We start from the raw sequence: 41,960 nt of genomic DNA on the forward strand, positions 1-41,960 counted from the left end.
GCTCATCCGGCTCAACGCCATGATGCGTGACGCCACCCCCTGGAGTCCGCCGAAATCATGATCGAATGAACCCCTGACACTTGACCTTCAATACAGTTGCTTTCTTTGCGGCGGCAAAGAAAGTAAGTGCCGCCCCGCACAGGGGCATCGCTAGCAAACCAATAACAATGCAAGGAAAGGCCAAAACAGCCAGAAGAAGAACAACAACCAAACCACCAGCCACCGCAGGCAGGCAAAAAATCAGGCAAACGTATCCACCAACCCCACAGTCTTCCTGACAGCCACATTAGCCACAACAGCATCCGAATCGGAATCACCGCCCGCGGCAACGCCATCAACAGAAGCCCCATCACGCCGCGACCCTCTGGAGGAAGACGAATCCTGCTGCCCTGTCTGCCTGGCGAATCCATCGCTAACACTCGCGCTACCCAGCCCGATGCCGTTTTGCTCCATCGCCTCCCGCAACTTCGGCAACGCCGCCTCGACCGCTTCCCGCACCTGCGGATGCTGCGAAACAAACAGCGCGTGCGCGTGGTTGTCGGCCACCTGCAGTACCACCTGCAAAGGTCCCAGATCCTTCGGATTCAGCGTCAGCTCGGCGCTTTGCTGATGCGCGTTCGACAGGAACACCACCTTTTGCCCCAACGCGTCTTCCCAGTCCGATGTGCCGACCGTCGGTGCCAGCGTGCTTGCCGCCGCGGCCTGCGCCGCCGGGTTGGTCTCTTCCGCCGCCGCCGTCGAGCCCGATGCGCCGGCCGCCGCCTGGCTTGCCGCCAGTGCGGCATTGGCGGCGTCCGCCGAACTGTTCTGGCTCGACAGGCTGTCTTGCGCCGCAGCCGTGGTCGTCGCGGCCAGTGCGTCCGCCGCGTTCTTCGTCGCGTCCGCTGTGTTGGCGGTGGCGGCGGCGGTCTGGTCCATCTTGTCGCCCAGCTTGCTCTTCGCCTCGCCCAGCATCGAACCGTTCGCCGAATTTTTGCCGTTGCCGTGTATCGATAGCCCCGCGTCGCCGCTCGCGCCCGTCGCCGAGCCCGCTGCGCCGTTCGCGTCGCCGACATTCGCGGCCTGTACCGGCACCGCGCCCTGGGCGCCGGTCATCGCGGCGAGTGCGGCTTGCAGGGCGTCGCTGGCCGACTTCGAGTCCGCTGAGGCGACGTGCTTGCCGTGGTGCTTGCCATCGGTTGCGTCGGTGCCGGTGGCGCCTGTCTGAGCCGTTGCGGCGTCCTTCTGCGAGGCGGTGCTGTCGACGGCTGCGTCGTTGGTGTCCGCCTGGGCCTGCAACTGGGCTTGGGCCGCCAGTTGCGCCGCTACCGATGCCGCAGCCGGCGAGGTCGTCGCATTGCCCGAACCGTCGCTGCCTTGCGCGTTCGAGGTATCGCCGTTCTTGCCGCCCTGCTGCGCGTTGCTCGTGGATGAGGCCGAATTCGTGCTGCTGTCGTTGCCATTGCCGGCGGCGCTGCTGCTGTTCGCGCTGCTCTGGTTGTTGCCGGCGCTGCTCGCGTTGTTCGTACTGGCTGAGCTCGGCGGGCTCGACGGCGCAGGTGTCGGCGCGCTCGCGGACGGCGATGGTGCCGGCGCGGGCGTGGGCGTCGGGGTAGGCGCCGGGGCGCTTTGCGCGACGCTGCTCGGGCTTTGCGCCGTCTCGTTCTGCGACTCGATGCTCTGCTGCAAGGTCTGCGAGAACGGCTGGCTGTTGACGATGTCCACCGGCGAGTTCGTCTGCGAAGTACCCGACGAGCCAAACAGTGAACTGATATAGCTAAGTGGCGACATGGTCGATCCTGTCTATCCGGTAAACCCGGTCAAAATCCGGTCAAAATCCGGTCGGTGCCGGTGAGGTGGTCTTTCGGTAGGGCGGGCGCACCGGGTTACACACCCTCGGTGCGCATCCTGAGAATTCGTGCTGCGTGTTCGTCGGCGTCGCGCTGTTCGCGCCGCGCCGTCTGCTGGGCTTGCGCCGCGTCGCCGCGGGCGGCCAGCACTTCGTATGAGCCTAGCTTCTGTTTGTGACGCTGCCATTCCGGTTTCGCCGCTTCGACCCGCGCGTAGGCCGCCTGCAACAGCTTGCGCTGCTGTTCGATGGCGGCGTCGAGCGTGTCGATGAAGGCCTGGAAGTTACGCATGTTGCCGGCCGGCATGCCGCTTTGCGCGGTGGCGTTGAAGCGCGAGTGGTACTCGTCGCGGTAGCGCACCAGCGCGTCGAGCTGCGCCTGCACTTCGCTGGCTTCGCGCTGGGCGCGGCCGAGGCGTTGCGCAGCGGCGTCCACGTCGTCCTGGGCGAGATCGATCAGCGTCTTGATAGGAAAGTGTTTCGCCATCGTCAGCCTCCTTGGGCAAACAGGGCATCGAGTCTTTGCAGACTCGCCTGGAACTCCGCGCACTCGCGGAAGCCTTGCTGCAAAAACGCCTCGATGCGCGGATACAGCGCGATCGCGCGGTCGAGTAACTGGTCGCGCCCGGCCGAATAGGCGCCGACATTGATCAGGTCGCGGTTACGCTGGTAACGCGACAGCATCTGCTTGAACAGACGCGTCTTTTCCAGATGCGGCTCGTCGATCAGCGCCGTCATCGCGCGGCTGATCGAGGCTTCGATGTCGATGGCCGGATAGTGGCCGGCTTCCGCGAGCGAGCGCGACAGCACGATATGGCCGTCGAGAATCGCGCGCGCCGAATCGGCGATCGGGTCCTGCTGGTCGTCGCCTTCCGTCAATACAGTGTAGAACGCGGTGATCGATCCGCCACCCGCCGGGCCATTGCCGGTGCGCTCGACGAGCGCCGGCAGCTTGGCGAACACCGACGGCGGATAACCCTTGGTGGCCGGCGGCTCGCCCACGGCCAGGGCGATCTCGCGCTGCGCCATCGCATAGCGGGTCAGCGAGTCCATCAGCAGCAGCACGTGCTTGCCCTGATCGCGGAAATATTCGGCGAGCGAGGTCGAATAGGCGGCGGCCTGCATGCGCAGCAACGGGGATACGTCGGCGGGCGCCGCGACCACCACGGAGCGCGCGAGACCGTCCTCGCCGAGAATCTGTTCGATGAATTCCTTCACTTCGCGGCCGCGTTCGCCGATCAGCCCGATCACGATGACTTCGGCGCTGGTGTAGCGCGCCATGGTGCCGAGCAGTACCGATTTACCGACGCCGGAGCCCGCGAACAGTCCCATGCGCTGGCCGCGGCCCACCGTCAGCAAGGCGTTGATCGCGCGCACGCCGACGTCGAGCACCTTGTGAATCGGCTCGCGGTTCAGCGGATTGATGGTCGGCGCGGACAGCGGCGCATCCATTTTGGTGCCGAGCGGGCCGAGCCCGTCGAGCGGGCGGCCGGACGCGTCGAGCACGCGGCCGAGCAGTTCCCAGCCCACCGGCAGGCGCTTGGCGCCGGCCATCGGATCGGCGATCGGCGCGCTTTCCAGCGGATAGACGCGCGCGCCCGGCAGCAGACCGATCACCTCGGTGGTCGGCATCAGGAACAGCTTGTCGCCGGCAAAGCCCACCACTTCGGCTTCGGCCATCGGCAGCGAGCTGCCCGCCGGCAGTTCGATCATCACTTCCGCGCCCACCGACAGGCGCAGGCCGACGGCTTCCAGCACCAGACCGGCGGCGCGCGTGAGGCGGCCGCAGGCGCGCATCGGCCGGGCAATGGCGTTACGCGCGCGCATGCTGTCCAGATGGGCACGCCAGGCGTTCACGTAAGGATTGTTGGCGAGCGCCGGATTCGGCGCGGGACGCGCCTCGGCTGCGGCCGGCGCGCCGTCGCGGCTGGCGGCGGCGAATGCCGAGGTGGAATGACCGTGGCGGGGATCGTGCGGCGCGGCTGTGCGCGGTGCGGCCGGACGCGGCGCGCTGGCCAGCTGCGACGGCTCCGGCGGTTCGTCCGGCAGCCCCTGGACGCCGAACGACGCCAGCGCCAGCTCCCGTTCGAGGGGCGTCAGGTCGCTGGCGCGGATCTCCGCGATGGTCGGCTTTACCATGTGCTTGCCTTGCCGAGGGCGGCGGCAACCCGCTCCCAGCGTGTGTCGATGCCGGCATCCACTTCGCCGGTGCCGGCGTGGGCGCGGCAGCCGCCGCGCTCGATCGCCGGGTCGGTGCGCACGGACCAGCCGCGCGCCTGCAATTCTTCCATCAGATACGCCTCGACCACCGGCAGGTCGGCCGGGCTCACCACCAGATGCGGCGCGCCGGTCAGCGCAGGCTCGGCGGCCAGCACTTCGCGGGCGGCGGCGATCAGCGCGGCCGGGTCGTGCTGCACGTGCTGGCGCACCACCTGTTGCGCGATGTCCAGCGCGAGCGCCACCAGGGTTTCCGAAATTTCGTGTTGCGCGCCTTCGAGCGCGGCCTTGAAGGTCTCGCCCAGCGCGGCGAGGCGCGCGGCTTCTTCACGCGCCTCGGCCTGCCCCTGGGCAAAACCTTGCGCGTGACCCTGATCGTAACCGGCCTGATAGCCGAGCGCCTGGCCGGCCACATGGCCGGAGGCGACGCCCTGGGCGTGCGCCGCGTCGCGCATGCGTTGCAGTTCGGCTTCGAAGGCGCCGTCGTCCACCACCTCTTCAGGCGGCGCCGGCGGCACCGGGTCGAACGAGGCCATCTCCCAGCGCTGGTAGGCCGAGAGGCTCCCCTTGCGCGTGGGATCCTGATCAGACATATGCATCTTCCGCCTTGCCGCCTAGAACGATCTGACCGCTTTCCGCCAGATTGCGCACGATCTGCAGAATCCGCCGTTGCTGCGTTTCCACTTCGGAGACGCGCACCGGGCCGCGTGCATCGAGGTCTTCCGCGAGCAGTTCGGCGGCCCGCTGCGACATGTTCGAGAGGAATTTCTGACGCAGCGCGGGCGGGGCGCCCTTCAGCGAGATGATCAGCGCTTCCGACTCCACTTCCTTCAGCAGCAACTGGATCGCGCGGTCTTCCAGATCGAGCAGGTTCTCGAACACGAACATCTGATCGACGATCTTCTGCGCGAGTTCCGCGTCGTACTGGCGGACGTTTTCGAGCACGCCTTCTTCGTGGTTGCTCGACATGAAGTTGAGAATTTCCGCCGCCGTGCGGATGCCGCCCATCGGGCTGCGCTTGAGGTTGTCGCTGCCGGACAGGAGGCCGGTCAGCACGTCGTCCAGTTCGCGCAGCGCGGCCGGCTGGATGCCGTCGAGCGTGGCAATGCGCAGCAGCACGTCGTTGCGCAGCCGTTCGGTGAAGCAGGCGACGATTTCCGACGCCTGGTCGCGGTCCAGGTGAACGAGGATGGTCGCGATGATCTGCGGGTGCTCGTTCTTGATCAGCTCGGCCACCGCGGCGGAATCCATCCACTTCAGGCCTTCGATGCCGCTCGTGTCGCTGCCCTGCAGGATCCGGTCGATGATCGCGCCGGCCTTGTCGTCGCCGAGCGCCTTGGTCAGCACCGAACGGATGTACTCGCTCGAATCGAGCGACAGGGCCGTGTGCTGCTCGGCCTCGCGGACGAAGTCGTGCAGCACCTCGTCGACCTGTTCGCGCGTCACGTTCTTCAGCGCGGCCATGGCGACGCCGATCTTCTGGACCTCGCGCGGCCCCAGAAACTTGAACACCTGCGCGGCTTCTTCCTCGCCGATCGACATCAGCAGGAGCGCGCTCTTCATCACGCCTTCAGCGCTCATCGGACACCCAGTTCTTGACGACAGTTGCTACGATCTTCGGATCCTGGCGCGCAATGTTGCGTGCATATTCCAGGTTCCGTTCGAATTTGTGCTTATCGCTTTCGAGCGACATGAGGTCGGACTCGCCGTCGTCCTCGCGCGCCGCGTTGCCGGCGCGTTCGGCTGCCGGTATGCCGTCGAGCAGGATCGGCTCATCCGGCGAGGGCAGCGCCGCGCTGACCGGCACCGGCGCCGGGAAGGCGCGGCGCAGGGCCGGCTTGACCATCACGAAGTACAGGAACAGGGCGACGGCGCCGATGCCCAGATACGTCGCCAACTGCTTGGCGAGCGCGATCATGTCCGGTGTGCGCCACCACGGCAGGTTCGCGCTCGGGTCGACGTCGGTGGTGAAAGCGCTGTTGACCACGTTCACCGAGTCGCCGCGCTGCGCGCTGTAGCCCATTGCATCCTTCACCAGCTGGGTGACCTGGGCGTTCATTTCCTGCGTCATCGGCTGCATGGTCGCGTGGCCCTTGGCATCCACGACGCGCATGTAGTTCACCACCACTGCCACCGACAGCCGCTTGACGTTGCCCATCGACTGCTGGACGTGGCGCACGGTCTTGTCGAGCTCGTAGTTGGTGGTCGCGTCCTTGCGGTCGCTGACCGGCGTCGAATTTGCTTCGCTCGCGCCATTCGGTGCATTGATCGGCGCGGAGGCGGGCTGCGGCGGCTGGTTCGAAAGCGCGCCCGGCACGCCGGAGGCGCCGCCTTGCGACAGTTCCGTGTCGGTGCTGGTCTGCTGGCTGCGGATCGCGGCCTGGGTCGGATTGGCGTTCGGCGCGTAGTTCTCGGAAGTCTGTTCGACCTGCGAGAAATCGACGTCCGCGCTCACCTGCGAATGCGCATTGCCGGCGCCGAACAGCGGCGCGAGGATCGCATCGATGCGCTGCTGGGTGTTGTGTTCGACCTGCTGCACGTATTTGAGCTGCGTGGCGTCGAGACCGGCGCCGGACGGCGGCTGGGTCAGCAGGTTGCCGTCCTGGTCGACGATCGTCACGCCGTGGGCCGGCATTTCCGGCACCGCCGACGCCACCATATGGGTAATCGCGTTGACCTGGCCTTCGTCGAGCATGCGGCCCGGATACAGATTCACCAGCACGGCGGCCGACGGCGTTTCGTGGTCGCGCACGAACACGGAGGGCTTCGGAATCGCCAGATGCACGCGCGCCGTCTTCACGGCATTGACCGCTTCGATGGTGCGTTCGAGCTCGCCTTCCAGCGCGCGCTGGTAATTCACCTGCTCGGCGAACTGGCTGATGCCGAACTTCTCGTTATCCATCAGTTCGAAACCGACCGAGCCGCTCTTCGGCAGACCTTGCGAAGCGAGGCGCAGGCGCATTTCGTGCACCTGATCGGACGGCACCAGAATCGCGCCGCCGCCGTCGGAGAACTTATAGGGGATGTTGGCCGCCTGCAGCGCGGTGATGATCGAGCCGCCGTCCTGATCCGACAGGTTGCTGTACAGCACCTTGTAATCCGGGGCGCGCGACCAGAGCCATAGGCCGACCACCACGGCCACCAGCACGGCGACCGCGAAAATCAGCGGCGCACGCGGGTTGCCGCGCATCTGGGTCAGGCCGGACAGGCGCTGCGTAAAGTTGCCGCCGAGACCTCCACCGCCGAGGTCTGCGGCTCCGCCGGACTGGCCGGCGGCGGCCGCACCGCCAGGCGCTTGCGCGCCGGCGAGGCCCATACGGGCGTCGGGGTTGATCAACGAGTTGGCTGACGAATCCATGCGTCGGGTATCTCCGGGATGCCTTGGGTCCTGCCGCTTGCCGCCGCACCGGGGTCGGAGGGCGCACAGACAGAGACTTTCACCATTGGAATTATGCGCAGGCGCGGGTAACCCGATTGGCCGAATAGAGCAGGGTTTCCCCCCTAGTTTCGAGGCTTTCGAAAGAGGCCCGCTGATATTCTCTCGGTCAGATCGGCAGGCGTCACTGCGGCAGCCAAGTCTCCCGCTAGCGCTGCTGGGCCGCTCGACCTTCCTTCTGGAGAGAACAATGACAATGCCCGTGAACGCGCTCTCGTCGGCGCTGCAGCAAATGCAGGCGATGGCCGCGCAGGCCGCCGGCGGCACCGAATCGGTGGCGGATCAGGCCGGAGCGGCAGAATCAGGCGGTTTCGCCTCGGCGCTCAAGGCGTCGCTCGACAAGATCAGCGACGACCAGAAAGCCGCCGCCGGCGAAGCCAAGGCGTTCGAAGTCGGCTCGCCCAACGTGTCGCTGAACGACGTGATGATCGACGGGCAGAAAGCCAGCCTGGGTTTCCAGTTCGGCCTGCAGGTGCGCAACAAGCTGGTCTCCGCCTATAGCGACATCATGCAGATGTCGGTCTGAAGCGATGGCTGGTGGCCGCTCCGCTTGCGGACCGGCACAGGTGAACGGCGCGCGGGCGGGGGCTCGCGGCCGGGAGCCGTGGCGCGCCAAATCTGCATGCCCTCTTGCCGATTTTTACGCAGATTCGCCTTAAACCTCCTTACAGCGGCCTAAAGCTTTTCGGTTGCCCATCCGATAACCAGGTAGAGGCAGGATGCCGAGCGCAGTGCGCCCGGTGTGCCATCTCATACTTTCCGAATCCGCAGTAAAGGAGGAGCGCCGATGTTTTCCCCAGGACACGCTGGAGCCAACGCATACGCACGTGTCGGCGTCGAGACAGGGGTGATGGGTGCGAATCCTCATCGTCTGATCGTGATGCTGTACCAGGGCGCCCGCCAGGCCATCGCCCAGGCGCGCATGCACCTGCAACAGGGTAGCGTCACGTCGGTGGCTGCACGCGGGGAGGCGATCAGCAAGGCGATCCGGATTATCGAAAGCGGGCTGCAGGCGTCGCTCAACGTCGAAGCGGGCGGTGAGATCGGTGAACGTCTGAACGCGTTGTATGCCTATATGACGCGTCGTTTGTTCGAAGCCAACGTAAAGCAGAGCGAAGCGATGCTGGTCGAAGTCGATCGCCTGCTTGCCACGCTTGAAGAAGCGTGGATCGGGATTGCCCCGGAGATTGCGCGGATGGCGACTCAGCCAGCCGCCGAAAGTGTGAGATGACTTCGAACGCAGAATATTTTGCCCGCTACGAGGCGATCGCAGCGATTTCCGCACGCATGCTGATGACGGCCCGACGCGCCTTGTGGAACGATCTGGTGCTGTTGCAGGAAGAATACCGGCACCTCGTCGATTCGTTACAGGACGCGGAAACCGGCGTGAAGCTCGACGAACTGGAGCGCGCGCGCAAATTCGACCTGATTCGCCAGATCCTGGCGGACGACGCGGCGATCCGGGATCTTGCCAACCCGCGCATGGCGAATCTGTCGGCGCTGTTTGCCGGCCGGCCGGCCCGGGTACTCAAGGAATTGTACGGAGCCCGCTGAGCTTTTTTGATGCGTTAAATTGGCTGCGTTAGCCGCGCGCAGTCAGCAGGAACTCCAAAGGACATCGGCATGAACGGAATCGACACGGCCATCGCTTCGCTGCTTGCGAGCCGGGTCGACAGCCTGCTCAACATTGCGCCCGGCGCCACCGGCGCCTCGCAGACGGGCGCCTCCGCGCTGAGCACGGACGCCCCGGTCACGCCCGGCTCGCCCGAGATCCCGGCGCCGCCGCCGGCTTCCGCGCAAACGGCTTTGTCCGCCGTGGCGCTGACCCTCAACGCGATTGCCCTGTCCGGTGGCGACGTCGCCACAGCCATCCTCGGCCAGTTGCCGATCTGGCCGGCCGCGCCGGCGATCGACGTCGAGGTGGCGGAACTTCCCTTATTCGATGCGATGACCGGCCAGGCCGGCAATGCCGCGGCCGCAGGTAACGCCGCTAATGCGGCAGGCACGGCCAGCGCCAGCGGTACGGCAGCCACGGCGGCCACCAGCGTGGCCGCTTCGCCGGTGCCGGTTGCGGCATTGGCCGCGGCGCTCGAACAGACCGTGTCCGGCAGCGGTCTCTTCTACGAAGCCCATCTCGCGCAGTGGCTGGCGGGGCAGTTCACCCCCGCCGATCTCGCCAACGAACCGCAAAACCGTCTCCTCGATCCCGTCGAGCAGTTGCCGCTCGACTGGGCCGCCGACGCCGAAGCGGGCGCGCAGTCCGGCGCGGGTTCGGCCTCGGCGTCGGCGCAACCGGTCCGGCCCGGTTCGACGCCAACCGCCAACAACGGCCCCGAGGGCAACACGGCCGCCCGCCCGGCGGCGACGATCCAGTCGCCTCAGGCCGCGCGCTTCGTCGCCGGGGAAGTGCTGGCGAATTCACTTTCGGATCTGTCCGCCCAGCCCGAGCGTTCCGCCTTGCACGCCGCCGTCACGCAGACCAGCGACGCGCCGAGCCAGGCGAGCCAATCGGTGGCCGCGGCGATCAGCGCGGCGACGGTGCCGCTGGTGCGCCAGCAGCTCGACATGCTTGCCACCGGCCAGTTTCGCTGGACCGGCGAAGCGTGGCCGGGCGCGAAATTCGACTGGACCATCCAGCAGGAAGGCGACGAATGGGAGCGCGGCGGCGGCGGCGCGGGCGCTGAGGAAGACTATCCGTGGCGCACGCGGCTGACCTTGTCGTTGCCGCTGCTCGGTACCGTCGACGCCGAACTGACGCTCAGTGGCAACCGCCTGGCCGCGCGGGTGCTGGCGAGCCCGTTGGGGGCCGCGCGCCTCGTCGAGCAAAGCGACGGTTTCCGGCAAAGACTGGCGGCAGCCGGGATCGAACTGAGCGGCCTGTCGATTCGCGAAGTGGGCGGTGCCGTGCCGACCGGCGCGCCGAACGCCGCCGCCGCTGCGGCGGCCCAGGCGGCGGCCTCGGCCTATGCGCGCACGGCGCCGGCGGACGCCGAGCCCGACCTCGCGCCGCCGCGCCGCAGTTTCCGCACGGAGCGGGCGCAGCGTCCCGAACGGGCCGAACGCGCGACCCGTCCGTCGCAGCCTGGCCGTCCGGAGCGCGCTCAATGGCCGAGCACGACGACCGAGACCGATTTCGATTGGGACATGTGATGAGCCGTACCCATCGCAAGAGCGCCGCCGCGCTCGTCTATGACTCACAAGGCAGCGACCAGGCGCCGCGCGTCGTCGCCAAAGGCTACGGCCTGCTCGCGGAAATGATCATCCAGCGTGCCAAGGAAGCCGGCCTGTACGTCCACGAGGCGCCCGAAATGGTGTCGCTGCTGATGCAGGTGGATCTGGATGCGCGCATTCCCCCGCAGCTTTATCAGGCGGTGGCCGAATTGCTGGCGTGGCTGCACCGGCTGGAAAGCGGCGCGGCGGATGAGCCGGCCGCGACCGCGCTGGAGCCGGTCGAGGCGAAGGGGCTGTGAGTCTGCGTGGCGCGCGGGCTTGGCTTGTGAGGATTAAAACCGCAGCATCAACTTGAGCAGTGCATTGACGCGCTTGCCGTAAGGCGGCGCGATCCATCCCCGCGCGTTCCAGCGCGCCTGAGTCAGCACCGGCTTCATCTTCGAGAAGGTCACGAAGCCTTCATAGCCGTGGTACGCCCCCATCCCACTCGCGCCGACGCCGCCGAACGGCAGGCTTTCGCACGCCAGATGCATCAGCGTTTCATTGACTGCCATGCCGCCCGCGATGGTCTCCTGTTCGACGCGCCGGATGGTGGCGGCATCGTCGTCGTAGAGGTACAGCGCCAGCGGCCGGGGCCGGGCGTTGATCCACGCGATGGCGTCGTCGAGCGTGTCGTAGGGCACGATCGGCAGCAGCGGCCCGAAGATTTCCTCCTGCATTAGCGCCGACTGCTCGGGTGCATCGGTGATGGCGATGAGCGGGAAGCGGCGCGCCGCCGGGTCGGCGGCGCCGTCGCTGAGCGGATGCAGTTGCGCGCCGGCTGCCTGTGCTTCGTCCACGAGACGTTCGAGCCGCGCGAAATGCCGCTCGGAAATGATCGACGTGTAGTCGCGATTGCGCGCGAAATCCGGATACATCCGCGTCATGCAGGCCCGCGCGCGGTCGATGAAGGCCTGCTCCTTGCCGCGCGGCACCAGCACGTAGTCGGGCGCGACGCAGGTCTGCCCGGCATTCAGGGTTTTGCCGGCGACGAGGTTGTCGACCGCATTGTCGAAGCGGGCATGCGGCCCGACGATGGCGGGCGACTTGCCGCCCAGTTCCAGCGTGACGGGCGTCAGATGCCCGGCGGCGGCGCGCATCACCTCATGGCCCACCTTGGTCGAACCGGTGAACAGCAGATGATCGAACGGCTGCGCGCTGAAAGCGGCGGCGAGCGCGGCGTCGCCATTCACCACGGTGACGTGGTCGCGCGCGAAAGTCTGAGCGATCAGTTGCTCGAACAGCGCCGAGGTGCGCGGCGTCAGCTCCGACATCTTGATGATGGCGCGGTTGCCGGCGGTGAGCGCGCTCACCAGCGGACCGGCGGCCAGCAGAATCGGATAGTTCCACGGCACGATGATGCCGACCACGCCGAGCGGCTGCGGAATCACTTTGGAGCGCGCCGGCAGCAGCCACTTGTTGGTGCTGCGCCGCTGCGGCTTCATCCAGCGTTTGACGTGTTTGAGGGCGGCGTCGATTTCGCCTTTCAGGACCAGAAACTCGGCGAGCAGGACCTCTTCCTTGGCGCGGTTGCCGAAGTCCGCGCTCATCGCCTCGGCGAGCGCGTCGCGGTTGTCGAGCAGCATCGAACGCAGGGCTTTCAGGTGGGCGGCGCGGTTGTCCCATGCAGGATACGGCGCGCGCAGGTAAGCCTGGCGCTGTTCGCGCAGCAGCGCTTCGAGCGCGGCGACCTCAGGCAGATCGTTCTTCATGTCCACTCCCTTGACAGGTTGTCGGTGCGCGGTTGGCCGCGCTTGTATGGGTGTGCTGATCATCGAGTGCACCGATTCGTCCTCGGTGCTCGGAGCTCGGCGCGCGGGCTGCGCCTCAGGCCGGAAAGGCCCGCTCGATGATCGCCGCGTGATCGAAGGTGGACGGCAACGTGCCGTACACGCGCCCGCTCTCGCCGCAGCCGTCACCGAGGCGTGTGGCGATGAAGGCGTCGGCCACGGCCGCCGGTGCGTGTTGCACGAGCAGCGTCGCCTGGGCGGTCAGCACGATCTGCTGGGCGATCCGGCGCGCGGACGCCTCGCGGGTTTCGGGCGCGCTTTGCAACGTGACGGCGAGTCGTTCGAGCGCGGCCGTCAGCGCCGGATGTCCCTGCGCGTCGGCTTTCCAGCCGGCAAAGAGGGCCTGCGCGGCATCCGCCTCGCGCTCCATGGCGCGCAACACGTCGAGACACATCACGTTGCCTGAGCCCTCCCAGATCGAATTGACCGGCGCCTCGCGATAAAAGCGCGCCATCGGCCCTTCTTCGACGTAGCCGTTGCCGCCCCACACTTCCATGGCCTCGCCGGTGAATTCCAGCGCGCGCTTGCATACCCAGTATTTCGCGGCCGGCGTGACGATGCGCCGCCACGCGCGTTCTTGTGGCGCGCTGGCGGCGTCCTCGAAGGCGCGGGCGAGGCGCATGAACAGCACGGTCGCGGCTTCGGATTCGAGCGCGAGGTCGGCGAGCACGTTGCGCATCAGCGGCTGCTCGGCGAGATGCCGGCCGAAGGCGCTGCGATGCCGCGCATGATGAATCGCCTGCACGAGCGCGGCGCGCATCAGGGCGGCGCTGCCGATCACGCAATCGAGCCGCGTGTAGTTCGCCATTTCGATGATGGTCGGCACGCCGCGTCCTTCCTCGCCGATCAGAATGCCGTAGGCGTCGAGAAATTCGACTTCGCTGCTCGCGTTCGAGCGATTGCCGAGCTTGTTCTTCAGACGCTGGATCTGCACGGCGTTTTTGCTGTCGTCCGGGGCGAAGCGCGGCACGTAGAAGCAGGAGATGCCTTCGTGATCGCCGGTGCGGGCCAGCACCAGATGGGCGTCGCATTGCGGCGCGGAAAAGAACCACTTATGGCCGACGAGGCGATAGGCGCCGCCGCGTCCGCTGCCCGCGCCGCCGCCCGTCGCATAAGCGCGGGTCTGATTGCTGCGCACGTCCGAGCCGCCCTGTTTCTCGGTCATGCCCATGCCGATCATCGCCGAAGTTTTCTGCGTGAGCGGCAGGTCACGCGGGTCGTGCTCGCGGGCGTAGAGTTTCTCGCGCAAGGTCTCGAACAGCGCGGGTTCGCGCTGCAGCACCGGAATGCTGGCGAAGGTCATGGTGAGCGGACACAGCGAGCCGGATTCGAGTTGCGCGTGCAGGAAGTAGCCGGCGCAGCGCGCGGCCATCGCGCCGCGCTGCGGATCGGAGAACGGCAGCGCGTGTAGTCCTTCGCCGCGCAGCAATGCGAGCAGGCTGTGCCACGCCGGGTGGAATTCCAGCGCGTCGATGCGCTCGCCGCGCGGACTGTAGGTGAATAGCTCGGGCGTATGGCGGTTCGCCGCTTCGGCGAGCGCCAGCGTCTGCGGCGTGCTCAAGGCCGCGCCGTGCCGCAGCAGCGCCTCGCGATGCCATGCGGCGCCGTCGCGTTCGAGGGCGGCGGTGAGGGCGGTATCGGTGGCAAACAGGTTGTAATCCGTCAGTTGCGGGACCTGATTGGTGACGTCGTGAGTCGTTCCGGGGCCATGCCGTTCCATCTGCTGTCTCCGTTTGCCGGATGCGCCAGGGGGTGATCGAGGGGCGCCTGTTTTATCGGGGGATGCCGTGCCGCGCGCGGGTTAGACAGCACGCGGCATGTCGCGTTTGAATACGGTGCTGCACGGTGCGGTGCAGCATCGAAAGGGCGCGGCCGTGCGAAAAATTCACCTTTCATCATAGGGTCGCGCCACGGCTTTCGTTTAGAGGGATCGCTCTGGCCTGGACCCGCCGCATGGCCGCAACGCTCCCTACAATGCGCAGGAAACACACGTAGACAAGTGTGCACCCAAAAAAGACAGAGACAGGCGGCCGCGTCACGCGGCCCGAATCAGGAGGCGCGTATGCAATACGACTACATCATCGTCGGTGCGGGTTCCGGTGGCTGTGCGCTGGCGGCCCGTCTCGCGGATGCCTGCCCCGACGCGACGATCGCGCTGATCGAGGCTGGGCCGCACACTGAGCGCAATCTGTTCGTCAATATGCCGGTGGGCGTCGCCGCAGTGGTGCCGAACAAGCTCAAGACCAACTACGGCTACGAGACCACGCCGCAACCGGCGCTCGCGGGACGGCGCGGTTATCAGCCACGCGGACGCGGTTTCGGCGGATCGAGCGCGATCAACGCCATGATCTACACGCGCGGTCATCCGCTCGATTACGACGAATGGGCGCAACTCGGCTGCGAGGGCTGGGCGTGGTCCGATGTGCTGCCGTATTTTCGCCGCGCCGAAGGCAACCAGCGCGGCGCGGATGCGTTCCATGGCGCGGACGGGCCGCTTACCGTCAGCGATCTGCGCTATCGCAATCCGTTTTCGGAGCGCTTCGTGCGGGCCGCGCTCGAAGCGGGCTACCGCGCCAATGCCGACTTCAACGGCGAGAACCAGGAGGGCGTCGGCTTCTATCAGGTCACGCAGCGCGAGGGACGGCGTTGCAGTGTGGCGCGCGCCTATATCTACGGACGCGAGCGGGCCAATCTGCACACCCTGGCCGACACCACCGTGCTGCGCGTGAGCTTCGACGGCAAGCGCGCGAGCGGCGTCGAAATCGTGCGCGGCGGGCGCACCGAGATGCTTGAGGCGCGAGCGGAAGTCGTGCTCGCGGCCGGCGCATTCAATTCGCCGCAGTTGCTGATGTGCTCGGGAATCGGCCCGGCCGCGCATCTGCAAGGCTTCGGCGTGCCGGTGATTCACGATGCGCCGCAGGTCGGCCAGAACCTGATTGACCATGTCGATTTCACCTTCAACAAGCGGGTGGCGTCGATCGGGCCGATCGGCTTTTCGGTGCGCGGCATCGCCCGCATGCTGCCGCAGTTCGTCAGCTTCATGCGGCACGGCACGGGCATGCTGTCCAGCAACGTCGCGGAAGCGGGCGGTTTTCTGAAGAGCCGGCCCACGCTCGAGCGGCCGGATCTGCAACTGCACTTCTGCACGGCCCTCGTCGACGACCATAGCCGCCATTTGCACTGGGGCCACGGTTATTCGCTGCACGTGTGCGTGCTGCGTCCGCATAGCCGCGGCACGGTGACGCTCGCCAGCGCGGACATGCGCGACGCGCCGGTGATCGATCCGCGCTTCCTGAGCGACCCGCGCGATCTGGATCTGCTGCTCGACGGCGCGCGGATCGCGCGGCGGATTCTCGATGCACCGTCGCTGGCGGTGCATGGCGGCAAGGAGTTGTACACGTATCCGGGACAGAGCCGCGAGGAGCTGCGCGAGACCATTGCCAGGCGCGCCGACACGATCTATCACCCGGTTGCGACCTGCCGGATGGGCAGCGACCCGGCCGCCGTGGTCGACCCGCTCTTGCGCGTGCGTGGCGTGACGGGCTTGCGGGTCGTCGATGCGTCGGTGATGCCGACGCTGATCGGCGGCAATACGAATGCGCCGACGGTCATGATCGGTGAGCGGGCCGCCGACTTTATCGTGGCGGCGCGGCGGAACGGGGCGGCCGCGCCGGCCGGCATCGATGCGGGGGCCATGGCTTGAACGGATCGACGCGCGGGTTGTATGAATCACGACAATCCGCGCGGTGACTAATCTTATTGTTCTATCTGAATAATGGCTTTTCCTGGATAAACCCGCTCAACGCGACCGAATTAATCTGGCGCGTCATTCTGAAATTTCCGATTGATCTACAGATAAGACGCCCGGCAAGCCAGAGCGCGACAAGTCATGTCAGAGTTTCATTCTGAGTTATCTGAAGATAATTCGGAATTTATGTAAATAAGCGTCCCGATTCATTTCTGAGATTTTCACGCACCTATACTCTCGCGGCGAAAAAGAGCGTGTCAGGTGGCGCGTTCACACACTCAAGGAACGAGTCGATGAGTATCAATGTTATTCAACTAATCCAATTCGCGCTGTCACACAGCGTGGTGCGGCAATTGTCCAGCCGCTTTGGCCTGCCGGGCGAGGCGACCGACAAGGTCATTAGCGCGGCCGCGCCGGCTGTGGTTGCCGCAATGATGCATAAGGGCGCCACGCTGGAAGGCGCACGCTCGCTGTTCGCGACGATCATGGCGCCGGAAGTCAACTCGCACATTACCGAACAACTGCCGCAACTGCTCAGCACCACCGGTGGCTTGAGCCAGCTCGAAGGCGCCGGCCGGCAATTGCTGGCGCGCGTGACGGATCACCGCGTCGACGGGCTGAGCGATACGATTACCGCGCAAACCGGCGTGCCGTCGGTGTCGACGCATGCACTGACGGGCATTGTCAGCGCCACCGTGTTCGGCGTGCTGAAGCGCCATTTCCTCGAAGGGCAAGGCGGCGTCGGACAACTGCCGACCCTGCTTGGCCACCAGTTGCCGAATATCGCTCCGTACCTGAATGACGGCCTGCTGTCGGCGCTGGGTCTCGGCAGCGTCGCCGCGTTCATGGGCAATGTGCTGGCGCAACTGAAAGCGGTTTCGGCGCATATCGACCATCCGGTTGCGCCGGCCGTGCCGGTCGCGCCGGCCGCATCGCCTGCGCAACCGGCTCAAGCCGCCCAGCCTGCGCCGCGCGTGCCGGTCGACGCGGTGCTGCGCGACGAACCGCGTTCCCGCGCGTGGCTGTGGTGGCTGCTCGCCGCGATTGCGGCGGTGCTCGCGTTCCTGTTCCTGCGCGGCTGCAACCATGAGCAGACCGCCGAAGTCGCGGCTCCGGCCCCGCAGGAAGCATCGGCGCCTGTGGTCGCCGCTTCCGCGCCGGTCGTGGCGGCAAGCGACGCCGCGGCTTCAGCCCCGGCTGCCTCGGATACCGCTGCTTCGGCCCCGGCGGCTTCAGCTCCGGCTGCTTCGGACACGGCTGCTTCGGACACGGCTGCGTCGGCTGCTGCCGCAAGCGCCGGTCAGGCGCAACAGCCGGCCGCCGCTCCGGCACCCACGAAAGACAGCCAGTTGACCTTCAAGGTCGATCACGAAGGTAAGCCGGCGCTGACCGCAACGGTTGGCAGCGAGGCTGAAAAAGCCGCCTTGCTCGACGCATTGACGAAGAAGTTCGGTGCCGACCACTTCAGCGCGGACATCACTGTCGATGCGAACACGAAGCCGTCCGACTGGCTCTCGCACCTTGATGGCCTGATGCCGCTGCTGGCCTTGCCGGGCGCGGAAGTGAAGGTCGACGGCACGCACGTCGAGCTGAGCGGTACCGCGGCAAATGCCAAACTCGGCTGGCTGGATCGCCTGAAGTCGCTGTTCGGCGCGTCGTACCAGATCGGCGCGTTCAACGTGGACCAGGCCGTGGCCGACGCGACGCAGACCTTCCGCAGCGCCATCAAGGGCCTGCTCGCGCCGGATAGCTCGTGCGCCGTGGCCGATGTCGTCAAGGTGCTGAACCTGCAGGTCATCAATTTTGCGAGCGCCAGCGCCAATGTGCCGGCAACGGCAGTCGAGGATCTGCACCAGTCGGCCCAGGTGCTGATGGCCTGCGCGCACAACGGCAAGGCAGCGAAACTCGAAGTGGCCGGCTACTCGGACAACGTCGGCGGCGCCCAGGCGAATCTGCAACTGTCGAAGAAGCGCGCCGAAGCGGTTCGCGCGTTCCTCGTCAAGACCGGTGTGCCGGCTGACTCGCTGGTCGCGCAAGGCTATGGCGATGTGCGTCCGGTGGCGAGCAACGACACGGCGAGCGGCCGCTTCGCGAACCGCCGCATCGAGTTCGTCGACGGCGAGCAAGCGCCGCAACAGTAAACCGCACAGGTGAACACGGCGCGCACGGTCTGCGCGCCTGACTGTGAAACATGCCGCCCGGCGCAAGCCCGGCGGCATGTTTCATTTGGACGGATCCAGCGGCGCCGCGCCGGTGATCCCGATATCAGGCCAGTGCATCAGATCGTCCCCGGTCTGCGTCCGCAATGTCTCGCGCGCCACGTCGAGCCACGCCCGCGCCGCGTGGGACAGATAGCCGTTGCGCCGCCAGCCGATCGCCATTTCCCACGGAATCTCAGGCGCGATTACCGGACGGCAGGTGAATTGCGTGGCATCGAGCCGTCGGCAGTAGGGTGCGGGCAACAGTGCAATACCGACGCCGGCCAGCACCAGCGCCGCCATGAAATCCCAGTGGCCGCTGCGTCCGACGATGGTCGGCGTGAAGCCGGCTGTGCGGCATGCGTTGAGGACCACGTCGTTGAGGGCGAGGCTTTCGCCGTAGAACACGAACGGTTCGGCCGCGAGTTCGACGAGCGGCACCTGCTGCAACTCGTCCCAGCGCGAGCCGTGGCGTGCGACTAGCCAGAGTAACTGGTGCGTCATCGGCAACACCTCGATGTGCTCGGCGTCCACCGGTTGCAGCACGCCGCCCAATTCCAGCTCGCCGTTGATCAGCGCCGCTTCGATGGCGCGCGAACCCTGTTCGAACAGCTTCAGTTCGATCTTCGGATGGCGCTGGCGAAACGCGGCAATCGCCGGTGTGAACAGCGAGCCGCCCATCGGTGGAATGCCGATGGCCAACTCGCCGCGTCCGAGCGTGTCGAGATCGTTGAGCTCGGCCTGCAGACGCGCATGCGCGGCGAGCACGTCCTGGCCGCGCTGATAAACGATGCGCCCGGCGTCGGTGAGAACCATCTGGCGGCCGTCGCGCAGCAACAGCGGCGAGCCGATCTCATCTTCCAGCGATTTCACCATCTTGCTGATGGTCGGCTGGGTGACGAACATCTGCTCGGCGGCGGCAGTGAAGCTCTGCTGACGCACGACTTCGACGAAATAGCGGAGGGCACGAAGTTCCACGAGTCCAGGCTCCAGAATTCCAGGATGGAATGGTTTAAGCAAAGATAAGTCATTATATTTATGCCGTGGCGCAATCCATATACTCGCTTATGAAAAATCGTTTGGATTATTTCGCGCCATGTTTTGCCATTGCCGCAGTCCGCGCTTTCAAGATAAGCCCCGCAACGGCCATGCTATGATGAATTTCAGCTTTAGCCGTCTTTCAAGCCCGTATTTCAGGCCCGCATCGTTGGTCCGCGTCTCCAGTCCTTTTAGCCGCGCTTTTCCGGCTTTTGCGTATTTATCATGCTGCCCGTTTCGATCATCATTCCCTGCTATAACGCGGCTGCGACCCTCGCGCGCACGCTCGATAGCTGCGTGATCCAGCCGGAGGCCGCGCAGATCATCGTCGTGGACGACGGTTCGAACGACGCCTCGTCCGACGTGGTGCGTCACTACGGCGAGCGCGACCGGCGCGTTGGTTTGCTGAGGATGCCCAACAATGGCGGCGCCGCGCGGGCGCGCAACTGGGGGGCGATGCACGCCACGCAACCCCTGCTGGCCTTCATCGACGCCGACGACGAGTATTTTCCCGGCGCACTCGCAGCCGCGAGCGACTTTCTCGAGCAGCATCCCACCGAAGCCTCGATCCGGTTCGATGTCGAATACGCGGGTTTCCCGGCTGAACTCGTTGCCCATCCGCAATTCGCAGAGCACGCCGCGACGCTGAGCAATACGGTGCCGAGCAGTCTGGTGATTCGCCGGCCGGTTTATGCGGCATTCGGCGGTTTTCCAATCGACGATTTCTTCCGGCTCCACGGCGGCGAAGACGGCGCGTTTTCCTGGGCGTTGAGCCAGTTGTTCGGCAACCCGCGCCTGCACGACGCCAAACGCGTGCGCATGCATTACCACCCGCGCATCCATGCCGAGCGCTATTTCCGCATCTGTTTCGGGATGCAGACGCCGAACCGGGCCGACGTCGAGGAAGTTTTCCGGCTGTCCGGCCTGTTTGTTGCGGCGGCGAGAACCAGTATGGAGCAATTGCGCACGTTGAATATGCCGAACCTGCCCGGCGGTGCCGTGGCGCCGACCTGAGGCTCGCCCGGCCCCGTCACCCCGAGTTCATCTCGATTTGCTACAATCGCCGTTCGTCTTCGAGGAGCGTTGCGACGGGTACCGCGAATCTGCATTCGCCGGCCGCCCGCCAGGCTCGGAGGCTTTCAATCGGACGGGCTGATTGCGCCAGGCGCTTTTCAGACCGCCGCATCGAACCGCGCTCACGTCAAATTTCTAGTCAATTTCTTAGAAAGGAGGGCGTGATGAACGCCGCAGTTATCGATTCGAACACTTCCCAGGATTTCGTCGTTGCCGATCTGTCGCTTGCCGACTGGGGCCGCAAGGAACTGAACATCGCCGAGACCGAAATGCCTGGTCTCATGCAAACGCGCGAAGAGTACAAGACGAAGCAGCCGCTGAAGGGCGCGCGCGTGGCCGGCTCGCTGCACATGACCATTCAGACCGGCGTGCTGATCGAGACGCTCACCGCGCTCGGCGCCGACGTGCGTTGGGCCTCGTGCAACATCTTCTCGACGCAGGATCACGCCGCCGCGGCCATCGCCAAAGCCGGCACGCCGGTGTTCGCGTTCAAGGGCGAATCGCTCGACGAATACTGGGAATTCTCGCACCGCATTTTCGAATGGCCGAACGGCGAATTCGCCAACATGATCCTCGACGACGGCGGCGACGCCACGTTGCTGCTGATCCTCGGCGCGAAAGCCGAAAAGGACCGCTCGGTCATCGCCAAGCCGACCAACGAGGAAGAGGTCGCGCTGTACAAGTCGATCGCCGCGCACCTCGACGCCGATCCGAAGTGGTACTCCACGCGTCTGTCGCACATCAAGGGCGTGACGGAAGAAACCACCACGGGCGTGCATCGTCTGTATCAGATGGAAAAGGAAGGGCGCCTGCCGTTCCCGGCCATCAACGTCAACGATTCGGTCACCAAGTCGAAGTTCGACAACCTGTATGGCTGCCGTGAGTCGCTGGTCGACGGCATCAAGCGCGCCACCGACGTGATGATCGCCGGCAAGATCGCCGTGGTCGCGGGTTACGGCGACGTGGGCAAGGGCTGCGCGCAATCGCTGCGCGGTCTGGGCGCAACCGTGTGGGTCACCGAAATCGATCCGATCTGCGCGCTGCAGGCGGCCATGGAAGGCTACCGCGTCGTAACGATGGAATACGCCGCCGACAAGGCCGACATCTTCGTGACGGCCACCGGCAACTTCCACGTGATCGGCCACGACCACCTGAAGGCGATGCGCAACAACGCGATCGTCTGCAACATCGGTCACTTCGATTCGGAAATCGACATTGCCTCGACCCGTCAGTACCAGTGGGAAAACATCAAGCCGCAAGTCGACCACATCATTTTCCCCGACGGCAAGCGCGTCATCCTGCTGGCTGAAGGCCGCCTCGTGAACCTGGGTTGCGCCACCGGCCACCCGTCGTTCGTGATGTCGGCGTCGTTCACGAACCAGACGATCGCGCAGATCGAACTGTTCACCGAAGGCGCGAAGTACGAGAACAAGGTGTACGTGCTGCCGAAGCATCTGGACGAGAAGGTCGCACGCCTGCATCTGGCGCGCATCGGTGCGAATCTGACGGTGCTGTCGGACGAGCAGGCTGGCTACATCGGCGTCGACAAGAACGGTCCGTTCAAGCCGAACCATTACCGCTACTAAGCCACGCTGCGGCAGGGACAAAGGCGGCGCCGCCACGGCGACCCGCCTTTGTTTTATCGCCGGCCTGTTCCGCTCAATTCCGGACTCTCAGCCAACAAGGAGCTTTACATGACCGTGCTGCTGACCTGGGTGATCAACGCGCTCGCGCTCCTGATCATCACCTACCTCGTGCCTTCGATCCACATCCGCAGCTTCGGCACCGCGCTGATCGTCGCGGTGGTGCTCGGCTTGATCAACGCCGTGCTGCGGCCGGTGCTGATCCTGCTCACGCTGCCGGTGACGATTCTCACGCTTGGCCTCTTCATTCTGGTCGTCAATGCACTGTGCTTCTGGCTGTGCGCGTCGCTGCTGAAGGGCTTCGAGGTGTCGGGTTTCTGGTCGGCGTTCTTCGGCTCGATTCTGTACAGCATCGTTTCCTGGCTGCTGTCCGCGCTCATCTTCGGCAATCGCAGTTTCGGCTGACGTGGGCTTCTTTTTTAGAAAGGCGATCGGGTCATGAATGCGCTCGAACTTTCATTTGAATTTTTCCCGCCCAAGACGGCGGACGGCGTCGAGAAGCTGCGCGCCACGCGTGCGCAACTCGCCCCGCTGAAGCCGAAATTCGTTTCGGTGACTTTCGGCGCGGGCGGCTCGACGCAGCGCGGCACGCTCGATACCGTCGTCGATATGGCGAAGGACGGGCTGCAGGCGGCGCCGCATCTGTCGTGCATCGGTTCGTCGAAGGAAAGCCTGCGGGCGATTCTCAACGAGTACCGCGCGCATGGCATCCGCCATATCGTCGCTCTGCGCGGCGATCTGCCGTCCGGCATGGGCGAAGTGGGCGAGCTGCGTTACGCGTCGGAACTGGTGAGCTTTATTCGCGCCGAGTTCGGCGACTGGTTCTGGATCGAAGTGGCCGGCTATCCGGAATACCATCCGCAGTCGCGTTCGCCGCGTCAGGATCTGGAGAACTTCGCCCGCAAGGTGAAGGCCGGCGCCAATTCGGCGATCACGCAATACTTCTTCAACGCGGATGCGTATTTCCGTTTCGTCGACGACGCACGCAAGCTCGGCGTCGAGGTGCCGATCGTGCCCGGCATCATGCCGATCACGAACTTCTCGCAGCTGATGCGTTTCTCCGAGATGTGCGGCGCGGAAGTGCCACGCTGGGTGGCGCGCCGGCTCGAAAGCTACGGCGACGACCGCGAAGCAATTCGCGCCTTCGGGCTGGATGTGGTCACGGACCTGTGCCGGCGTCTCACCGATGCGGGCGTGCCGGGGCTGCATTTCTACACGCTCAACAATGCGGCGGCCACGAGAGCCATTTGCGACCGCTTGGGCGCATAAGCATCAAAGCCCGCGCGGCCGGCTGCGCGGCTCTCCTTTCTGGTCTGCGGACTAAGCCCTTGGGCGCCGGCGCCCGAATACCTGTCATCCGGACACTGACGGACTTCGACTTCTGCCTCACAGCCGCTTCCGATCACGACCACAAGGAATTTCCTCCGCTTGTTGCTGCGCGCTATGCTCAAGTAATATCGCGCTACGCTGGTGTAAGCCGGCATTGAACCTGGAGGAAACATGAAGCAAAACAATCTGTTGCGCGCCGCGCGGAGCGCCTCGCTCGTCGCCGCTGCAGCGGTTTCGATGGTGGGCGCGAATGTCGCGCGTGCCGAGATTCCGAATAAAACCCTGGTCTACTGCTCAGAAGGCAGCCCTGCGGGTTTCGATCCGGCCCAATACACCACGGGTACCGACTTCACCGCCAACACGTTCACTGTCTATAACCGCCTCGTCGAATTCGAGCGTGGCGGCACCAAGGTCGAGCCGGGCCTTGCCGAAAGCTGGGATGTCTCGCCGGACGGCAAGACTTACACGTTCCATCTGCGCCACGGCGTCAAGTTCCAGACAACCGCTTACTTCAAGCCGAGCCGCGAATTCAATGCGGACGACGTCGTGTTCACCTTCACGCGCATGCTCGATCCGGCCATGCCGTTCAACAAGGCTTATCCGGCGCAGTTCCCGTACTTTACGGACATGGGCCTCGACAAGCTGATCGCGAAGGTCGAAAAGGTCGATCCGTACACCGTGCGCTTCACGCTGAAGGAAGTGAACGCACCCTTCATCCAGAACATGGCGATGGAATTCGCCTCGATCCAGTCGGCCGAGTATGCGGATTCGCTGCTCAAGGCCGGCAAGGCCGCCGATCTGAACCAGAAGCCGGTTGGCACGGGTCCGTTCATTTTCCGTAGTTATACGAAGGATGCGACGATCCGCTTCGACGGCAATCCTGATTATTGGAAGCCGAACGACGTCAAGATCGCGAAGCTGATCTTCGCGATCACGCCAGATGCCGGCGTGCGCGTGCAGAAGCTCAAGCGCGACGAATGCCAGGTGATGAGCTATCCGCGTCCGGCCGACATCGCGCCGCTGAAGTCGGAAGCCAGCGTGGCGATGCCGTCGCAACCGGGCTTCAACCTCGGCTATCTGTCGTACAACATCCAGCACAAGCCGCTCGACAAGCTCGAAGTGCGCGAGGCGCTGGACATGGCGATCAACAAGAAAGCGATCATCGATTCCGTCTACCAGGGCGCGGGCCAGTCGGCCACCAATCCGATGCCGCCGACCCAATGGTCTTACGACAAGAGCCTGCCGAGCCAGTCTTATGATCCGGAGAAGGCCAAGGCGCTGCTCGCCAAGGCGGGTTTCGCGAGCGGTTTCGACATCACGCTGTGGGCCATGCCGGTGCAGCGTCCGTACAACCCGAACGCGCGGCTGATGTCGGAAATGATCCAGGCGGACTGGGCCAAGATCGGCGTGCGCGCGAAGATCGTCACGTATGAGTGGGGTGAGTACATCAAGCGCGGTCACGCGGGCGAGGACGACTCGATGCTGATTGGCTGGACCGGCGACAATGGCGATCCGGACAACTGGCTCGGCACGCTGCTCGGCTGCGAAGCCATCAACGGCAACAACTACAGCAAGTGGTGCTACAAGCCCTACGACGATCTGATCCAGAAGGGCCGCACGACGATCGATCAGGGCGAGCGCACGAAGATCTACACGCAGGCGCAGCAGATCTTCGCGCAGCAACTGCCGTTCTCGCCGATCGCCCACTCGACGGTGTATCAGCCGGTGAGCAAGAAGGTGATCGACATGCGCATCGAGCCGCTTGGCTACGCGCGCTTCGACGGTGTGGGCGTGCAGTAAGTAAAACTGACGTAGTCCGTTTTTCGCACGGTTAGAAAACTGGTCGAAATGGTCCGGCGACCGGGGTGTCAAGCCCTCGTCGCCGGTTGTGTTTTCCGTTCATCAAGACCATAGGGACGATCCATGTTCCGCTTCGTTTTGCGCCGCATCGGCATGGTGATTCCGACTTTCATCGGCATCACCATTCTTGCGTTTGCGCTCATTCACCTGATACCCGGCGACCCCATCGAAGTGATGATGGGCGAGCGCGGTGTCGACCCGGCGATGCACGCCGCCGCCATGCACCGGCTCGGACTCGACGAGCCGCTGCCGCTGCAATATGCCCACTACCTCGCGCGCGCCGTGCACGGCGACCTCGGCACCTCGATCATCACCAACACCAGCGTGATGGACGAGTTTCTCGCGCGCTTTCCGGCCACGGTCGAACTGTCGATCTGCGCGATGCTGTTTGCGCTGATCATCGGATTGCCGGCCGGCGTGTTCGCGGCGCTCAGGCGCGGCACGGTGGTCGACCACGGCGTGATGGGCACGGCCCTCACCGGCTATTCCATGCCGATCTTCTGGTGGGGCTTGATCCTCATCATGCTGTTTTCGGTGAAGCTCGGCTGGACCCCGGTGTCGGGCCGCATCGCGGTGGAATACGACATTCCGCACGTCACCGGTTTCATGCTGATCGACTCGTTGCTGCCGGGCAGCGACGAAGGCGCGTTCAGGTCGGCGCTGAGCCATCTGATTCTGCCGGCCATCGTGCTCGGCACGATTCCGCTGGCGGTGGTGGCGCGCATGACACGCTCGTCGATGCTCGAAGTGCTGCGCGAGGACTACATCCGCACCGCGCGCGCCAAGGGCCTGCCGCCGGCGCGCGTGATCGTCGTGCATGCGTTGCGTAACGCGCTGATTCCTGTGGTGACCGTGATCGGTTTGCAGGTGGGTACGCTGCTCGCCGGCGCCGTGCTGACCGAGACGCTGTTCTCGTGGCCGGGCATCGGCAAATGGCTGATCGATGCGATCAGCCGGCGCGATTACCCGGTCGTGCAGGGCGGTATCCTGCTGATTGCCACACTCGTGATCGTCGTGAATCTGATCGTCGATCTGTTGTACGGCGTGTTGAATCCGCGCATTCGCCATACGAGGTAAAAGAATCATGTACCCCCACGCTCACATTCGTTCGCTGTCGACCGGAGCTGGCGCTTTAGCGCTTGCTCCGGTCCCATGCAGCGCCCCCCAGAGGGGGCGCATGCCGCCCTTGAGGCGGCTCGGCGGGAGACATGATGGCTGACATTCAAAACACCGTCCCCACGTCAGTCACGCCGCCCAGCGGCCGCGCCCTGGCCGCCCGCGAGTTCTGGGCCAACTTCTCGCGCAACCGCGGCGCGGTCGTCGCGGGTGTGGTCGTGCTGCTGCTGATCGTCGTGGCGATCTTCGCGCCGTGGCTCGCGCCGCACAGCCCGATCGAGCAATACCGCGATTACGTGAAGATTCCGCCCGCCTGGCTCGATGGCGGCAACTGGAAGTTCGTCCTCGGCACCGACGAAGCGGGCCGCGACATGCTGTCCCGTCTGATGTACGGCGCGCGCCTGTCGTTCTGGATCGGCTTTGTTTCGGTGGTGCTGGCGCTGATTCCGGGCGTCGTGCTCGGGCTGATTGCGGCCTTCTTCGAGAAGTGGGCCGACACGCCGATCATGCGCGTCATGGACGTGCTGCTCGCGCTGCCTTCGCTGCTGCTGGCGGTGGCGGTGGTGGCGATCATCGGCCCGGGGCTTTTCAATACCATGTTCGCCATTGCCATCGTGGCGCTGCCAGGCTATGTGCGTCTGTCGCGCGCGTCGGCGCTCGGCGAACTGCAGAAGGAATACGTGACGGCCTCGCGGGTGGCGGGCGCGGGCACGCTGCGGCTGATGTTCTCGCAGGTGCTGCCTAACTGCACCGCGCCGCTGATCGTGCAGGCGACGCTCGGTTTTTCGTCGGCGATTCTCGATGCGGCCGCGCTCGGCTTCCTCGGCCTCGGCGTGCAACCGCCGGCAGCGGAGTGGGGCGCCATGCTCGCCTCGGCGCGCGACTATATCGATAACGCGTGGTGGATCGTGACCTTGCCGGGTCTCGCCATCGTGATCTCGGTGCTGGCGATCAACCTGCTCGGCGACGGACTGCGCGACGCGCTCGACCCCAAACTGAAGCGGATGGCATAAATGGAACAATCCCCACGTTCATTTCATTCGCTGCCCGCCGAAGGAGCCGCTCCGCCGGCTTCGGACGGCCGTTCGCGTGCTGGCCAGAAACTGCTCACCATCCGCAACCTGGCGGTGAATTTCAACGGCCTGCCGGCTGTCGACCGTATCAACCTGGACGTGGCGCCGGGCGAAGTGGTCGGCGTGGTGGGCGAATCCGGCTCGGGCAAGAGCGTGACGATGATGGCGCTGATGGGCCTGATCGACGCGCCCGGCAAGGTGAGCGCCGACGAAGTCAGCTTCGACGGCACCGATCTGCTGAAAGCGTCGCCGAAGCAACGCCGCAAGATTATCGGCAAAGACATCGCGATGGTGTTTCAGGACGCGCTGACCAGCCTGAATCCGAGCTACACCGTCGGCTATCAGATCAAGGAAGTGCTGAAGCTGCATGAGGGCTTGCGCGGCGCCGCGCTGCAGCAGCGCGCGCTGGAACTGCTCGACCAGGTCGGCATTCCCGATGCGAAAAGCCGCATTGAGTCGTTTCCGCATCAGATGTCGGGCGGGATGAACCAGCGTGTGATGATTGCGATGGCCGTCGCCTGCAATCCGAAGCTGCTGATTGCCGACGAGCCCACCACGGCGCTCGACGTGACGATCCAGGCGCAGATCATGGAACTGCTGGTGAAGTTGCAGAAGGAACGCGGCATGGCGCTGGTGCTGATCTCGCACGATCTGGCGGTGGTGTCGGAGGTGGCGCAGCGCGTGGCCGTCATGTATGCGGGCGAGATCATCGAGACCAACCGGGTGCCGGATATTTTTGCCGCGCCGCATCACCCGTACACGGAAGCGTTGCTGGCGGCGATTCCCGAGCACAATGTCGGCGCGGTGCGCCTCGCGGCGTTGCCGGGCATGGTGCCGGGCCGCGACGACCGGCCCAAAGGCTGTCTGTTCGCGCCGCGCTGCAAGTACGTGGTGGACGACTGCACCAGGGCGCGGCCCGCGCTGGCGCCGTTGCAAGGTCATCCGGAGATAACCAGGGTACGCTGTATCAAGCCGCTGAACCTCACCGGCGACGCGAACATCCACACCCACGGAGGCGCACGATGAATGCAGTACCCGAAATGCGCCGCCAGACGGGGCCGGCGGGCGATCACGTGCTGGTCGCCGACCAGCTCGCGCGGCACTACCCGGTGCGGCGCGGCATGTTCGGCCACGGCACGGTGAAGGCGTTGAACGGCGTGTCGTTTTCGCTTGAGCGCGGCAAGACGCTGGCGGTGGTCGGCGAATCCGGTTGCGGCAAGTCGACGCTGGCGCGCCAGTTGACGATGATCGAAGGGCCGACGGCCGGCCGTCTCCTGATCGACGGCGAGGACGTGGCCGGCGCCGATCGCGCGAAGGTCGCCGCGTTGCGCCGGCGCGTGCAGATGGTGTTCCAGAACCCGTTTGCGTCGTTGAATCCGCGCAAGACCGTCGAGCAGACGCTCGGCGAGCCGCTTGCCATCAACACGCAACTGGACGCCGGCGAGCGCGCCGAGCGGATCGCGCAGATGATGCGCACGGTCGGCCTGCGGCCGGAGCACGCCCAGCGCTATCCGCATATGTTTTCGGGCGGCCAGCGGCAGCGCGTGGCGATCGCGCGGGCGATGATTCTCGATCCGCAGATCGTCGTCGCCGACGAGCCTGTGTCCGCGCTCGACGTGTCGATCCAGGCGCAGATCCTCAATCTGTTCATGGATCTGCAGGAGCAGTTCAAGACCAGCTACGTGTTCATCTCGCACAATCTCTCGGTGGTGGAGCACATTGCCGACGACGTGATGGTGATGTACTTCGGCGGCGTGGTCGAACTCGGCGACAAGAAGCGGATTTTCAGCAATCCGCGCCATCCGTACACGCGGGCGTTGATGTCGGCGACGCCCTCGATCTTCGAGGCCGATCGCAGCATCAAGATCAAGCTGCAGGGCGAGATGCCGTCGCCGCTCAATCCGCCCTCGGGCTGCACGTTCCATCAGCGCTGTCCGTATGCGATCGAGCGCTGCCGCAGCGAGGAACCGAAGCTGCGCGAGGTGGATGGGCGTCAGGTGTCGTGCCATCGTGCCGAGGAGGTGGGGGAAATGGATGCCTGAAGCGTCGGCGGCGCGTCGTCCTGCGCGCCGCCTGCGTGAAGGCGGCCGCCGCGCCGTGTTCGCGCGGCGCCGGCGAGCCTGGCTGCTCGGTTGCGCGGCGTTTGCCTGCTTTCTGACCGGCTCGGCCGTGCCGGTGACCACGGCCTTCGCGGCCGGCGCGACCGGCAATCCGCCCGGTTCCTCCAATACGCTGGGCCGGCCGCGCACCACCCTGCCCGGTTTCAATCCTCCGCCCGCCAATCCGGGTACGACGGCAAGCGGTCCGGTGCGCGGGCAGCCGGCGCATATGCCGTTTTATGTCGCGACGCGCGGCTCGACCACCCTCTACATTCTCGGCACGCTGCATGTCGGCGATCCGGCGGACTATCCGCCGAACAAGCCGTTTCGTCCGCAGATTCTGGCCGCGCTCGCCGCCTCGCCGACCCTCGCGCTGGAACTGTCGCCGGATGACCTGCTGGTGTCGCAGGACGATGTGTCGAAATACGGCGTGTGCCGCAGCGCGTGCCTGCCCACTTATTTGCCGCAATCGCTGTGGCACAAGCTCGAAGTCCGTCTGCGCGACAATCCGGCCGCGCTCGACGAGATCAAGCGAATGCGGCCCTGGCTCGCTTCGCTGCTGGTGGAAACCTACGATTCGCTGAGCGCGGGCTTGCAGACCGAATACGGCACCGAGGCGCAGTTGCAGAACGTCTATCTGCGCACGCGCGGCAAGCTGGTCGGCCTCGAGACGCTCGGGGAGCAGATGCGCGCGTTCACGAGCCTGTCGTCGGCGCAGCAGCGCGAGATGCTGGCGCAGGATCTGGTGCAGACGCCGGCGGGCAACCTCGCGGACGTGCAGACTTTGCACCGGCTCTGGCAGGTGGGCGACGCCGACGCGATCGCCGCATGGCAGGCGGCCAAGTCCGAGGTGCTGGCGCGCGACAAGCGGGTCTCGGACTCGATCGACAACAAGATCGTGTACGAACGCAACCGCCGTTTCGTCACGCGGATGCTGCTGATCGCCGCGCCGAACAAGCCGGTGTTCGTGGCCATTGGCGCGTTGCACCTGGGCGGCCCGAAAGGCGTGCTGCAATTGCTGAGGCAGCATGGGTTCGTGGTGGAGCCGGGGTGACGACCTGACGGCGGTGAGGCCGGCTTGTCGCGAAAAGACGCCAGAGCCGGCCGTGGGCAAGTTGCACGACCCGCGCGGTCCGTCAAAGGAACGTCAGAGGAACATCAGGAAATTCAGCAGGATGATGTTCACCACCAGCATCGACAGCGCCGTGGGCACCTGTGCCTTGATCACGGCGTTCTTGTCCGGCAGTTCGAGCAGCGCCACCGGGACCATGTTGAAGTTCGCGGCCATCGGCGTCATCAGCGTGCCGCAGTAGCCCGAGAACATGCCGATTGCCACCATCACGGCCGGATTGCCGTGGAATACGCCCACCAGAATCGGCACGCCCACGCCGCCCGTCATCACCGGAAACGCGGCGAAGCCATTGCCCATCACCATTGTGAACACGGCCATGCCGATGCAGTACACGGCGACCGCGACGAACCGGTAGTCGAGATTGATGTAGGCGGTGGTCACGTGTGCGACCGCCTTGCCGACGCCGGCGTCCGAGAACACGAGCCCGAGCATGCCGAGCATCTGCGGCAGCACGGCGGCCCACGACAAGGCGTCGACGAGACGGCGCGCTTCCTTCATCGACTGGCCGACGGTGTCGCGCGTCATCACGCAGGCCACGCCGAGTGCGATGATGCAGCCGATCGCAAAGCCGATCAGCGTGACGTTTTTTTGCTCGATCAGCGGAGTGCCGCCGAACACCAGATAGCTGGCGGCCAGCGTGATGACGACGGTGACGACCGGAATCGTCAGCGCGGGAATGAACAGCCGGTTGCCGAGGCGTCGGGCGCTCGCCTCGCGAGCCTCCAGCGACAACACCTTGGGCTTGGCCGCCGTCACGCCGCCGAAGCCGGCGATCAGCGCCATGGCAATGACGAGCACGCCGACCACGGCGGGCGGCAGCAGGTCGCCGATCAGAAAAATCAGCGCGTAGAGAATCCAGAAGCCGCCGGCGGTGAGGCGGCGCGGATGGTCCTTATCGGTGAGGATCATGCCGCCGATAATCAGCAGCACGATGCCGAGCAGCCAGAACAGATAGTTGATGGTGAGCGTCATGCCTCGTCTCCCGTCGCCGCCGTCGGGTTCTGCGATGCGGCGCCCGGCGCATTTTTGCCGCGCATCTCGCGTTCGAGCCGGCGGTCGAGCAGGTGCAGCCGGAAGCCGTGGATCAGAAACGCGCAGATGGCCGTGGGGATGCCCCACACGGCGACGTGAATCGGCGCGACCTCGATGCCGGCTTCGCGCAGGAAGGTGGTCATCAGCACGATGGCGCCGAAGGCCACGAAGATGTCTTCGCCGAAGAACAGGCCCACGTTGTCGGTGGCCGCGGCGAACGCGCGCAGGCGGTAGCGCACGGCGTCGGTGAGCTTGCCGTAGCGGCTCTCGGCGGCGCCTTCGGTCATCGGCGCGATCAGCGGACGCACCATCTGCGGATGGCCGCCGAGGCCGGTCAGGCCAATGGCCGCAGTCAATTCGCGGACCAGCAGATAGACGATCAACAGACGCCCGGCAGTGGCGGCCTGGATGCCGGCAATCCACGTTTGGGCCCGCTCACGCAGACCGTGCCGTTCGAGCAGGCCGATCACCGCGAGCGGCAGCAGGATGATCAGCGGGATATTGCGGGTCTTGATAAAACCCGTACCGATGGCGGCGAGGATTTTCTCTGGCGGAAAGTGCGCGGCCAGCGCGGTCACGATCGCGGCGACGGCCACGATCAGCATTGGATTGAAGCGCAGCACAAAACCGAGGATGATCACGGCCACTCCGATGAGCGGCCATAAGTTGACTGCTGTCTGCATCAGGATCTCCAAACAGGGTTGCTAACCTTGCCGCGGGTGGCGGCTAACATGAGGCGGCGTTTTTTGTGCTACGTCGTCTTGCTCTACGCGGCTTCTGGCGGCCACGTCTGGTACGGCACCTGACAAACGCCCCGCGCGGGGCGGGGCGTTGGCCGGCTCAATAGGTCAGTCGCTCCCTGGCCGGCGCTTGCGCGGGCGCGCCTGAGATCAGACGCGCGCCGCGCTGGCCGAGTGAACTTCGATACCGGCGCCTTCGAGCGCGGCGCGGATGCGGCGCGCGAACGCCAATGCATGCGGGCCGTCGCCGTGCAGGCAGATGGTCTGCGCGTTGAGCGGCACCCAGCGGCCGTCCACCGCCTGTACGCGCTGCTCGCGCACCATCGCGAGCGTGCGTTCGAGCACCTCGTTTTCGTCGTCGAGCAGCGCGCCGGGGTCTTTGCGCGGCACGAGCGAGCCGTCGGCGCGATAGCCGCGATCGGCGAACACCTCTTCGATGGCGGTCAGGCCGGCTTCGCGCGCAGCCGTCACGAGGCCGCTATTGGCGAGCGCGAACACCGCCACCGACGGATCGAAGTCGTGTACGGCCGAGACGATTGCATCGGCGATCATCGGGTCGCGCGCCGCCTGGTTGTAGAGCGCGCCGTGCGGCTTGACGTGCGCGATGCGGCCGCCCTCGGCCTGGGCGATCGCCGAAAGCGCGCCAAGCTGGTACAGCACGCCGGCGTAAATCTCGCCGGCGGGCAGATCCATCTCTTTGCGGCCGAAGTTTTCCGGGTCGTTGAAGCTCGGATGCGCGCCGATCGACACGCCTTTTTTGACGGCCCAGCGCACGCAGTCATGCATCGCGTTGGCGCCGCCCGCGTGCCAGCCGCACGCAATGTTGGCCGAGCTGACGAGATCGAGCAGCGCCTCGTCGGAGCCACAACCTTCGCCGAGATCGGCATTCAAATCGATTTCCATGGTGTCCTCTACTTGGTCTTACGACGCTGCCGATGCCGGTTGGCGCGCGCAGCGTTCCTCATGCATCGTGATCGCGGCATCGATCTGCCGCAGATACGCCCGTTCTTCCAGCAATGCTTGCCGCGCCTCTTGGGGCGTGGTCGGTATAAAACGAATCGCGCCGTTCAGACGCACCTGGGCGAGCTTCCACAGATCGGCCTGGATGACCGCGCCGATCTTCGGATAGCCGCCGGTGGTCTGCGCGTCGCTCAGCAAAACGATAGGCTGGCCGTTCGGCGGCACCTGGATCGTGCCCGGCAGCACCGCGTGCGACAACAGATCGGTCGTGTGCGTGCGCTGGAGTTCCGTGCCGGCGAGCCGGTAACCCATGCGGTTGCTGTTCGGCGTGACGAGCCATTCGTCCGACCAGAACGCCTCCTGGGCGCTGAGCGGAAACTGGTCGTATTCGGGGCCTTGCAGCACGCGGATCGGCACGGCCCAGGCCACGCCGGACGGGTGCCGGCCGCGCCGCAGCGGCTCGTGGACCAGCACGAACTTGCACCACGCAGGCGCTTTCACGCCGAATTCAGGCGCCTGCGGGCTGAAGCCGGAGCCGGCTCGCTGCGTGGGAACGCCGACCGGCAGCCGGTCGCCGTCACGCAGCGCGCGGCCGCCGAGGCCGCCGAACTGGCCGGCGAGATCGGTGCTGCGCGAGCCGAGCATGGGCAGCACGTCGATGCCGCCGGCGATGCACACATAGCCGCGCATGCCGCGCTTCGCCGCCTGCAGCGTCAGTTCCTGGCCGGCTTGCACGGGCAGGCTCCACCACGAATAAACCGGCTTGCCGTCGAGCGTGGCGCCGAATTCCGTGCCGGTGATGGCGATGCGGGTGGCGCGCGGAAAGCGTAGCACGGTCGGCCCGAAGGTGATTTCGAGGCAGGCGGCATCCGGCCGGTTGCCGACGAGGCGGTTGCCCACCTCGAGCGACAGCCGGTCGAGCGCGCCGCCCAGCGCCACGCCGAGATGCCGGTAGCCTTGCCGTCCGAGATCCTGGACCGTGGTCAAAAGACCTGCGCGAATCACGTCGATCATGCCGCGATCCCCGCCACGGTGAAGCGCACCCGGTCGCCCGGTTGCAGCAGGGTGGGCGGCGTGCGCGCCGGATCGAACAGCGGCACCGAGGTACGGCCGATCAGTTGCCAGCCGCCTGGCGAGGTGGCCGGATACACGCCGGTCTGCTCGCCGCCGATGCCCACCGACCCGGCCGGCACTTCGACCCGCGGCGACGCGCGGCGCGGCGTGTGCAGCGCCGCGTCGAGGCCGCCCATGTAGGCGAAACCGGGCTGAAAGCCGAGGAAGAACACCACGTATTCGCCAGCCGAATGACGTTCGACCACTTCTTGCGCCGACAACCCCGTGTGACGGGCCACATCCTGCAGATCCGGGCCGAATTCGCCGCCGTACTGGACCGGAATCTCGACTTCGCGGCCGCCCAGCGGGGCTTTGGCGGCGGCGTCCCATGCCTTTTGCAACTGGCCGGCGAGCGCCTCGCTATCGGCTTCCAGGGGATCGAATACGAGCGTCAGGTTGTTCATGCCAGGCACCACTTCGAGCACGTGCGGCCAGCCGCGCGCCGCCTCGGCGGCCGCCCAGATGCGCCGCTGGCAGTCGAGCGTGGCGGGCGCGGGCGCCTCGCACACTAGCGCGGTGTCGCCGAAACGAAAGATTCGTGGTTGCGTCATTGCGGCTTCTTTGGGTTGGACCGGATACCTTGCCGATGGGGCAATTGGCACCGCTCATCACTGGTTATCGGCACGAGGAGCGTCATCCATAATGGATAGACTACATTCTCAATAAAATATCGACAATTTATCAATAAGAGTTTGTGCCAGGCTCCCGGAAAAGAGGCGCGCGTCGTACACTGCGAGCACTTCTATCTGTGCATCGGGAACATCCGTCATGTCGCGTCAACCGACCAAAATCGTCTCCTCCGAACATCTCGTTTCGGAATCCAGCGCGGAGCTGTCGGAGTTCGAGTACGGGCTCATCATGGTGGGCAACGCGTTCAACCGCTGGATGGTGCGGTGCATGTCGGCGGCGGGCGAGAAGGACATGACCGCGATCGAGGTGTCGCTGCTGCACCACGTGAGCCATCGCGAGCGCCGCAAGAAACTCGCTGACATCTGTTTCGTGCTCAACATCGAGGACACCCACGTCGCCACCTATGCGCTGAAGAAGCTGGTAGCTAGAGGGTATGTAAAAAGCGAAAAGACCGGCAAGGAAGTGTTTTTTTCGGCCACCCAGGGCGGGCGCGATCTGTGTCTGAAGTACCGGGAAGTGCGCGAAAGCTGCCTGATCGCCACGCTCAAGGAAAGCGGGCTGACCAACGAGCAGATTGGCGAGGCCGCGCAACTGATGCGCAACGCCTCGGGCCTGTACGACACGGCCGCGCGGGCGGCGGCGTCGCTGTGAGTTTTTTGCGCGCCCGGTCTTCGGGTGGCTTGCGCGCGGCCGGTTAGCTAACCTTGCGGTTCTTGGCGAGGATAGCAGTCGGCCTCGGTGACGATCATGTCGAGCGGGATGTCGTGCGCTTCGCGCTGCAGCGTCCCGATGCGGCAGGCTTCGTAAGCCACGCCCACGGTGACGGGCTTCGCCTCACCGGGCCACGCCGCCAGCGTGCGATCGTAATAGCCGCCGCCGTAGCCGAGCCGATAGCCTTCGGCATCGAAGCCGACACACGGCACGAACAGCAGATCGGGCACCACCACGTTTTGCGGGACCGGCTCGGGAATCCGGTGATGGCCGATTTTCATTGGCGTATCTGGCGTCCACGCGTGAAACTCCAGTGCCTCGCCGCGCTGCCGGACCACCGGCAGACTCGCCACGCGCTGCTTGCCGGGCGCGAGCCAGACGGCGATGGCGGCGCGGGCGTCGAACTCGCCGGTTAGCGGCCAGTAAAACCCCACACAGGCCGGTTTGTAATGACTGAGCGCAGCGAGCAAACGGCGGCTCAACGCCTGCGTGGCGGCAGGCCCGAGAGCCGCATGCAGACGTGTTTCCAGCAGTGTTTTGCGGAGCGCGTTTTTCGATTCCGAGATGGGGTTGCGTGCTATGCTTGGGCTCAATTCGCGCTCCAGAAACAACGATGTCAAAACGCCTCTTTCGAGTATATCGCGCGGCCGGTCTTGCGCTTGCCGCTGCGGCACTCGTCGCGTGCAGCACGGCCTCGGCCGTCAAGCCCGTCCCGCTTTCGCAGCTTTCCAACGACGACCAGACTTTTGTGCAGCTCCGTGAGGCGGCGCGCAATAACGACGCCGGCCGCGCAGCCCAACTGGCGGCGATGATTCCGGATTACCCGGCGCCGGGCTATGTGGATTATTTCCAGCTCAAGCCGCAACTGTTCGATTCGAGCGGGCATCCGCGCGTCGACGCGCCGGACACCGAGGTGCTGTCGTTCCTGCAGAAGTACGACGGCCAGGCGATCGCCGACAGGCTGCGCAACGACTATCTCGTCGTGCTCGGCGCGCGTCACGACTGGAACAACTTCGACCAGCAATACGCGCGCTTTGTCCTCAACGACGATACTCAGGTCAAGTGCTACGCGCTCGAATCGCGCGCGGCGCATGGCGAGAACGTGGCCGACGCCGCGCGTGCGCTGCTGGTCGAGCCGAAGTGGTATGGCGACGGTTGCGTGGACCTGATCACCGCGCTCGCCACCAACCAGCAGTTCAGCGCCGACGACGTCTGGCAGCAGATCCGCCTCGCTTACGAGCAGAATTACACCAACACCGGCAGCAAATTGCTCGACGCGCTCGGCAACCAGCGCCCCGACCCGGTGCTGTTCGATCAGGCCGCAACCACGCCGCCTTTGCTGCTGGCGCGCGGTGTCGGGCCCGATGCGCAGTCGCATCAACTGGCGCTGCTGGCCATCACGCGCATGGCGCGCAACGACCCGGCCATGGCCGCGGCCACGTTTGCGTCCGTGGCGCCCTCGCTGAGTTCACCGGAGCGGGCTATCGGCTGGGGCACCATTGCCTACCAGGCTGCCGCGAAGCAGATGCCGACCGCCGTGGACTGGTATCGGCTCTCGGCCAATGCGCCGCTGTCGAATCCGGCTTACGAATGGCGTACCCGCACCGCACTGCTGGCCGGCGACTGGACCATGGTGCGCTGGTCGATCGAGCAGATGCCGGCTGCGTTGCGCAGCCAGCCGTCGTGGGTCTACTGGCACGCGCGTGCGCTCAAGGAAGGCGGCGACACGGCGCGGGCCAATCAGGAATTTCTGACAATCGCTTCGGGCTACAACTTCTACGGGCAACTTGCCTCGGAAGATCTGGGTCAGAAGATCACGGTGCCGCCGAAGACCCAGGTGTCGGATGCCGAAGTGCAGCAAGCAGCCAACACGCCGGGCCTCGCGCTTGCGCAACGGTTCTATCAGATGAACCTGCGGCTCGAAGGCAACCGCGAATGGAACTGGCCGCTGCGCACCATGAGCGACCGTCAGCTGATCGCGGTCGCCGAGTACGCGCGCCGTATCGAACTGTACGACCGCACCGTCAACACGGCCGATCGCACGAAGACCGAGCACGATTTCTCGCTGCGCTACCTGTCGCCGTTCCGCGACATTGTCGAGCGCGATGCGCAGACCAACGGGCTCGACGTCGAGTGGGCCTACGGGCTGATCCGTCAGGAATCGCGCTTCATCATGAATGCGCGTTCCGAGGTCGGCGCAAGCGGTCTGATGCAGTTGATGCCGGGCACCGCACAACTGGTGGCGAAGAAGATCGGCCTCGGTCCGATCTCGCGTGAGCAGATGAACGACATCGATACGAACATTCTGCTGGGCACGAACTATCTTTCGATGATCTACAATCAGTTCGACGGGTCCGCCGTGCTTGCCACCGCCGGTTACAACGCCGGTCCGGGCCGTCCGAAGGCGTGGCGCGAGGGGCTGGCGCATCCGGTCGAAGGCGCGATCTTCGCGGAGACCATCCCGTTCAACGAAACCCGCGATTACGTCAAGAATGTGCTGTCCAATACGGTCTACTACGCGGCATTGTTCGAAGGCCGTCCGCAATCGCTGAAGGCGCGTTTGGGTTACATCGCGCCGTAAGCGTCGTGCCGCCGCGTGTCGCGCGGCGGCGCTTCACGCCAGCCGTTGCCGCGGCTTCCACCAGGGAGTCCGAAATGCGACATCAAGCCGTTGCGATCATCGGCGGTTCCGGTTTTATCGGCAGCCATCTCGTCAATTCGCTCGTCGAGCTCGGCAAAGACGTGCGCATCGCGACACGCCGGCGCTACAACGCGCGTCATCTCACGCTGCTGCCTATCGACGTGATCGAAACCGATGTGTTCGATCCGGTCCAGCTCGCAAGCTTCGTCGAGGGCGCCGATGCGGTGATCAATCTGGTGGGCACCCTGCATGGCGGACGCGGTACGCCGTATGGCCCCGAGTTCGCGAGGAACCACGTCGAACTGCCCACGAAGATCGTGGCCGCGTGCGAAGGCAAGGGCGTGCACCGGTTGATCCACATCAGCGCGCTCGGCGCCGATCCGGACGGCCCGAGCATGTACCTGCGCTCCAAGGGCGACGGCGAAAAAGCGGTGCGCGCCTCCAGGCTTGCCACGACGATTTTCCGGCCGTCGGTGGTGTTCGGTCCGGAGGACACGTTCCTCAATCAGTTCGCGTTTTTGCAGCGCGTCTTCCCGGTGATCCCGCTGGCGAGCCCGGACGCGCAATTCCAGCCGGTGTTTGTCGGCGACATTGCGCAGGCAATTGCGAACGTGCTCGATCTCGACGCCGCCAGCGGCCGCACCTACGAACTGGGCGGCCCCACCGTCTACACGCTGGAAGAACTGGTGAAATATTGCGGCGACGCGATCGGCCGTCACGCGCGAATCATCCGGCTACCCGACGCGCTCGCGCGGCTGCAGGCATTTACCTTCGAACTGGCGCCGGGCGAGCCGTTGATCTCGCGCGACAACCTGGATTCGATGAAAACGCCGAGCATCCTGAGCGGGCCGCTCGCGCCCGAACTGGGCATCGAGCCTGCCAGCATCGAAACGATTGCGCCGGTCTATCTGACCGGCGCGTCGCCCCGCTCGCGCTTCAATGCGTTTCGCGCCAGTGCCGGCCGCTGAATTTTTCGCCTCTCTTTACCTCGTATGAAACTCGTAATTGGTGACAAGAACTACTCGTCGTGGTCGATGCGGCCATGGGTGCTGATGAAGCACTTCGGCATCCCGTTCGACGAAGTGTGTGTCCAGATGTACGAAGCCGGTTCGAAGGCCGCGATCCTTGCCCACTCGCCGTCAGGCAAGGTGCCGAGTCTCACGACGGACGACGGCGTGGCCGTGTCGGACTCGCTGGCGATCGCGGAGACGTTGGCCGAGCGCTTCCCGCAGCATGCGCTGTGGCCGCGCGATCCGGCGGCGCGGGGCCACGCGCGCAGCATCAGCGCTGAGATGCATTCGGGCTTCGGCGAGATGCGCGCGAAGATGTGGATGAACATTCGCGCCTCGTTTGCGGGCAAGAATGCGACACCGGGCGCGCTTGCCGATATTGCGCGCATCGACGCGATCTGGCGCGGCTGCATCGAGCAATACGGCGGCCCATTTCTGTTCGGCGAGTTCTGCATTGCGGATGCGATGTATGCGCCTGTCGTGATGCGCTTCAACACGTGGCTGCCGGCGTTGTCCGCGACGGCGGCGGCATATGCCCGGCGCGTGACGCAGCATCCGGCCGTGCATGCCTGGATCGAGGACGCGCTGCACGAGAGCCACGCGATTCCAGTCTACGATACGTGCGCATGAATATCTATGTGGTGGGCGGAGCGATCCGCGATGAATTGCTGGGCGTACCCGTCCAGGACCGCGATTACGTGGTGGTGGGCGCAACCCCCGAGCAGATGGTGGCGCAGGGTTACCGGCCGGTGGGCAAGGATTTCCCGGTGTTCCTGCATCCGCAGACGCACGAGGAATACGCGCTGGCGCGCACCGAGCGCAAGACGGCGGCGGGCTATCACGGCTTCCAGTTCTTCTATGCGCCGGACGTGACGCTGGAGGAAGACCTGGCGCGGCGCGACCTGACGATCAACGCGATGGCGCGCCAGTTACAGCCGGACGGCACGCTGACCGGACCGGTAATCGACCCGTTCAACGGACAGTCCGATTTGCAGGCGCGCGTCTTCCGCCATGTGAGCGACGCGTTTCTCGAAGACCCGGTGCGCATCCTGCGCATCGCGCGCTTTGCTGCGCGCTTCACTGATTTCACGGTTGCGCCGCAGACGCAGGACCTGATGCGCAAGATGGTGGCCGCGGGCGAGGTGGATGCGCTGGTGCCGGAGCGGGTGTGGCAGGAATTGTCACGCGGCCTGATGGAAGCGCGGCCGTCGCGGATGTTCGAGGTGTTGCGCGAATGCGGCGCGCTCGCACGGATTCTGCCGGAGGTCGACGCGCTATGGGGCGTACCGCAGCGCGCCGATTACCACCCGGAGGTGGACACAGGCGTACACGTGATGATGGTGGTGGATCACGCCGCGACGCAGGGATACGCGTTGGCGGTGCGCTTTGCCGCGCTCACGCACGATCTGGGCAAGGCGACGACACCGGAAGACGTGTTGCCGCGGCACATAGGGCACGAGGGACGCAGCGTGGATCTGCTCAAGCCGCTGTGCGAGCGCTTGAGGGTGCCGAATGAATGCCGGGATCTGGCGGTGCTCGTGGCACGCGAGCACGGCAATATTCATCGGGTGATGGAGACGGGCGCCGCTGGCGTTGTGCGTTTGTTGGAGCGTTGCGATGCGCTCAGGAAACCGGCGCGGTTTGCTGAGGCTTTGCAGGCGTGTGAAGCTGATGCGCGCGGGCGCTTGGGGTTCGAGGCTCGGGAGTATCCGCAGGCGGAACGGCTTCGTATTGCGCTTGTGGCTGCGCGGGCTGTTGATGCCGGGGCAGTGGCGCTTGCGCTTGCTGATAGGCCTTCGGCTATTAAGGCTGCTGTGCAGCGGGAGAGGGTTAAGGCGGTTGGGTTGGTTTTGGGGGAGTAGTTTTTTTGTTTGTCTGACTGATGGTTTTTTTTGCCTGCGGCGGCTGGTGGTTTGGTTGTTGTTCTTCTTCTGGCTGTTTTGGCCTTTCCTTGGGTTGGGTTTGCGGGGGAAGGCGGGGCCGGGGCGGGTGGAATGGGCTGAGCGGCTAAACAGACGTTAGGTATCCTACAGAATATGCAGGAGGAGTTATGCCCAACGGCGGGGCGCGCAGCGCAACGCTGGAACGGATGAGCCCTGTGTCATTAGGAGGCGGCGGTGCGAGAGCACATCTCGTGTTGGGCCGTTTCCGGTTGCAAACTAGGATGGCTCACTACGGGCTAGCGGTTGCAGCCCGCTTTCTTTGCTTACTTGTATATTGGTCCCAGTGTCCGGAAACTGATCCTTTCCGTTCACCGGAAGCGGTAGCCCGTTTTGCTTACCGGGGCTCACAGCCCGAAAGAAAGCTGGTGGCGCCGCTTCCACTTACCGCT

At 65.3% G+C, this 41,960-nt stretch carries 37 protein-coding genes and 1 riboswitch; of the genes, 22 read left to right on the plus strand and 15 right to left on the minus strand.

Annotated features, from left to right (window positions below):
* Positions 1–240: 240 nt before the first annotated feature.
* The 6 genes from FQ755_RS24405 to fliF all read right to left on the minus strand — a co-directional run bounded on the left by FQ755_RS24405 (position 241) and on the right by fliF (position 7,403).
* Positions 241–1,770 carry a flagellar hook-length control protein FliK gene (locus tag FQ755_RS24405; protein ID WP_144157583.1) on the minus strand — a complete coding sequence of 510 codons (1,530 nt, stop codon included), beginning with the start codon at positions 1,768–1,770 and terminating at the stop codon, positions 241–243.
* Positions 1,771–1,865: 95 nt separating this feature from the next.
* The gene (gene fliJ / locus FQ755_RS24410; protein ID WP_144157584.1) at positions 1,866–2,315 is read right to left on the minus strand and encodes a flagellar export protein FliJ; all 450 of its coding nucleotides are present in this window, start codon (positions 2,313–2,315) and stop codon (positions 1,866–1,868) included.
* 2 nt (positions 2,316–2,317) lie between these two features.
* Positions 2,318–3,967, minus strand: a complete 1,650-nt coding sequence (gene fliI / locus FQ755_RS24415) for a flagellar protein export ATPase FliI (RefSeq protein ID WP_144157585.1) — start codon at positions 3,965–3,967, stop codon at positions 2,318–2,320.
* Positions 3,961–4,644, minus strand: coding sequence for a flagellar assembly protein FliH (gene fliH, locus FQ755_RS24420; RefSeq protein WP_144157586.1), 684 nt, complete (start codon positions 4,642–4,644; stop codon positions 3,961–3,963). Before fliH ends, fliI begins: the two co-directional genes overlap by 7 nt.
* The gene (gene fliG, locus FQ755_RS24425; RefSeq protein ID WP_144157587.1) at positions 4,631–5,626 is read right to left on the minus strand and encodes a flagellar motor switch protein FliG; all 996 of its coding nucleotides are present in this window, start codon (positions 5,624–5,626) and stop codon (positions 4,631–4,633) included. The genes fliH and fliG overlap by 14 nt, the downstream gene beginning before the upstream one ends.
* Complete coding sequence (gene fliF / locus FQ755_RS24430; RefSeq protein ID WP_144157588.1) at positions 5,616–7,403, minus strand: flagellar basal-body MS-ring/collar protein FliF; 1,788 nt, start codon at positions 7,401–7,403, stop codon at positions 5,616–5,618. The genes fliG and fliF overlap by 11 nt, the downstream gene beginning before the upstream one ends.
* 268 nt (positions 7,404–7,671) lie before the next feature.
* Here fliF and fliE point away from each other — a divergent pair, with 268 nt between their 5' ends.
* The 5 genes from fliE to FQ755_RS24455 all read left to right on the plus strand — a co-directional run bounded on the left by fliE (position 7,672) and on the right by FQ755_RS24455 (position 10,951).
* Positions 7,672–8,007 carry a flagellar hook-basal body complex protein FliE gene (fliE, locus tag FQ755_RS24435; RefSeq protein ID WP_144157589.1) on the plus strand — a complete coding sequence of 112 codons (336 nt, stop codon included), beginning with the start codon at positions 7,672–7,674 and terminating at the stop codon, positions 8,005–8,007.
* Positions 8,008–8,268: 261 nt separating this feature from the next.
* Positions 8,269–8,712 carry a flagellar export chaperone FliS gene (gene fliS, locus FQ755_RS24440; protein WP_144157590.1) on the plus strand — a complete coding sequence of 148 codons (444 nt, stop codon included), beginning with the start codon at positions 8,269–8,271 and terminating at the stop codon, positions 8,710–8,712.
* Positions 8,709–9,035 (plus strand): flagellar protein FliT, encoded by a 327-nt coding sequence (locus FQ755_RS24445; protein ID WP_144157591.1) that lies wholly within the window; start codon positions 8,709–8,711, stop codon positions 9,033–9,035. The genes fliS and FQ755_RS24445 overlap by 4 nt, the downstream gene beginning before the upstream one ends.
* Before the next feature lie 69 nt (positions 9,036–9,104).
* The gene (locus tag FQ755_RS24450) at positions 9,105–10,631 is read left to right on the plus strand and encodes a flagellar hook-length control protein FliK (RefSeq protein ID WP_144157592.1); all 1,527 of its coding nucleotides are present in this window, start codon (positions 9,105–9,107) and stop codon (positions 10,629–10,631) included.
* Positions 10,631–10,951, plus strand: coding sequence for an EscU/YscU/HrcU family type III secretion system export apparatus switch protein (locus tag FQ755_RS24455; RefSeq protein ID WP_144157616.1), 321 nt, complete (start codon positions 10,631–10,633; stop codon positions 10,949–10,951). Before FQ755_RS24450 ends, FQ755_RS24455 begins: the two co-directional genes overlap by 1 nt.
* A 33-nt stretch (positions 10,952–10,984) precedes the next feature.
* Here the strand turns inward: FQ755_RS24455 and FQ755_RS24460 are convergent, their stop codons facing one another.
* Together FQ755_RS24460 and FQ755_RS24465 are read right to left on the minus strand one after the other, a co-directional pair.
* A complete protein-coding gene (locus FQ755_RS24460; protein WP_144157593.1) occupies positions 10,985–12,403 on the minus strand; it encodes a coniferyl aldehyde dehydrogenase in 1,419 nt (472 codons plus the stop codon).
* A 115-nt stretch (positions 12,404–12,518) separates the two neighbouring features.
* A complete protein-coding gene (locus FQ755_RS24465) occupies positions 12,519–14,201 on the minus strand; it encodes an isovaleryl-CoA dehydrogenase (RefSeq protein WP_144157594.1) in 1,683 nt (560 codons plus the stop codon).
* Between the two features lie 342 nt (positions 14,202–14,543).
* Between FQ755_RS24465 and FQ755_RS24470 the strand changes: the two genes are divergently transcribed.
* Complete coding sequence (locus tag FQ755_RS24470) at positions 14,544–16,184, plus strand: GMC family oxidoreductase (protein ID WP_144157595.1); 1,641 nt, start codon at positions 14,544–14,546, stop codon at positions 16,182–16,184.
* Positions 16,185–16,522: 338 nt separating this feature from the next.
* Positions 16,523–18,370, plus strand: a complete 1,848-nt coding sequence (locus FQ755_RS24475; RefSeq protein ID WP_144157596.1) for an OmpA family protein — start codon at positions 16,523–16,525, stop codon at positions 18,368–18,370.
* Between the two features lie 81 nt (positions 18,371–18,451).
* On the opposite strand, the gene FQ755_RS24480 is transcribed toward FQ755_RS24475, so the two are convergent.
* A complete protein-coding gene (locus FQ755_RS24480) occupies positions 18,452–19,405 on the minus strand; it encodes a LysR family transcriptional regulator (protein WP_144157597.1) in 954 nt (317 codons plus the stop codon).
* Between the two features lie 285 nt (positions 19,406–19,690).
* Here FQ755_RS24480 and FQ755_RS24485 point away from each other — a divergent pair, with 285 nt between their 5' ends.
* The 10 genes from FQ755_RS24485 (at position 19,691) to FQ755_RS24530 (ending at position 30,713) form a co-directional block, all read left to right on the plus strand.
* Entirely contained in the window at positions 19,691–20,479 is a 789-nt protein-coding gene (locus FQ755_RS24485) for a glycosyltransferase family 2 protein (RefSeq protein WP_144157598.1), read from the plus strand.
* A 55-nt stretch (positions 20,480–20,534) separates the two neighbouring features.
* Positions 20,535–20,670, plus strand: a riboswitch (S-adenosyl-L-homocysteine riboswitch).
* Between the two features lie 33 nt (positions 20,671–20,703).
* Positions 20,704–22,125 (plus strand): adenosylhomocysteinase, encoded by a 1,422-nt coding sequence (gene ahcY / locus FQ755_RS24490; RefSeq protein ID WP_144157599.1) that lies wholly within the window; start codon positions 20,704–20,706, stop codon positions 22,123–22,125.
* 108 nt (positions 22,126–22,233) lie between these two features.
* Positions 22,234–22,587, plus strand: coding sequence for a phage holin family protein (locus tag FQ755_RS24495; RefSeq protein WP_144157600.1), 354 nt, complete (start codon positions 22,234–22,236; stop codon positions 22,585–22,587).
* Between the two features lie 33 nt (positions 22,588–22,620).
* On the plus strand, positions 22,621–23,451 hold the full coding sequence (gene metF / locus FQ755_RS24500) for a methylenetetrahydrofolate reductase [NAD(P)H] (protein WP_144157601.1): 831 nt from the start codon (positions 22,621–22,623) through the stop codon (positions 23,449–23,451).
* A gap of 231 nt (positions 23,452–23,682) precedes the next feature.
* Positions 23,683–25,311 carry an ABC transporter substrate-binding protein gene (locus tag FQ755_RS24505; protein WP_144157602.1) on the plus strand — a complete coding sequence of 543 codons (1,629 nt, stop codon included), beginning with the start codon at positions 23,683–23,685 and terminating at the stop codon, positions 25,309–25,311.
* A gap of 123 nt (positions 25,312–25,434) precedes the next feature.
* A complete protein-coding gene (locus FQ755_RS24510; protein WP_144157603.1) occupies positions 25,435–26,448 on the plus strand; it encodes an ABC transporter permease subunit in 1,014 nt (337 codons plus the stop codon).
* A gap of 134 nt (positions 26,449–26,582) precedes the next feature.
* Positions 26,583–27,500 (plus strand): ABC transporter permease subunit, encoded by a 918-nt coding sequence (locus tag FQ755_RS24515; RefSeq protein WP_144157617.1) that lies wholly within the window; start codon positions 26,583–26,585, stop codon positions 27,498–27,500.
* Positions 27,501–28,586: an ABC transporter ATP-binding protein gene (locus tag FQ755_RS24520; RefSeq protein WP_260858845.1), complete on the plus strand. Its 1,086-nt coding sequence runs from the start codon at positions 27,501–27,503 to the stop codon at positions 28,584–28,586. It abuts the gene before it with no gap.
* Entirely contained in the window at positions 28,583–29,602 is a 1,020-nt protein-coding gene (locus FQ755_RS24525) for a peptide ABC transporter ATP-binding protein (RefSeq protein WP_144157604.1), read from the plus strand. Before FQ755_RS24520 ends, FQ755_RS24525 begins: the two co-directional genes overlap by 4 nt.
* Complete coding sequence (locus FQ755_RS24530; protein ID WP_144157605.1) at positions 29,595–30,713, plus strand: TraB/GumN family protein; 1,119 nt, start codon at positions 29,595–29,597, stop codon at positions 30,711–30,713. The genes FQ755_RS24525 and FQ755_RS24530 overlap by 8 nt, the downstream gene beginning before the upstream one ends.
* A 93-nt stretch (positions 30,714–30,806) precedes the next feature.
* On the opposite strand, the gene FQ755_RS24535 is transcribed toward FQ755_RS24530, so the two are convergent.
* From FQ755_RS24535 to pxpB, 5 genes are all read right to left on the minus strand, one after another.
* Positions 30,807–31,763, minus strand: coding sequence for a DUF979 domain-containing protein (locus tag FQ755_RS24535; protein ID WP_144157606.1), 957 nt, complete (start codon positions 31,761–31,763; stop codon positions 30,807–30,809).
* Positions 31,760–32,506: a DUF969 domain-containing protein gene (locus tag FQ755_RS24540; RefSeq protein ID WP_144157607.1), complete on the minus strand. Its 747-nt coding sequence runs from the start codon at positions 32,504–32,506 to the stop codon at positions 31,760–31,762. The genes FQ755_RS24535 and FQ755_RS24540 overlap by 4 nt, the downstream gene beginning before the upstream one ends.
* Before the next feature lie 207 nt (positions 32,507–32,713).
* Positions 32,714–33,466 carry a 5-oxoprolinase subunit PxpA gene (pxpA, locus tag FQ755_RS24545; RefSeq protein WP_144157608.1) on the minus strand — a complete coding sequence of 251 codons (753 nt, stop codon included), beginning with the start codon at positions 33,464–33,466 and terminating at the stop codon, positions 32,714–32,716.
* A gap of 18 nt (positions 33,467–33,484) precedes the next feature.
* Complete coding sequence (locus FQ755_RS24550) at positions 33,485–34,537, minus strand: biotin-dependent carboxyltransferase family protein (RefSeq protein WP_144157609.1); 1,053 nt, start codon at positions 34,535–34,537, stop codon at positions 33,485–33,487.
* Positions 34,534–35,187, minus strand: a complete 654-nt coding sequence (gene pxpB, locus FQ755_RS24555; protein WP_144157610.1) for a 5-oxoprolinase subunit PxpB — start codon at positions 35,185–35,187, stop codon at positions 34,534–34,536. The genes FQ755_RS24550 and pxpB overlap by 4 nt, the downstream gene beginning before the upstream one ends.
* Before the next feature lie 217 nt (positions 35,188–35,404).
* On the opposite strand from pxpB, the gene FQ755_RS24560 reads away from it, so the two are divergent.
* On the plus strand, positions 35,405–35,917 hold the full coding sequence (locus FQ755_RS24560; protein ID WP_144157611.1) for a winged helix DNA-binding protein: 513 nt from the start codon (positions 35,405–35,407) through the stop codon (positions 35,915–35,917).
* A gap of 47 nt (positions 35,918–35,964) precedes the next feature.
* Here the strand turns inward: FQ755_RS24560 and FQ755_RS24565 are convergent, their stop codons facing one another.
* On the minus strand, positions 35,965–36,570 hold the full coding sequence (locus FQ755_RS24565) for a 5-formyltetrahydrofolate cyclo-ligase (RefSeq protein WP_260858846.1): 606 nt from the start codon (positions 36,568–36,570) through the stop codon (positions 35,965–35,967).
* A gap of 20 nt (positions 36,571–36,590) precedes the next feature.
* On the opposite strand from FQ755_RS24565, the gene FQ755_RS24570 reads away from it, so the two are divergent.
* From FQ755_RS24570 to FQ755_RS24585, 4 genes are all read left to right on the plus strand, one after another.
* A complete protein-coding gene (locus FQ755_RS24570; protein ID WP_144157612.1) occupies positions 36,591–38,558 on the plus strand; it encodes a lytic transglycosylase domain-containing protein in 1,968 nt (655 codons plus the stop codon).
* 74 nt (positions 38,559–38,632) lie between these two features.
* Complete coding sequence (locus tag FQ755_RS24575; protein ID WP_144157613.1) at positions 38,633–39,586, plus strand: complex I NDUFA9 subunit family protein; 954 nt, start codon at positions 38,633–38,635, stop codon at positions 39,584–39,586.
* A 24-nt stretch (positions 39,587–39,610) separates the two neighbouring features.
* The gene (locus FQ755_RS24580; RefSeq protein ID WP_144157614.1) at positions 39,611–40,258 is read left to right on the plus strand and encodes a glutathione S-transferase family protein; all 648 of its coding nucleotides are present in this window, start codon (positions 39,611–39,613) and stop codon (positions 40,256–40,258) included.
* A complete protein-coding gene (locus FQ755_RS24585) occupies positions 40,255–41,490 on the plus strand; it encodes a multifunctional CCA addition/repair protein (protein ID WP_144157615.1) in 1,236 nt (411 codons plus the stop codon). Before FQ755_RS24580 ends, FQ755_RS24585 begins: the two co-directional genes overlap by 4 nt.
* Positions 41,491–41,960 lie beyond the last annotated feature (470 nt).

This window comes from Paraburkholderia sp. BCC1885 (genome assembly GCF_900996235.1).
Classification (GTDB): Bacteria; Pseudomonadota; Gammaproteobacteria; order Burkholderiales; family Burkholderiaceae; genus Paraburkholderia.

Excerpts from the sequence above, each read along its gene's own strand:
- FQ755_RS24560 (WP_144157611.1), top strand. The coding sequence starts at position 35,405 with ATGTCGCGTCAACCGACCAAAATCGTCTCCTCCGAACATCTCGTTTCG.
- FQ755_RS24510 (WP_144157603.1), top strand. The coding sequence starts at position 25,435 with ATGTTCCGCTTCGTTTTGCGCCGCATCGGCATGGTGATTCCGACTTTC.
- fliJ (WP_144157584.1), bottom strand. The coding sequence starts at position 2,315 with ATGGCGAAACACTTTCCTATCAAGACGCTGATCGATCTCGCCCAGGAC.
- FQ755_RS24520 (WP_260858845.1), top strand. The coding sequence starts at position 27,501 with ATGGAACAATCCCCACGTTCATTTCATTCGCTGCCCGCCGAAGGAGCC.
- FQ755_RS24460 (WP_144157593.1), bottom strand. The coding sequence starts at position 12,403 with ATGAAGAACGATCTGCCTGAGGTCGCCGCGCTCGAAGCGCTGCTGCGC.
- FQ755_RS24570 (WP_144157612.1), top strand. The coding sequence starts at position 36,591 with ATGTCAAAACGCCTCTTTCGAGTATATCGCGCGGCCGGTCTTGCGCTT.
- fliS (WP_144157590.1), top strand. The coding sequence starts at position 8,269 with ATGTTTTCCCCAGGACACGCTGGAGCCAACGCATACGCACGTGTCGGC.
- FQ755_RS24445 (WP_144157591.1), top strand. The coding sequence starts at position 8,709 with ATGACTTCGAACGCAGAATATTTTGCCCGCTACGAGGCGATCGCAGCG.
- pxpB (WP_144157610.1), bottom strand. The coding sequence starts at position 35,187 with ATGACGCAACCACGAATCTTTCGTTTCGGCGACACCGCGCTAGTGTGC.
- FQ755_RS24455 (WP_144157616.1), top strand. The coding sequence starts at position 10,631 with ATGAGCCGTACCCATCGCAAGAGCGCCGCCGCGCTCGTCTATGACTCA.
- FQ755_RS24550 (WP_144157609.1), bottom strand. The coding sequence starts at position 34,537 with ATGATCGACGTGATTCGCGCAGGTCTTTTGACCACGGTCCAGGATCTC.
- FQ755_RS24540 (WP_144157607.1), bottom strand. The coding sequence starts at position 32,506 with ATGCAGACAGCAGTCAACTTATGGCCGCTCATCGGAGTGGCCGTGATC.
- FQ755_RS24495 (WP_144157600.1), top strand. The coding sequence starts at position 22,234 with ATGACCGTGCTGCTGACCTGGGTGATCAACGCGCTCGCGCTCCTGATC.
- FQ755_RS24585 (WP_144157615.1), top strand. The coding sequence starts at position 40,255 with ATGAATATCTATGTGGTGGGCGGAGCGATCCGCGATGAATTGCTGGGC.
- fliG (WP_144157587.1), bottom strand. The coding sequence starts at position 5,626 with ATGAGCGCTGAAGGCGTGATGAAGAGCGCGCTCCTGCTGATGTCGATC.
- FQ755_RS24515 (WP_144157617.1), top strand. The coding sequence starts at position 26,583 with ATGGCTGACATTCAAAACACCGTCCCCACGTCAGTCACGCCGCCCAGC.
- FQ755_RS24525 (WP_144157604.1), top strand. The coding sequence starts at position 28,583 with ATGAATGCAGTACCCGAAATGCGCCGCCAGACGGGGCCGGCGGGCGAT.
- FQ755_RS24575 (WP_144157613.1), top strand. The coding sequence starts at position 38,633 with ATGCGACATCAAGCCGTTGCGATCATCGGCGGTTCCGGTTTTATCGGC.
- FQ755_RS24450 (WP_144157592.1), top strand. The coding sequence starts at position 9,105 with ATGAACGGAATCGACACGGCCATCGCTTCGCTGCTTGCGAGCCGGGTC.
- FQ755_RS24530 (WP_144157605.1), top strand. The coding sequence starts at position 29,595 with ATGCCTGAAGCGTCGGCGGCGCGTCGTCCTGCGCGCCGCCTGCGTGAA.
- FQ755_RS24475 (WP_144157596.1), top strand. The coding sequence starts at position 16,523 with ATGAGTATCAATGTTATTCAACTAATCCAATTCGCGCTGTCACACAGC.
- FQ755_RS24485 (WP_144157598.1), top strand. The coding sequence starts at position 19,691 with ATGCTGCCCGTTTCGATCATCATTCCCTGCTATAACGCGGCTGCGACC.
- ahcY (WP_144157599.1), top strand. The coding sequence starts at position 20,704 with ATGAACGCCGCAGTTATCGATTCGAACACTTCCCAGGATTTCGTCGTT.
- metF (WP_144157601.1), top strand. The coding sequence starts at position 22,621 with ATGAATGCGCTCGAACTTTCATTTGAATTTTTCCCGCCCAAGACGGCG.
- FQ755_RS24470 (WP_144157595.1), top strand. The coding sequence starts at position 14,544 with ATGCAATACGACTACATCATCGTCGGTGCGGGTTCCGGTGGCTGTGCG.
- FQ755_RS24505 (WP_144157602.1), top strand. The coding sequence starts at position 23,683 with ATGAAGCAAAACAATCTGTTGCGCGCCGCGCGGAGCGCCTCGCTCGTC.
- fliE (WP_144157589.1), top strand. The coding sequence starts at position 7,672 with ATGACAATGCCCGTGAACGCGCTCTCGTCGGCGCTGCAGCAAATGCAG.
- FQ755_RS24405 (WP_144157583.1), bottom strand. The coding sequence starts at position 1,770 with ATGTCGCCACTTAGCTATATCAGTTCACTGTTTGGCTCGTCGGGTACT.
- fliF (WP_144157588.1), bottom strand. The coding sequence starts at position 7,403 with ATGGATTCGTCAGCCAACTCGTTGATCAACCCCGACGCCCGTATGGGC.
- FQ755_RS24580 (WP_144157614.1), top strand. The coding sequence starts at position 39,611 with ATGAAACTCGTAATTGGTGACAAGAACTACTCGTCGTGGTCGATGCGG.
- fliI (WP_144157585.1), bottom strand. The coding sequence starts at position 3,967 with ATGGTAAAGCCGACCATCGCGGAGATCCGCGCCAGCGACCTGACGCCC.
- FQ755_RS24535 (WP_144157606.1), bottom strand. The coding sequence starts at position 31,763 with ATGACGCTCACCATCAACTATCTGTTCTGGCTGCTCGGCATCGTGCTG.
- fliH (WP_144157586.1), bottom strand. The coding sequence starts at position 4,644 with ATGCATATGTCTGATCAGGATCCCACGCGCAAGGGGAGCCTCTCGGCC.
- pxpA (WP_144157608.1), bottom strand. The coding sequence starts at position 33,466 with ATGGAAATCGATTTGAATGCCGATCTCGGCGAAGGTTGTGGCTCCGAC.
- FQ755_RS24465 (WP_144157594.1), bottom strand. The coding sequence starts at position 14,201 with ATGGAACGGCATGGCCCCGGAACGACTCACGACGTCACCAATCAGGTC.